Origin of the sequence: Pseudomonas sp. SIMBA_041, from assembly GCF_046535095.1 — a bacterium.
GTDB lineage: Bacteria > Pseudomonadota > Gammaproteobacteria > Pseudomonadales > Pseudomonadaceae > Aquipseudomonas > Aquipseudomonas mucoides.
This window is the reverse complement of the sequence record NZ_JAWRXJ010000008.1, coordinates 1-56,009: the sequence shown is the minus strand read 5'-3', so window position 1 is coordinate 56,009 and position 56,009 is coordinate 1. Positions and strand designations below refer to the sequence as shown.

The window sequence follows — 56,009 nt, the reverse complement described above, 5'->3', positions numbered from 1 at the left end:
AACGCCTACTTCTTTCCCGGTTATCGCTTGCTGCGCGAGATCCGCAACGCGGCGCGCCGTGGTGTCGATGTGCGGCTGATCCTGCAAGGGCAGCCGGACATGCTGGTGGCCAAGCTCGCGGCGCGCATGACCTATGACTATCTGCTCAAGTCAGGCGTGCAGATTCACGAGTATTGCGAGCGGCCGCTGCACGGCAAAGTCGCATTGGTGGATGAGGACTGGAGCACTGTCGGTTCGAGCAACCTCGACCCGTTGAGCCTGTCCATGAACCTGGAAGCCAATGTGTTGATCCGCGACCGTGCGTTCAATCGCACGCTGTTCGAACGCCTTGAACACCTGAGCGACAACCACTGCAAAGCCATGTCCGTCGACAACGCCCCGCGCGGACGCATCTGGCACATGACGGTCGGCTTCCTGGTGTTTCACTTCCTGCGGCATTTCCCCGCGTGGGCAGGTTGGCTGCCGGCCCACAAGCCGCACCTGAAGCCCTTCAGCCAGCCGACCGGGAGCGATCACCATGTCCCGCGCTGAAGCTCATTCGCCCCCACACATCGGGCACCCGGCGAAATCGCGCTGGAGCCGCTGGAAACGGCCATTGACCCTGCTGTTTTTCCTGGCGCTGATTGTCTTGCTGACGATGCTCGCCCAGCGTCTCGAATGGAACGAAGTCTTCGACACCCTGGCCGATTTCAAGGTACGTACGCTGGTCATCGCCTCGGGGCTGACGCTGTTGAGCTTTCTGGTGTACGCCTGTTTCGACCTGATCGGCCGCACCTACATTCGACAGGACCTGACGTGGAAACAGATCCTGCCGGTGGGGATCATCAGCTATGCGTTTAACCTTAATCTGAGTGCATGGGTGGGTGGCATCGCCATGCGCTATCGGCTGTATTCACGGTTGGGTGTGAGCAAGGGCAACATCGCGAAAATCCTCGGCTTGAGCCTCGCGACCAATTGGTTCGGCTACATGGTGATTGCTGGCGTCGTGTTCAGCAGCGGCCTGGTGCGCATGCCGCCCGGCTGGAAACTCAGCAGCGATGCATTGCAAGGCGTCGGTGTGGTGCTGCTGTTGGTGAGTGCGGGTTACCTGGTCGCCTGCCGGTTTTCCAAGCGTCGGGAATGGGCGATTCGCGGGGTGGAAATCAACCTGCCATCGCTGCGCATGGCGGTGCTGCAACTGGCACTGGGGGCGCTGAACTGGTCGTTGATGGCGGCGGTGATTTTTACTTTGTTGCCGAGCAAGCTGGACTATCCGCTGGTGCTGGGTGTGCTGCTGATCAGCGCCATCGCCGGGGTCATCACGCATATCCCGGCAGGGCTTGGGGTGCTGGAGGCGGTGTTTGTGGCGCTGCTGCAACATGAGGTTTCGCGGGGGAGCCTGGTGGCGGGGTTGCTGGCGTATCGGGCGATTTATTTCATCTTGCCGTTATTGATTACATTGGTGATGTATCTGGCGGTGGAGGCCAAGGCCAAGTCGCTGCGGATCTCGAAGAAACCTTCTTGAGTATGGGGGGAGTCGGATGCCGCCATCGCGAGCAGGCTCACTCTTACATTTTGGATCGCGGTCTACCTGTAGGGTGGGCATGCTCGCGATGACGGACTCGAAAACAGCGAAGATTTCTCAGCGGGATTGAATAATGCTCAACCGCTCACCCACCACCATCTCGGTAATCCAGTCCACCAGAATCGAGGTATACGCCTGCTGCGAAACCGGGTCGCTCAAGGCGTGATCGGCGCCGTCGATAATCCGGTGGGTCAGCGAGTGGGTCTGCTGACACGCCGCGCGGTAACTCATGATGGCTGCGTGGGGCACATAGTCGTCAGTCTCGGATTCAACCAGCAGCACATCACCGGTGAATTGCGAGCAGGCATGCAGTGCCCGGTTGCTGTCGGCGCGGATCAACGTGCTGCGGTAATCGCGCAGATCGGTCTTGTCCAGCTCACGCTTGGGTGTGTGCCACTGATCGTCGCGATACAGCGCCGGCACCCGCAGCGCCAGCCAACGCACCGGACGTAATGACGTCAGTATCGCGGCCAGGTAACCGCCATAACTGGTGCCGACCACGGCGATGGCCGAGGTGTCGAGCGCCGGGTGCGCGAGCAGCCGGTCATACGCCGCCAGCAGGTCGCGCAAATTGTCTTCACGGGTGACGCGCGTCAGCGGGATTCCGGTGCCGCCGGTGTGACCGCGCAAGTCGAACGTCAGGCACACGCACCCCAGACCGGCGATGCCTTTGGCCCGCTCCAGATCCCGCTCCTGGCTACCGCCCCAACCGTGCACGAACAGCACGCCGGGAACCTTGGATTTGGGGCTGAGAAAAGTCCCGCTCATCTGTTCATCGTCGATGTCGATCTGAATGGTTTCACTTCTAGCCGTCATAGGATTTGACCGTTACGTACTTGAGAAGAAAGTCACTGTTTTCTGCGGGGCCGCGGTACACCTCGATGGCGTCCGCCGGCAGCGGTTGATCGATGTAGGTTTCGACGGATGACACACGAATCGCGCGCATCCGCGGATCATTGACGAAGCTCTGCAACGCGGCCACTTCCGCGCTGCTGGCACCGCCCATGCGCCAGGACTGCTCCAGCACACCGCTACGTGGCTTGCCGTTACTGTCCAGCCCCTGAGCAATGTCGTAGTTGCGCCGTGACGCATAGAAACCGGGATAGGCCTCATCGGCGGCGCTGTCAAACACTTGCGCTTGGCGGATCGCCAATCGCACGTCATCCGGCAACGGCAGCTTGAGCAGGTCCTCGTAATAACCCGGCACCACCAGCAGGTTGGAGCCGCCGTACACCCGCTCGCCCTGCCCGTCTTCGATCAAGTATTGATCACCGCAGTAACTCAGCACGGTGTCGCCGATAAAACTCTGGCCGACACTGTGGGTAATCACGTCACTCAGGTCCTGCTCCAACACTACGCCTTCGGCGAACAGCTTGCTGGCATCAGGTCTGGCGAGAATGGCGTCGAACTGGTCGAGGCTTTCAATCACTTCCTGTCCGCGTCCGGCGCAGGCATGCACCGGCTTGAGCCGGATCGGGCCGTTGTAGAGCAAGTGTTCGGCGGCGGGCCGCGCATCGTCGAGGGAGAACACGCTGAGGCCATCCAGCACCACGTTGCGCACGCGTTCGGAAAACAGCGGTGACCAGCCTGGTGGGGCATAAGCATTCTTGTTGAGCAAACCATGGCTGATGGCTTTGGTGCAGATGAAATCGTGGTCGACGTAGCCGCCCCACAAATCTTCCGGCCCTTTGACGCCCATTTGCCGGGCGGCAGCGGCGCCTACCAGGGTCTGGGTCGGCAGCAGGTAGAGATCCCGGCCGTCATGCAATTTCTGATCAAAACTGCCGCCGTACTTAAGGCCCAGAATCTGCGCCAGCCAACGGGCCAGGGCGCGATTGGTTTCGACTTCATGCTGTGGCGCATCGGGGCCCACGGAATGGGCGACCACCAGTTTTTTGCGGCTTGTTGGGGTCATGCGTCCCCCTTCAAATGGCGATTGATGAGTGTTGAGGGAACGGTGCAGAGATCAGGCCAAGCGGTGGGCGCCGCAAACAACTGTTAAATCAGATAGTTGTGAAAAGGGTAATGGCATCAGGCCTGTTTTATTCTGCACGACAGTCGATTCACCTCCTGCATTTTGCACGATAGCCCTGTGGTAGCCGAGCTTGCTCGCGATGGCGATGTATCAGACACATCAGTGTTGAATGTTATGGTGCAATCGCGAGCAAGCTCGGCTCCCACAGGCTATGCAGTGATCTGGCTACCGTGGAGTTGCGGCCATCGGCGACACACCAAACCGCGTTCGATAATCACTCGGCGCCAGCCCGGTAATTTTCTTGAACGTCGCCCGAAACGCACTCGGGTCCTGATACCCCACGGTCCAGGCAATGTGATCAATGGTGCCGTTGGTAAACTCGAGCATTTCCCGGGCCTTGCCGACCCGCAGGTGCTGGCAGTATTCGGTCGGTTTGAGCCCGGTCGCCGCGCGGAAGCGACGCAGGAACGTGCGCTCCTCCAGCCCGGCCCGCTCGGCCATGGCGGTCAGCGACACATCGGTCGCCCCGGTACTTTGCAGCCAATGCTGGACCTTGAGAATCGAGGCGTCGCCATGACTGAGAATCGGTGCAAAGTTGCTGCCGCACTCGCTCGCGCTGTCACTGTGTTCCACCACCAGAAAGCGTGCGGTGCCGGTCGCAATGCTCGGCCCCAGCAAACGGTCCACCAGGCGCAGCCCCAACTCGGACCAGGCCATCAGTCCGGCCGTGGTGATCAAGTCGCCGTCATCGACAATCGGCGTATCAGCCTTGAGCTTGATCGCAGGGTAACGCTCGGCGAAGGCTTTGGCCGAGGTCCAGTGCGCGGTGGCGCTGCGGCCATCGAGCAGGCCGCTTTCAGCCAAAAGAATCGAGCCCACGCAGACGCCACCGAGGGTCGCGCCGTTCGCGTGCTGCTGACGAACCCACTGGAGCAATGCCTGCGGCACCTGACCGGCGTAAAAACTGGCGATCGACGGCGGGATCAACACCGCCACCAAGGCTGAGTCCGGCGCCGGATGGCTGTCGTAGACCCGAACCGGGGCCTGATCGCCCTCAACCTGCCAATGGCTGACCCGCAACAGCGGCAACCGCGCCGACTGATGCTCGGCGGCGATTCTGTTAGCCACGTCGAACAGGTCCGTCAGCCCATGCACCGCCGCCATCTGCGCGCCGGTATAAATCAGCACGCCCAGTTCGGCGATTGCCCTTTCTGCGTCCATTGTCAGTTTTCCCCCTTCTATTGTCGGTGCGGCCAATCCTCGGACGGCCCGCCAGGCCCAATACTTCGTTCCACACCCAACAAGCATTTCAAGGAAACACTTATGGCCAAGCAAGCGCTCATCGTAGTTGATATCCAAAACGACTACTTCCCACAAGGCAAGTGGCCGCTGGTCGGCGCTGACGCCGCGGCAGATAACGCCGTTCGTGTGCTCAAGGCCTTTCGTGAGGCTGGTGATTCAGTGGTGCACATTCGCCATGAATTCACCTCCGAAGAGGCTCCGTTCTTTACCCCCGGTTCCGATGGCGCAAAGCTGCACCCCAACGTGCTCAACCTCGCCAATGAGACCGTGGTCCTCAAGCACTTCGTCAACTCGTTCCGCGAAACCGAGCTGAAATCGATCCTCGATGAACAAGGGATCAAGGAGTTGGTGGTGGTCGGTAGCATGAGCCACATGTGCATCGATGGCATCACCCGCGCGGCGGCGGATTTTGGCTACAACGTCACGGTGATTCATGACGCCTGTGCCACCCGTGACCTGGAATTCAACGGCCTGACCGTGCCGGCCGCCCATGTTCACGCGGCGTTCATGTCGGCTTTGGGCTTTGCCTACGCCAACGTGGTGTCCACCGATGAGTTCCTGCGTGATTAAACGCGGTAAATGTGATCATCCCAACCTTCATTAACGGTCGGGAAACACTTTGAAATACCACAGGGCCCGCCATGCAGCGGGCCTTTTGGCGCATGGCAGAAAAAACTCACGCGTGAGTCATTGATGACGTTTAGGATTGGGCGTAGGGTTTCTCACGCGTGAGATTTTCACAACGGAGTCACTGCCATGCAAAGCCGCTCGAAACCGTCCGCGAAAAAACCATCGAGCTTCTACATGAAGCAGATGCGCGCAGGCCTGGCAGCCGCCGGTTATGTGAAACACGAATCTTGGGTGCTTCCCGAAAACCGAAGCTTGCTCAAGCAGATGGAGCAACAGCTACGCCAACCGATTCTGGCTGGCTCATTCATGTCGGAGAATTACATGAGCGCAGGCAACAACTGGAACATCGATAGCCTCTACAACGCCCTCAAGGCCCTTGATGAGGTGGCTTCGCAAGAGATCACGCTCTCCCTGATCCAGAGCGCCGAACCCAGCCTGAAGCTGGAGATGAACGAGTTTGGCGGACTGCCGATTCACATCGCCGTGGCAGGTGAGCAAATCATCGTCGACACCGTTCTGGTCGACGTCGAGTCCATCCGCGACGTGCCAGCCTTCAACGATGCCGTGCTGCGCAGCCGGGAAATGTTCCCGCTGTCCTCGATCGGTATCGAGTCCATGCCCAACGGCCAGGTCGTTTACAACATGTTTGGCGCGCTGAGTTCCGACTCCAGCCTGACCAACGTGGTGACCGAGGTGAAAACCCTCGTCGACAACGTTCAGCGTGCCATCGAAGCCTTCGAACGCTTCTTCAAGTAATTATCAGGAAAGGAAGATCCAATGACTCAGTCCATCTGGAGCAAGTTGTTCACCGCACTGCGCGGCGGCGCCACTGAAGTGGGCGAAGCCATCGTCGACCAGCAGGCCCTGCGCATCCTCGACCAGGAAATTCGCGATGCTGACAGCGCGCTGGCCAACGCCAAGCGTGAACTGGTCACCATCATGGCCAAGCACAAACTGTCGGCCGACCGCGTCAGCGAGTACAACGCCAAAATCAAGGACCTGGAATCCAAGGCTGTTGCCGCCCTGAACGCCGGCCGTGAAGACTTGGCGATGGAAGTCGCCGAAGCGATTTCGACCCTGACCAATGAGCTCGATGTCGAGCAAAAGCAGGCCACCGAATTCGGCGGTTACGCGGAAAACATGCGCAAAGACATCACCAAGGCCGAAAACCGCATCAAGAGCCTGCGCCAGCAAGTGGACATGGCCAAGGCCCGCGAAAGCGTGCAGAAAGCCCAGGTCAGCGCCTCTATCGCCAGCGGCGGCGCCAACGGCAAGCTGGAAACTGCCGTCGGCACCCTGAACCGTTTGCAGGCCAAGCAGCAACAACGTGCCGCTGAACTGCAAGCTCAGGACGAACTGGCCGACGCATCGACCGGTACCGACCTGGAACGCAAACTGCGCGAAGCCGGCATCACGCCGAACGAAGGCAGCGCCAACGCGATCCTGGAACGCCTGAAGCAAAAATCGGCCGAGTAAAGCGGTCGGGGCAACACCAAACACCTTGTGGGAGCGAGCTTGCTCGCGATGGCGGTATGTCATTCAACATCAATGTTGGCTGACCCACCGCCATCGCGAACAAGCTCGCTCCCACAGGTGGGTTACCTTAACTGACTGAACTCATCGCCCTTATTTTTTGTAGAACCGAGGTCAAGGATGGATGCCCTGAAGGGTTTCAAGCTAATCGCCAGCCTGGCCATCTTCATGGTCGCGCTGCAAGTGATCAACGCGGCGACCGGCTACAGCCTTATGGCATTCGGCCTGATCCCGCGAACCATGCATGGACTGCTCGGCATCGTCACTTCACCTTTTTTACATGCGTCCTTCTCGCACCTGAGCGCCAACCTTGTGGCCTTTTTGGTTCTGGGAACGCTGGTGATGGTCGAAGGGCTCAATCGGTTCATGGCGGTCAGCGCCATCATTATTCTGCTGGGCGGCTCGCTGGTCTGGCTGTTCGGTTTTGCAGGTGTACACATTGGTGCCAGCGGCTGGGTGTTCGGGCTGTGGGCGTACATTCTGTCGCGCGCCTGGTTCCAGAAGAGCTGGGGCAATGTGCTCACGGCGGGCGTCGTGGCGCTGTTGTATGGCGGCCTGGTCTTTGGCTTCCTGCCTCGCCGGGGCATTTCCTTCGAAGGGCATCTGTTCGGGGCCTTCGCCGGATTTATCGCAGCCAAAGTACTGTTATCTGCACCGCGCAGCAGGTTTAATGCCGCCCGGTAAGCGCACTTGAGCACTCGAATGCCAACGCGACTCTATCGCCAGGAACGAGTACCCCCCACGGAGCCAGGGACCCCATGTCGATTTTTTTGTTAGTGCGCATGTATGCTTCGTCCCTCTTCCACCGATTCGGCTGGGCGGGCCTATTGATTGCATTGGGCGTACACCTGAGCACAGCCTGGCTGGGACTGGTGTTTCTGGGCGAACACCACCTCACCGCCCCCGCCACGTTCACCTACTTCTATCTCACCACCACGCTGACCGTGGGCTATGGCGATCTCGCGCCACAGACATCGGCCGGGCGAATTTTCGTGGCGACCTGGGTCATGCTCGGCGGCATTGCGCTGCTGACGGCAGCCATCGGCAAAACCACCAGCAGTGTTATCGATGCATGGAGAAAAGGCATGAAGGGTAAAGGCGATTTCACCGGCAAGGTCGGCCATACCGTGCTCATCGGCTGGGAAGGCGCGTCCAGCGAACGGGTCATTGAACTGTTGCTGGCGGACGAAACCTCGAACGACAACCTGATCGTCATTTGCGATTGCACCCTCGAAGAAAACCCCCTGCCGGGCAAGGCGGACTTCATCAAAGGTGAAAGCCTGTCTTCCGCGGCATTGTTACTGCGTGCCGGTGTTCCCGGCGCCGAACGCGTGCTGGTGCGTACCTCGTCAGACGATTTGACCCTGGCCACCGTGCTGGCGATCAATCAACTGAACCCGGTCGGGCATGTGGTCGCACACTTCAATGAAAGTGAAATCGCCGCGCTCGCCAGCGCCTACGCCCCCAGCCTGGAATGCACTTCAAGTATGGCCATCGAGATGTTGGTGCGCGCCTCCCAGGACCCCGGCTCGTCAGTGGTCATCAACGAATTGCTGTGCGTGGGTGAAGGCGCCACTCAATACCTGATGAAACTGCCCGACACCTATGAGGCGACTTTTGGCGATCTGTACGCGCAAATGAAACAGCGCCACAACGCCACGCTCATTGGCTATCGCGCCCAAGGCGCGCAGCAACCTTCAATCAACCCGCCCTGTGCCACGCGCGTTCAGGGCGGCGAACTCTTTTACATTGCCTCCACTCGCCTGAAGGAGATCTCCAATGGGATGGTTTAAACAGTTGATGGGGCTTGAGGCTCCGAACACGAACACAAACACCCCGTCGAAATGGACTGCCAACGCAACGCCGTCACCCGTCACTGGCCCATTGGGCCTGGCCTTGGGCAAAGAGGTGATGTTCGACACGACGCTGAAGTTGTTGCTCGACGGCAACTCCACGGTGACGATCCCGGGCTCCCAGCAAATCTGGAGCAACGGCACCATTGATCTCGGGCAGTCGACCTGGCTGTCGCGTTATTACATGAACGAGGAAGAGTATTGGCTGCAAGTGCACACCACCGGCGATATCGCCGGCCAGGTCGAGTCGGTGATCCTGTTCAATTACCTCAGTTACATCACCATCAGCAGCGAAGCAGAGCTGCGACGGCTGGCCGGCCCGCAAAGCCTGATCGGGTTGCCGACCTACACCCATAACGGCGTCGAATACACCCGCGAATGGGGCACCGAGAACGGTCAGACGGAATTGGTCGAACTGAGCGAACAGCTGAAAAACCCGGAAGACAGCTACAGCATCGAGCACCGTTCGATGCTGTACGCCCGCGAAACCGGCTTGACCGATCGCCGGGAATTCCTGCTGTTTTCCGTCGAAGAAGACGCCGAAGGCACCATCAGCTTGAGCACGTCGCTGGGCGTCTCGCTGTACACCACCGACCTGAATACTTTTTAACAAGGAAGCCGTCCATGCTAGAAGCACTCTCCATCTCGCTGAACCCGGCAGCCGTGCTCGGGTTTGTGTCTTACATCCTCGGCGCCGCCGTGTTGTTCGCACTGTTCCAGTTCATCTACACCCGCATCACACCGCACAAAGAGTTCGAACTGATCCGTTCGGGCAACGTGGCGGCTGCGATTGCACTGGGTGGCGCGATCATTGGCTTCGCCATTCCAGCGAGCAATGTGATTGCCTACTCGATCAGCCTGCTCGACTTCGTCGTCTGGGCAGTCATTGCCGCATTCGTGCAACTGCTGGCGTTCCTGATGACCAGCCTGGTGCTCAAAGGCACCTCGGAACGCATCAAGAAAGGTGAAATCGCGGCGGGCATTTATGTCGCGGCAGTGGCCATCAGCGTGGGCATGTTGAACGCCGCGTGCATGACCCCTTCCCAGAACTGATTGCGCAGCGGAGATCCTGATGAAACGAAGCAAGTACGTTCAGCTCTCGCTGGCCGCATCGGTCGCCATGGCGATATCCGGTTGCGGGCCAACGGAAAAAACCTACGCGGTGCAGAAGAAGTACAACTTCCAGTCCGTCCAGCAATGCGCCGATGAAAAGCTCCCGGTAGACGTCTGCTCGGACGCCTACATGACCGCCATGGCCGAACATCGCCGCATTGCGCCGGTGTACGACAACCAGGCCGATTGCGATGCCGACTTCGTCGCCGACTGGTGCCAGCAGGAGTCGACCGGCAAGTTCATTCCCCGGCTCGGCGGCTTCGAGCTGACTGCCGATGGCCAGGTGACGCAGTCCCAGGTCGACGCCGCCAAGGCGCAATTGCCGGCTTCGGAAGCCAACACCGGCGGTTCGGGCTTCTCCACCAGCAGCCTGCTGACCGGGCTGTTGATCGGCAACATGCTGAGCAACAACCGCAACAGCTATTACTCGCAGCCGGTGTACCGCTACCGCGACGATCGCGGTAACTACGGCAATTCAACACTCAGTCAGCGCGTCGCCAACGGTTCAACGTTTGGCCGCTCCAACCAGGCGCGATCCGGCAGCAGTTACAGCTCCACCATCAGCAAATCGGCCAGCAAGCCGGTTTCTTCCGTTGCCTCGTCGACGTCGCGTGGCGGCTTTGGCAGCAAGGCCAGTGCGCGCAGCGGCTGGGGCGGCGGGTCGAGCAGTTAAGGAAACCGGGCCATGAAGAAAATCCATTGCGCAGAGCGTCATGACTGGAAACAGACCGCCGAAGGTCTCGGCTTTCTGTTTCACACCATCGACGACGAACCCTACTGGGACGAGCGCGCGTATTACCAGTTCACGCTCAAGCAGATCGAAAAGGATCTGGAAGACCCGACCACCGAGATCCATGAGATGTGCATGGACATGGTCGCCCGGGTGGTGCAGAACGAGGAATTGCTCGAGCGCCTGAGTATTCCTCCGGCGTTCTACGACATGATTCGCACGTCATGGCTCGAAGGCCACCCGCACCTGTATGGGCGCATGGATTTTTCCTACAACGGCACCGGGCCGGCCAAGTTGCTGGAACTCAACTACGACACGCCGACCAGCCTGTATGAGGCCGCTGCGTTTCAATGGGGCTGGCTGGAACAATGCATCGAGCGTGGTCTGCTGCCCAAGCAGGCCGACCAGTTCAACAGCATCGACACCAAACTGCATCAGGCTTTTGCCCAGTTGCAGTTGAAGCAGCCGTTCTATTTCGCCTCGATGAAACACTCGGTCGAAGACAAGGGCACCACCGATTACCTGCGGCTGGTCGCGGAAAAGGTCGGCATCGAATCACGGCACATCGACATCGAAGACATCGGCCTGACCAGTGACGGACGCTTCGTCGACCTTGAGGATCGCTGGATTCCTCATCTGTTCAAGTTGCACGCCTGGGAATTCATCTTCCACGAGCCCTTCGGTGCCGCAATTGCCCAGTGTGATACGCAGTTTTTTGAGCCCGCGTGGAAATCCATTATTTCCAACAAGGGCATCCTGCCGTTGCTGTGGGAATTCAATAAAGGTCACCCGAACCTGCTCGCGGCGCATCTGGACACGGATCCGAACAAAGCCGTGCCCAAGGGCTGGGTGCGCAAACCGTTCTTCTCCCGCGAAGGCGCCAACATCGAGCTGCAAACGGCCGACGGTCTGATCGTGAAAGAGGACGGCCCCTACACCGACGCGCCGTTTATCCTTCAGGAATTTGCGCCGCTGCCTAAATTTGGCGACAGCTACACGCTGATCGGTTCTTGGGTGATTGGCGATCAGGCGGCCGGGATTGGCGTGCGGGAAGACAACAGCTTGATCACCAAGGATTCGAGCCGCTTTTTGCCACACCTGATCCTCGACTGAGCATCAAATCGCTCATCAAACGCCCGATACCGTGTATCGGGCGCCAGGTTGAAACAGGCGTAAACCAGACTCCGGATCCGACAACGACAAGACATACGCCTGAAAAGCCGGATAATGGCGGCCAATTCGTCTAGCCCGTTATTCTGGTAATCCCCCATGGAAATCAAGGTCAACTTTCTCGACAACCTTCGGCTTGAAGCAAAGTTCGATGACTTCACCGTGGTCGCCGATCAACCGATTCGCTACAAGGGCGATGGTTCGGCACCGGGTCCGTTCGATTACTTTCTGGCTTCATCGGCGTTGTGTGCGGCCTATTTCGTGAAGTTGTACTGCGACACTCGCAGTATTCCCACCGAAAACATCCGCCTGTCGCAGAACAACATTGTTGACCCGGAAAACCGCTACAACCAGATTTTCAAGATTCAGGTCGAGTTGCCGGCGGACATCTCCGACAAGGACCGCCAGGGCATCCTGCGCTCCATCGACCGTTGCACCGTTAAAAAAGTGGTGCAAGCCGGGCCTGAGTTTGTGATCGAAGAAGTGGACAACCTCGACGCCGATGCCCAGGCATTGTTGATGCCTGCCTCCAATTCCGAGGCGCACACCTATATCGCGGGCAAGGATCTGCCGCTGGAACAAACCATCGCCAACATGTCGGCCATTCTGGCGGACCTGGGCATGAAGATTGAAATCGCTTCGTGGCGCAATATCGTGCCCAACGTGTGGTCGCTGCACATCCGCGATGCACACTCGCCGATGTGTTTCACCAACGGCAAAGGCGCCACCAAAGAAAGCGCGTTGGCGTCGGCGCTGGGCGAGTTTATCGAACGTCTGAACTGCAACTTCTTCTACAACGACCAGTTCTGGGGCGAAGACATCGCCAACGCGCCGTTTGTGCATTACCCGGACGAGCGCTGGTTCAAGCCTGGCCGCAAGGACGCGCTGCCCACGGAAATTCTCGACGAATACTGCCTGAAGATTTACAACCGCGACGGCGAACTGCGCGGCTCCCATCTGATCGACACCAACTCGGGCAATGAAGAGCGCGGCATCTGTTCGCTGCCGTATGTTCGTCAGTCGGACGGCGAGGTGGTGTATTTCCCGTCCAACCTGATTGAAAACCTGTTCCTGAGCAACGGCATGAGCGCCGGCAACACGCTGGCCGAAGCCCAGGTACAGTGCCTGTCGGAGATCTTCGAGCGCGCGGTCAAACGCGAAATCATCGAAGGCGAATTTGCCCTGCCGGATGTGCCGGCCGAGGTGTTGGCGAAGTACCCCGGCATACTGGCTGGTATTCAGGCGCTGGAAGAGCAAGGCTTCCCGGTGCTGGTGAAAGATGCGTCCCTGGGCGGTGAATTCCCGGTGATGTGCGTCACGCTGATGAACCCACGCACCGGCGGCGTGTTCGCCTCGTTCGGCGCGCACCCGAGCCTGGAAGTGGCACTGGAACGCAGCCTCACCGAATTGTTGCAGGGCCGCAGTTTCGAAGGCCTCAATGACCTGCCGCAGCCGACGTTTGAAGGGCATGCGGTGACCGAGCCGAACAACTTCGTCGAGCACTTTATCGACTCCAGCGGTGTGGTGTCGTGGCGCTTCTTCAGCTCCAAGTCGGATTACGAATTCGTCGAGTGGGACTTCTCCGGCCAGGGTGAAAACTCGAATGCCGAGGAAGCCGCGACCTTGTTCGGCATCCTCAAAGGCATGGGCAAAGAAGTGTACATGGCGGTCTACGAGCATATCGGCGCAACGGCATGCCGCATCCTGGTGCCGGACTATTCGGAAATCTATCCGGCGGATGATCTGATCTGGGATAACACCAACAAAGCCTTATTCTTCCGCGCCGATATCCTCAACCTGCATCAACTGGACGAAGAAGAATTGCAATCGCTGGTTGAGCGTCTGGTGGAAAGTGAACTGGACGACTACACCGACATTACCTCCTTGATCGGCATCGAGTTCGACGACAACACGGCGTGGGGTCAGCTGACGATCCTGGAGTTGAAACTGCTGATCTATCTCGCCTTGGAGCAATATGAAGAGGCGAAAGAGGCGGTAGAAATGTTCCTGCAGTACAACGACAACACGGTTGAACGTGGTTTGTTCTACCAGGCCGTCAATGTGGTGCTGGAAATGAAGCTGGACGAAGACCTGGAACTGGAAGACTACGAGGCCAATTTCCGCCGGATGTTTGGCAACGAGCGTACCGACGCAGCCATCGGTTCGGTGGACGGCAGCGTGCGCTTCCATGGCTTGACGCCGACCAACATGAAACTGGAGGGGCTCGACAGGCACCTGCGGTTGATCGAAAGCTACAAGAAACTGCACTCGGCACGGGCCAACGTCACCACGTTATCCCGTTAATAGCGCCCATAAAAAAAGCGAAGCCAGATGGCTTCGCTTTTTTTGTTACTGACTGGATCGCCGCTTTTTAGAACGGGATATCGTCGTCAAAGCTGTCGAAATCCGGAGCCGGCTGAGGCGCGGCCTGCTGCTGTGGAGCCGGACGCGATTGTTGCGGTGCCGACGACTGCTGCGGACGTGGAGCCTGCTGGCGTGGAGCCGGGGCGGACTGCTGGTAGTTGTTGCCCCCGCCTTGTTGGTCGCCCTGTTGTGGACGGCCGCCCAGCAGTTGCATGGTGCCTTGCATGTCGACCACGATTTCAGTGGTGTAACGCTTGATACCGTCTTTTTCCCACTCGCGGGTCTGCAGCTTGCCTTCGATGTACACCTGCGAACCTTTCCGCAGGTATTCGCCGGCGATTTCCGCAACCTTGCCGAACATCGACACACGGTGCCATTCGGTCTTCTCGACCTTCTGACCGGTTTGCTTGTCGGTCCATTGTTCGCTGGTCGCCAGACTCAGGTTGGTCACGGCGTTACCGTTAGGCAAGTAGCGAACTTCGGGATCCTGGCCGCAAGTGCCGACCAATATGACTTTGTTAACCCCACGGGCCATAACGTTCTCCTAGGCTACGCACGCTGCCTCGGGCGGGTTGTTCACCAGGCGCTCGAGGGTGGTGCGATCCAATAGTTCGGTGTCCAATTTGATGTAAATCGCCGCTTCGTCTGCGACGATCACTGCATCTGTTACCCCTACGACAGCCTTCAGGCGCTCGACCAGACCCGCTTCGCGGATCGCCTCGGGCGACAGCGGCAAGCGCAGACTCGTCACGTAGGGAGGTTCGCGCATGGTAACAGCAAAGGCCAGCCAGAGGGCAGCCAGACCGGCGCATCCCAGGAACACAACCGACAGACCGCCATGCTGGAACATCCAGCCGCCGAGAATACCGCCGAGCGCCGAACCGAGGAACTGACTGGTGGAATAAACCCCCATCGCCGTGCCTTTGCCGCCTGCCGGTGAAACCTTGCTGATCAGCGAAGGCAACGAAGCTTCCAGCAGATTGAACGCGGTGAAAAACACCACCGTCCCGATCACCAGAGCCCGCAAGCTATCGCCGAACTGCCAGAAGAATAGCTCAGTGAGCATCAGCGTCAGCACCGCGCCCAATAAAACTCGTTTCATTTTGCGTTTCTTCTCGCCGTAGATAATGAATGGGATCATGGCGAAGAAGGAGATCAGCAGCGCGGTGAGGTAGACCCACCAGTGCTGTTCTTTAGGCAGGCCGGCTTTTTCGACCAGCGCCAGGGGCAAGGCAACGAAGCTCGACATCAACATCGCGTGCAACACAAAAATGCCGAGGTCCAGGCGCAGCAGGTCCGGGTGCTTGAGCGTCGGGATCAGCGCCTGGCGCGCGACACCGGACTCGCGGTGCTGCAACGGCCCGGTGGATTTTGGCACCATGAACATCACGATCACGATGCCGAACAGCGCCATGCCGCCGGTGGCGAGGAACAATCCGGACAGGCCGAAGGCACGGGTCAGCAACGGTCCTACGACCATGGCGACCGCGAACGACAGACCAATCGTCATGCCGATCATGGCCATGGCTTTGGTCCGATGCTGCTCGCGGGTCAGGTCTGACAGCAAGGCCATGACGGCGGCGGAAATCGCCCCGGCGCCCTGCAGGATTCGTCCAGCGATAACGCCCCAGATCGAATCGGCATTGGCCGCCAGCACGCTGCCGAGGGCGAAGACGATCAGCCCCAGGTAAATCACCGGACGACGACCGATGCGGTCGGAAATGAAACCGAAAGGAATCTGGAAGATCGCCTGGGTCAGGCCGTAAGCGCCAATCGCCAGCCCGATGAGGGCCGGTGTCGCGCCTGCCAGATCCATCCCATAGGTCGCCAGAACCGGCAACACCATGAACATGCCAAGCATACGGAAGGCGAACACCAGGGCCAGCCCGCTTGCTGCGCGGGTCTCGCTGCCACTCATGCGTTCGCTGTGGGGATCGTGCATGGAAAAACCTCATGTGAACCGGCCGCGATTCTACCAGTCCCATCGATTGACAGGGTATATCGCGACGCTTTGACGCGCTCCGCTGACAGACTCTTCATGTAAGACATCAACCCGCTCGTTTGATAGTGTGCATCCATCCAGTATTTGGCCGTATACTCCTACGTTTTCGACGCCCGCCAAGCGAGGCCACTTTGGACAAGATCCTGATTCGTGGGGCCCGGACCCACAACCTGAAGAACATCGACCTGACCCTGCCACGGGACAAGCTGATCGTCATCACCGGCCTGTCCGGGTCGGGCAAATCGTCCCTGGCATTCGACACGCTGTACGCCGAAGGCCAGCGTCGCTATGTCGAATCGCTGTCGGCCTATGCCCGGCAGTTTCTGTCGATGATGGAAAAGCCTGACGTCGACACCATCGAAGGTTTGTCGCCCGCCATTTCGATCGAACAGAAGTCGACCTCGCACAACCCGCGTTCGACGGTCGGCACCATCACCGAAATCTACGATTACCTGCGCCTGCTGTATGCACGCGTGGGTATTCCGCGCTGCCCGGATCACGACATTCCGCTGGAAGCGCAGACCGTCAGCCAGATGGTCGACTTGGTCCTCGCCCAACCGGAAGGCAGCAAACTGATGCTGCTGGCGCCGGTGATCCGCGAGCGCAAGGGCGAACATCTGTCGGTGTTCGAAGAATTGCGCGCGCAAGGCTTTGTGCGGGCCCGGGTCAATGGCCGGCTCTGCGAACTGGACGAGCTGCCGAAGCTGGATAAACAGAAGAAGCACTCGATCGATGTCGTGGTCGACCGCTTCAAGGTCCGCGCCGATCTGCAACAGCGTCTGGCCGAATCGTTCGAGACCGCGCTGAAGCTGGCGGACGGCATCGCACTGGTAGCGCCAATGGACGACGAGCCGGGTGAAGAAATAATCTTCTCCGCCCGCTTCGCCTGCCCGATTTGCGGCCATGCCATCAGCGAGCTGGAACCCAAGCTGTTCTCCTTCAACAACCCGGCCGGCGCTTGCCCGACCTGCGATGGCCTGGGCGTGAAGCAGTTTTTCGACATCAAGCGCCTGGTCAACGGCGAGCTGACACTGGCCGAGGGCGCGATTCGCGGCTGGGACAGGCGCAACGTCTATTACTTCCAGATGCTCGGGTCGTTGGCGTCTCACTACAAATTCAGCCTGGAAGTGCCGTTCAACGAACTGCCGGCCGATCAGCAGAAGTTCATCCTGCACGGCAGCGGCTCGCAGAACGTCGATTTCAAATACCTGAACGACCGTGGCGACATCGTCAAGCGCTCGCACCCGTTCGAAGGCATCGTGCCGAACCTTGAACGCCGCTACCGCGAAACCGAATCCGCTTCGGTGCGTGAAGAGCTGGCCAAGTTCCTCAGCACCCAGCCTTGCCCGGATTGCCGTGGCACGCGCCTGCGTCGTGAGGCGCGGCATGTCTGGGTGGGCGAGAAAACCCTGCCAGCGGTGACGAACCTGCCGATTGGCGACGCGTGTGAGTACTTCGGCGTGCTGAAGCTGACAGGCCGTCGTGGCGAAATTGCCGACAAGATTCTCAAGGAAATCCGCGAGCGCCTGCAGTTCCTGGTCAACGTGGGTCTCGACTACCTGTCGCTGGATCGCAGTGCCGACACCTTGTCGGGCGGTGAAGCTCAGCGGATTCGTCTGGCCAGCCAGATTGGCGCCGGTCTTGTGGGCGTCCTGTACATCCTCGACGAACCATCGATTGGTCTGCACCAACGGGACAATGATCGACTGCTGGGCACGCTCAAGCACCTGCGCGACATCGGCAACACGGTAATTGTGGTCGAGCACGACGAAGACGCGATTCGCCTGGCGGATTACGTGGTGGATATCGGGCCGGGCGCTGGCGTACACGGCGGGCATATCGTCGCCGAAGGCACACCGGCCGAGGTCATGGCTCACCCTGACTCACTGACCGGCAAATACTTGTCGGGCCGGGTGAAGATCGCTGTTCCGGCCAAGCGCACACCGCGTAACAAGAAGCTGTCGCTGTCCCTCAAGGGCGCTCGTGGCAACAACTTGCGCAACGTCGACCTGGAGATCCCGATCGGCCTGCTGACCTGCGTGACCGGCGTGTCCGGCTCCGGCAAGTCGACGCTGATCAACAACACGCTGTTCCCCTTGAGCGCTACGGCTCTCAACGGCGCCACGACGCTTGAGGCCGCCGCGCACGACAGCATCAAGGGCCTGGAGCATCTGGACAAGGTCGTCGACATCGACCAAAGCCCGATCGGCCGGACGCCGCGTTCCAACCCTGCCACCTACACCGGGCTGTTCACACCAATTCGCGAACTGTTCGCCGGCGTGCCGGAATCTCGCTCACGGGGTTATGGCCCGGGACGTTTCTCCTTCAACGTGAAGGGAGGACGCTGCGAAGCCTGCCAGGGCGACGGGTTGATCAAGGTGGAAATGCACTTCCTGCCAGACATCTACGTCCCGTGCGACGTCTGCAAGAGCAAGCGCTACAACCGTGAAACCCTTGAGATCAAGTACAAGGGCAAGAGCATCCATGAAACCCTCGAGATGACTATCGAGGAAGCCCGGGTGTTCTTCGACGCGGTTCCAGCGCTGGCACGCAAACTTCAGACGCTGATGGATGTTGGCTTGTCGTACATCAAGCTCGGGCAATCGGCGACCACGCTGTCCGGTGGTGAGGCACAACGGGTGAAACTGTCCCGCGAACTGTCCAAACGCGATACCGGCAAGACCCTGTATATCCTCGATGAGCCAACGACCGGCCTGCACTTCGCGGATATCCAGCAACTGCTTGATGTACTGCATCGACTGCGCGACCACGGCAACACGGTGGTGGTGATCGAGCACAACCTGGACGTGATCAAGACCGCCGATTGGCTGGTGGACCTTGGGCCAGAGGGCGGCTCCAAGGGCGGGCAGATTATTGCCGTCGGCACACCGGAAGAAGTGTCGGAGATGAAGCAGTCTCATACCGGCTTCTACCTCAAGCCGCTGCTGGCTCGCGACAAGGCCTGAATCACGGCCATGAAAAAGCCCCTGTCACTTTCTCGGTGACAGGGGCTTTTTTGTCTTCGTTGAATCAGGTGTGCGATTGCAGGTAATTTTCCAGACCGATCAGTTTGATCAGGCCTAGCTGCTTTTCGAGCCAGTAGGTGTGATCTTCTTCGGTGTCGTTCAATTGGATTCGCAGCATCTCACGGCTGACGTAATCTCCGTGCTGCTCGCAGAGTTCGATGCCTTTGCAGAGCGCGGCCCGGACTTTATATTCCAGCCGCAGGTCGGCAGCGAGCATGTCCGGCACGGTGTTGCCGACATCAAGGTCGTCCGGACGCATACGCGGCGTGCCTTCGAGCATCAGAATTCGGCGCATCAAGGCATCAGCGTGCCCGGCTTCTTCTTCCATCTCGTGGTTGATACGTTCGTAGAGCTTGGTGAAACCCCAGTCCTCATACATCCGCGAATGGACGAAATATTGATCACGCGCCGCCAGTTCGCCGGTCAGCAACGTGTTGAGGTAATCGATTACGTCTGGGTGGCCTTGCATCGCCCTACATCTCCCTGCTTGAAAGTCTGTAGTTTGAACCACGAAGACTGATTGGTCACTCCGCTAGCGCGATAAAAGCGAAGATATTCCGAGAAAAGTGGTTTAAATCACGCAAAAACCGCCCAATCGAGGGCGGTTCTGTTTCTCATTTAGACTTCGTTAAGCTGTACGTTGAGCAGCGTTGCGATTGCTTCTCCGTACGCCGGATCCGCTTTGTAGAAATGCTGCAATTGACGGTCAACCACATCGCTGGATACCCCCGCCATCGCACCGGCAATGTTGCTGACCAGCAGCGCTTTCTGCTCGTCGTTCATCAAACGGAATAACGCACCGGCGTGGCTGTAGTAGTCGGTATCTTCGCGGTGATCGTAACGATCAGCTGCACCGCTCAGCGCCAATGGCGGTTCTGCATAACGAGGCGCTTGCTTCGGTGCGTCAACGTAGCTGTTCGGCTCGTAGTTGGGAGCCGCACCGCCGTTACTGCCAAACGCCATCGAACCGTCGCGCTGGTAGCTGTTCACCGGGCTGCGAGGCGCGTTCACCGGCAATTGCTGGTGATTGGTGCCGATACGGTAGCGGTGAGCATCCGCGTAAGCGAAAACGCGACCTTGCAGCATGCGGTCAGGCGACAAGCCGACACCTGGGACCATGTTGCTCGGACCGAACGCCGCCTGCTCGACTTCAGCAAAGTAATTCAGCGGATTGCGATTGAGCTCCAGCTCACCGACTTCGATCAGTGGAAACTCTTTCTGCGACCAGGTTTTGGTCACATCGAACGGGTTCTCGTGGTGCGCCGCAGCTTGAGCTTCCGTCATGATTTGTACGCACACGCGCCATTTCGGGAAGTCACCGCGCTCGATCGCGCCGAACAGATCGCGCTGGGCATAATCAGGATCAGTACCCGCCAGGCGTGCCGCTTCTGCCGGAGCGAGGTTTTTGATTCCCTGTTTGGTTTTGTAGTGCCACTTCACCCAGTGACGCTCGCCATTGGCGTTGATCAGGCTGTAGGTGTGGCTGCCGAAGCCGTGCATGTGACGGTAGCCGTCAGGGATGCCGCGATCGGAGAACAGGATCGTGACCTGGTGCAACGCCTCAGGCGAATGCGACCAGAAGTCCCACATCATCTGCGCACTTTTCAGGTTGCTTTGAGGCAGGCGCTTTTGCGTGTGGATGAAGTCCGGAAATTTCAACGGATCACGGATGAAGAACACGGGCGTGTTGTTGCCAACAATGTCCCAGTTACCTTCTTCGGTGTAGAACTTCAGGGCAAAACCACGTGGATCGCGCTCGGTATCGGCCGAACCACGCTCACCGCCAACGGTGGAGAACCGCAGGAAAGTGGAGGTTTGCTTGCCGACGGACTCAAACAGTTTGGCGCTAGTGTACTCGGTGATATCCCGCGTGACGGTGAACGTACCGTAAGCACCCGAGCCCTTGGCGTGTACACGGCGTTCCGGGATGTTTTCGCGGTTGAAGTGGGCAAGCTTCTCGATCAGGTGAAAGTCGTCGAGCAGCAGCGGGCCACGGGGGCCGGCGGAACGGGAATTCTGGTTATCGGCGACAGGAGCGCCACTGGCGGTGGTAAGCGTTTTACTCTGGCTCATGCGATCTCTTCCTTTGTCAGTCTATAGCTGCCGGCTAATCGGCTTGGGACGGAGTATTGACCATTGATCAAGAAGGCTACAAATTCATTAATTTGCAGAGATCAATAGAAAAATACTACCAACGAATGCCGTTAACAGAATGAAGGCATGAAACGCAGGAAAGCTTGTATAAACCGCGCGTTTCTTACAGGCACAAAAAACCGGGCACTAGGCCCGGTTTTTCGTTTCAGACTGACGTCTTACTCGGCGGATACAGCTTCGCCGGCAGTAGCACGATCAACCAACTCGACGTACGCCATAGGCGCGTTGTCGCCAGTGCGGAAGCCGCACTTGAGGATGCGCAGGTAGCCACCCTCACGGGTAGCGTAACGCTTGCCCAGGTCGTTGAAGAGCTTGCCAACGATAGCTTTCGAACGAGTACGGTCGAAAGCCAGACGGCGGTTAGCCAGGCTGTCTGTCTTGGCCAAAGTGATCAGCGGCTCAGCAACGCGACGCAGTTCTTTAGCTTTCGGCAGTGTAGTTTTGATCAGCTCGTGCTCGAACAGCGACACTGCCATGTTTTGAAACATGGCCTTGCGGTGCGAGCTAGTGCGGCTCAGGTGACGACCACTTTTACGATGACGCATGGTTCATTCCTTACCAAACACGACGTTCGGTGATTACGACGATCAGGCAGTCGCCTTGTCGTCCTTCTTAAGACTTGCAGGCGGCCAGTTGTCGAGGCGCATGCCGAGGGACAGACCGCGGGAGGCCAGAACGTCCTTGATTTCAGTCAAGGATTTCTTGCCAAGGTTCGGAGTCTTCAACAGCTCTACTTCGGTACGCTGAATCAGGTCACCGATGTAGTAGATGTTTTCCGCCTTAAGGCAGTTAGCCGAACGTACAGTCAGTTCCAGATCGTCAACCGGGCGAAGCAGGATCGGATCGATCTCGTCTTCCTGCTCGACAACCACTGGCTCACTGTCACCTTTGAGATCGACGAACGCAGCCAACTGCTGTTGCAGAATGGTTGCAGCGCGGCGGATAGCCTCTTCAGGATCCAGGGTACCGTTGGTTTCCAGATCAATAACCAGCTTGTCCAGGTTAGTACGCTGCTCGACACGGGCGTTTTCCACCACGTATGCGATACGGCGAACCGGGCTGAACGAAGAGTCAAGCTGCAAGCGACCGATGCTGCGGCTTTCGTCTTCATCGCTCTGACGCGAGTCTGCCGGTTCATAACCACGACCACGAGCTACGGTGAGCTTCATGTTCAGGGCGCCGTTAGACGCCAGGTTAGCGATTACGTGATCGGGGTTAACGATCTCGACATCATGATCCAGCTGAATATCGGCAGCGGTAACCACCCCCGAACCCTTCTTCGACAAGGTCAGCGTAACTTCGTCACGACCGTGCAGCTTGATAGCCAGACCTTTAAGGTTCAACAGGATTTCAATTACGTCTTCCTGTACGCCTTCGATGGCGCTGTACTCATGGAGTACACCGTCAATCTCGGCCTCGACTACTGCACAGCCGGGCATTGAGGACAACAGGATGCGGCGCAGCGCGTTGCCCAGGGTGTGGCCGAAACCACGCTCGAGAGGCTCGAGAGTGATCTTGGCGCGGGTTGGACTGACAACCTGCACATCAATGTGGCGGGGTGTCAGGAACTCATTTACCGAAATCTGCATGGATGCACCTATTTTCTAGCCCTTACTTGGAGTAGAGCTCGACAATCAGGCTTTCGTTGATGTCGGCGGACAGATCACTGCGAGCTGGAACGTTCTTGAAAACGCCCGACTTCTTCTCAGTGTCTACTTCTACCCATTCTACGCGGCCACGTTGGGCACACAGATCGAGAGCTTGGACAATGCGAAGTTGGTTCTTTGCTTTCTCGCGAATCGCGACCACGTCACCAGCACGAACCTGGTACGACGGTACGTTTACGGTCTGACCGTTAACGCTGACGGATTTGTGCGATACCAGCTGACGGGATTCGGCACGAGTAGAGCCAAAACCCATACGGTATACAACGTTGTCCAGACGGCATTCGAGCAGTTGCAGCAGGTTTTCACCGGTTGCACCTTTCTTGCCAGCAGCTTCTTTGTAGTAGCCGCTGAATTGACGCTCGAGAACGCCGTAGATACGACGGACCTTCTGCTTTTCACGCAGTTGGGTGCCGTAATCGGACTGGCGACCGCGGCGTTGGCCGTGGATACCAGGTGCTGCTTCAATGTTGCACTTCGATTCGATCGCGCGCACGCCGCTCTTCAGAAAGAGATCGGTGCCTTCGCGACGAGCGAGTTTGCATTTTGGACCAATGTAACGAGCCATTCTTTACAATCTCCTGGATTACACGCGGCGCTTCTTCGGCGGACGGCACCCGTTGTGCGGGATTGGCGTCACGTCGGTGATGCTGGCGATCTTGTAGCCACAGCCGTTCAAAGCGCGGACTGCAGATTCACGACCTGGGCCTGGACCTTTGACGTTAACGTCGAGGTTTTTCAGACCGTATTCCAGCGCAGCTTGACCAGCACGTTCAGCAGCTACTTGAGCAGCAAACGGGGTGGACTTGCGGGAACCGCGGAAACCCGAACCACCGGAGGTAGCCCAGGAAAGAGCGTTGCCTTGACGGTCGGTGATGGTCACGATTGTGTTGTTAAAAGATGCATGGATGTGGGCGATGCCATCAACCACTGTCTTTTTAACTTTTTTACGAGGACGAGCAGCAGGTTTTGCCATGATAATTTTCCTGTCGATTCGCGGGGGCGATTACTTGCGGATCGGCTTACGCGGACCTTTACGGGTACGCGCGTTAGTCTTGGTACGCTGACCGCGCACTGGAAGACCACGACGATGACGCAGACCGCGATAGCAACCGAGGTCCATCAAACGCTTGATTTTCATGTTGATTTCGCGACGCAGGTCACCTTCAGTGGTGAACTTCGCCACTTCGCCACGCAGCTGTTCAATCTGCTCGTCGCTCAGATCTTTGATCTTTGCGGCTGGGTTTACCCCAGTCACTGCACAGATCTTCTGTGCAGTAGTGCGACCAACACCATAGATGTAGGTCAGCGAGATAACAGTATGCTTGTTATCTGGAATGTTAACGCCTGCAATACGGGCCATTCAGTGGGACTCCAATTGACAGCTACCTACGCCCCGGAAGCCAAGAAATAGGGCGCGAGATAATATCGCTGTAATAACAAATAATCAACCCGGTAGCGCACTAGCTACCGGGCTTGAAGCACAATCACACTCAGCCTTGGCGCTGTTTGTGACGCGGTTCCGCGCTGCAAATTACTCGAACAACACCTTCGCGGCGAATAATTTTGCAGTTACGGCACAGCTTTTTCACCGATGCACGAACTTTCATCACCAACTCCTCGAACCTTATGGGTACTCAGCGCAACATGCCGCTGCCGTAACCCTTCAGGTTGGCTTTCTTCATCAGGGATTCGTACTGGTGCGAAACGAGGTGCGATTGTACTTGGGACATGAAGTCCATCACAACCACGACGACGATCAGCAACGAGGTCCCGCCAAGGTAGAACGGTACGTTTGCTGCAACCACCAGGAACTGGGGCAACAGGCACACGGCCGTCATGTAAAGAGCACCGAACATGGTCAAGCGGGTCAGAACGCCATCAATGTAGCGCGCAGACTGCTCACCTGGACGGATGCCCGGAATAAAGGCACCGGACTTCTTCAGGTTTTCCGCTACGTCTTTCGGATTGAACATCAACGCCGTATAGAAGAAGCAGAAGAAAATAATCCCTGCACTAAACAGCAGAATATTCAACGGCTGACCAGGAGCGATCGACTGCGAGATGTCCTGCAACCAGCCCATACCTTCAGACTGACCAAACCAGGCACCCAACGAAGCCGGGAACAGCAAAATGCTGCTCGCGAAAATGGCCGGAATAACACCGGCCATGTTCACCTTCAGCGGCAAGTGGCTAGTCTGCGCAGCAAAGACCTTACGGCCCTGCTGACGCTTGGCGTAGTGAACAGCAATACGACGCTGACCACGCTCAATGAACACCACGAAACCGATAATCGCTACTGCCAGCAAACCGATGGCAACCAGGGCGAAGATGTTGATATCACCCTGACGTGCAGACTCGAAAGACTGCCCGATCGCTCTCGGAAGACCGGCGACGATACCCGAAAAAATCAACATCGAGATACCGTTGCCAACACCACGCTCAGTAATCTGCTCACCCAGCCACATCATGAACATCGCACCAGCCACAAAAGTGGATACCGCGACGAAATGGAAGCCAAAGTCACCAGTGAACGCAACGCCCTGCCCTGCCAGACCAATGGACATGCCAATTGCCTGAACGAGAGCGAGGACGACAGTGCCGTAGCGGGTGTACTGGCTGATCTTGCGACGGCCAGCTTCACCTTCCTTCTTCAACTGTTCCAGCTGCGGGCTGACGGCGGTCATCAGTTGCATGATGATCGATGCCGAAATGTACGGCATGATCCCCAGTGCAAAGATGCTCATCCGTTCCAGCGCGCCGCCGGAAAACATGTTGAACAAGCTAAGAATGGTCCCCTCATTCTGTCGAAACAGGTCCGCGAGTCGGTCCGGGTTGATACCTGGAACCGGGATGTGTGCGCCTATTCGGTAGACGATAATCGCCAGGAACAGAAAACGCAGACGAGCCCAGAGTTCAGACATACCGCCTTTGCCGAGCGCAGAGAGAGCACCTTGCTTAGCCATTTATTCCTCGAACTTGCCGCCAGCTGCTTCGATAGCCGCACGCGCACCTTTGGTGGCGCCGATTCCCTTTCCGATGGTGACAGCGCGAGTAACTTCGCCGGACAGCATGATTTTCACACGCTGAACGTTGACGTTGATCACGTTGGCATCTTTCAGGGACTGCACGGTGACGATGTCGCCTTCCACTTTAGCCAGCTCGGACAGACGCACTTCTGCGCGGTCCATGGCCTTCAGGGAAACGAAACCGAACTTCGGCAGGCGACGATGCAGCGGCTGTTGACCGCCTTCAAAGCCTGGAGCAATGGTGCCACCGGAGCGGGAGGACTGACCTTTGTGGCCACGGCCACCGGTCTTGCCCAAACCACTACCGATACCACGGCCCGGACGATGCTTTTCGCGACGGGAACCCGGCGCTGGACTCAGATCATTGAGTTTCATCGATTAACCCTCGACACGCAGCATGTAGTAAGCCTTGTTGATCATCCCGCGATTCTCGGGAGTATCAAGTACTTCTACAGTGTGACCGATGCGACGCAGACCCAGACCCTTAACGCACAGTTTGTGGTTAGGGATACGGCCGGTCATGCTTTTGATCAGCGTAACTTTAACGGTAGCCATGATCAGAAGATCTCCTTGACGCTTTTGCCACGCTTGGCGGCAATGGATTCAGGAGACTGCATAGCTTTCAAACCTTTGAAAGTGGCGTGAACCACGTTTACCGGGTTAGTCGAGCCGTAGCACTTGGCCAGAACGTTCTGAACGCCAGCAACTTCGAGGACAGCACGCATAGCGCCGCCAGCGATGATACCGGTACCTTCAGAAGCAGGCTGCATGTACACCTTCGAAGCGCCGTGACCGGACTTCATTGCGTACTGCAGAGTGGTGCCGTTCAGATCAACTTGGATCATGTTGCGGCGAGCAGCTTCCATTGCCTTCTGGATCGCAGCAGGCACTTCACGCGACTTGCCACGGCCGAAGCCAACACGCCCTTTACCATCACCAACCACGGTCAACGCGGTGAAAGTGAAGATACGGCCGCCTTTAACGGTTTTGGCTACGCGGTTAACTTGAACCAGCTTCTCGATGTAGCCTTCGTCGCGCTTTTGGTCGTTATTTGACATAACTTAGAACTCCAGCCCAGCTTCACGAGCAGCATCAGCCAGCGCCTTGACGCGGCCGTGGTACTTGAAGCCAGAGCGGTCGAAAGCCACCTGCGAGACGCCAGCGGCTTTAGCACGCGTAGCGACCAGCTGGCCAACCTTAGTGGCCGCGTCGATGTTGCCAGTGGCGCCATCACGCAGTTCTTTATCCAAAGTCGAGGCAGATGCCAGGACTTTGTTGCCGTCGGCCGAAATGACCTGGGCGTAGATGTGCTGCGACGAGCGGAACACGCAGAGACGCACGACTTCGAGTTCGTGCATTTTCAGGCGTGCTTTGCGAGCGCGACGCAGTCGAGTAACTTTTTTGTCGGTCATTTGCTATGCCCTACTTCTTCTTGGCTTCTTTACGACGGACGACTTCGTCCGCGTAGCGCACACCTTTGCCTTTGTACGGCTCTGGTGGACGGAAGTCGCGGATCTCGGCGGCCACTTGACCTACCAGCTGCTTATCGATGCCCTTGATCAGGATATCGGTCTGGCTAGGAGTCTCAGCGGTGATGCCTTCCGGCAGTTCATAATCCACTGGGTGCGAGAAGCCAAGAGCCAGGTTCAGCACTGTGCCTTTTGCTTGCGCTTTGTAACCAACACCGACCAGCTGGAGCTTGCGCTCGAAGCCTTGGCTTACGCCTTGGACCATGTTGTTTACCAACGCACGAGTGGTACCAGCCATTGCGCGAGTTTGTTGATCGCCATTGCGAGCAGCGAAACGCAGCTCACCAGCTTCTTCAACGATCTCAACGGACGAATGGATGTTCAGTTCGAGAGTGCCCTTGGCACCCTTCACCGAAAGCTGTTGGCCTGCGAATTTGACTTCGACACCGGCTGGCAGCTTAACGGGGTTCTTAGCGACGCGTGACATGCTTATCCCCCCTTAGAACACAGTGCAAAGAACTTCGCCGCCGACACCGGCAGCGCGCGCAGCACGATCCGTCATCACACCTTTGTTGGTGGAGACGATAGACACACCGAGACCGCCACGAACTTTTGGCAGATCATCGACGGACTTGTACTGACGCAGGCCTGGACGGCTAACGCGCTTCACTTCCTCGATGACCGGACGGCCTTCGAAGTACTTCAGCTCGATGGACAGCAGTGGTTTGATTTCGCTGCTGATCTGATAACCCGCAATGTAACCTTCGTCCTTCAGGACTTTGGCAACAGCTACCTTCAAAGTAGAAGATGGCATGCTTACGACGGACTTTTCAGCCATCTGGGCATTACGGATTCGAGTTAGCATGTCCGCTAACGGGTCCTGCATACTCATGGGCTAGACGCTCCTAATACAAAAAAATTAGCCTTGCGGCTACTACTTGTCGCCGAGCTCATCCATGCGGAAAAAGCACGGGCTCAGGCGAGCCGGGTATTCTAGACACACCCCACAAATGAATCAAGCCCCAAAAGGGGCTTGATTCAAGTTCAAGGTCACCGATGGTCAGGATCTTGCGATCCCGAACACCGAGACTTTGATAGTGCTTACCAGCTGGCTTTAACCAGACCAGGTACGTCACCACGCATTGCAGCTTCACGCAGTTTGTTACGGCCGAGGCCGAACTTGCGGTAAACGCCGTGTGGACGACCGGTCAGGCGGCAGCGGTTACGCATGCGCGAGGCGCTTGCGTCACGTGGCTGCTTCTGCAGAGCTACTGTAGCTTCCCAACGTGCTTCTGGACTTGCGTTCAGATCAACGATGATAGCTTTCAGTGCTGCACGCTTTTTGGCGTACTTGGCAACCGTGAGCTGACGCTTCAGCTCGCGGTTTTTCATGCTCATCTTGGCCATTTTCCTACTCCAATCAGTTGCGGAACGGGAATTTGAAAGCACGCAACAGGGCGCGACCTTCATCATCGTTCTTGGCAGTGGTGGTCAGGGTAATGTCCAGACCGCGGAGAGCATCGATCTTGTCGTAGTCGATTTCCGGGAAGATGATCTGCTCTTTAACGCCCATGCTGTAGTTACCACGACCATCGAAGGACTTGGCATTCAGGCCGCGGAAGTCGCGAACCCGAGGCAGGGAGATCGACAGCAGACGATCCAGGAACTCGTACATACGCTCACGGCGCAGGGTCACTTTGACGCCGATCGGCCAACCTTCACGGACTTTAAAGCCAGCGATGGATTTCCGAGCGTAGGTCACAACGACTTTCTGGCCGGTGATCTTTTCCAGGTCGGCAACAGCGTGCTCGATGACTTTTTTGTCACCGACTGCTTCGCCCAGACCCATGTTCAGGGTGATTTTTGTAACGCGTGGAACTTCCATCACGTTCGAAAGCTTAAGTTCTTCCTTAAGTTTCGGTGCGATTTCCTTCCAGTAAATCTCTTTTAGTCGTGCCATGGTCTTCTACCTAGCAGTGTTCAAGCATCAACCGCTTTTTGGGTCGACTTGAAGACACGAATTTTCTTGCCGTCTTCTACTTTGAAACCAACGCGGTCAGCCTTGTTGGTTTCGCCGTTGAAAATGGCGACGTTAGAAGCGTCCAGTGGAGCTTCTTTTTCGACGATACCGCCTTGTACGCCCGACATCGGGTTAGGCTTGGTATGACGCTTAACCAGGTTCAGACCGCCGATAACCAGACGGTTATTTGCGAGAACCTTAAGCACCTTACCGCGCTTACCTTTGTCTTTGCCGGCGATCACGATGATCTCGTCGTCACGACGAATCTTTTGCATGTCGGATCTCCTTACAGCACTTCTGGGGCGAGCGAGACGATCTTCATGAACTTCTCAGTACGAAGTTCACGGGTCACTGGCCCAAAGATACGGGTGCCGATCGGCTCTTGCTTGTTGTTCAGAAGAACAGCAGCGTTGCCATCAAAGCGGATAATGGAGCCATCAGCACGACGTACGCCGTGACGAGTGCGGACTACAACAGCAGTCATCACTTGGCCTTTTTTCACTTTACCGCGAGGAATTGCTTCCTTCACGGTAACTTTGATGATGTCACCGATACCAGCGTAACGACGATGGGAGCCACCCAGCACCTTGATGCACATAACACGGCGAGCGCCGCTGTTATCGGCCACATCGAGCATGGATTGAGTCTGAATCATATAATTTCTCCGACCCCTAGTCCTTAGACTTCCACAGCGCGTTCGAGAACATCAACCAGCGCCCAAGACTTGGTCTTGGCCAAAGGACGAGTTTCACGAATAGTGACTTTGTCGCCGATGTGGCACTGATTGGTTTCGTCGTGCGCGTGCAGCTTAGTCGAACGCTTAACGTATTTACCGTAGATCGGGTGCTTAACGCGACGCTCGATCAGTACGGTGATGGTTTTGTCCATCTTGTCGCTGACAACACGGCCAGTCAGCGTACGGACAGTTTTTTCGGCTTCAGCCATGATTACTTACCTGCCTGCTGGTTGAGCACAGTCTTCACGCGAGCGATGTCACGCTTAACTTGCGAGAGCAGATGAGACTGCCCCAACTGGCCAGTTGCTTTCTGCATACGCAGATTGAACTGGTCGCGCAGCAAGCCGAGCAGTTGCTCGTTCAGCTGCTGTGCGGATTTTTCACGAAGTTCATTCGCTTTCATCACATCACCGTCCGTTTAACAAAGGCGGTGGCGAGCGGCAGCTTTGCAGCAGCCAGGGCAAAAGCCTCACGCGCCAGCTCTTCAGAAACACCCTCGATTTCATACAGGACTTTGCCTGGCTGAATCTGGGCAACCCAGTACTCCACACTACCCTTACCTTTACCCATCCGAACTTCGAGGGGCTTTTTGGAAATAGGCTTGTCCGGGAATACACGGATCCAGATCTTGCCGCCACGTTTAACGTGACGGGTCAGAGCACGACGCGCTGACTCGATCTGACGAGCGGTGAGACGACCACGAGCTACAGACTTCAGCGCATATTCGCCGAAGCTGACTTTGCTACCGCGCTGTGCCAGACCACGGTTGTGGCCTGTCATCTGCTTGCGGAACTTCGTACGCTTTGGTTGCAACATTTGGCGTACCCCTTACTTAGCAGCTTTTTTACGAGGCGCTGGTGCTTGTGGTTTCAGTTCTTCTTGGCGACCACCAATTACTTCGCCTTTGAAGATCCAAACCTTTACACCGATCACACCGTAAGTGGTGTGAGCTTCGTAGTTGGCATAGTCGATGTCGGCACGCAGGGTGTGCAGTGGCACACGACCTTCGCGATACCATTCAGTACGTGCGATTTCAGCACCGCCGAGACGACCGCTCACTTGGATTTTGATGCCTTTGGCACCAATGCGCATGGCGTTCTGAACAGCGCGCTTCATAGCGCGACGGAACATTACGCGACGCTCCAGCTGCTGAGCTACGCTCTGCGCAACCAGCATACCGTCGAGCTCCGGCTTGCGGATCTCTTCGATATTGATGTGCACAGGCACACCCATTTGCTTGGTCAGGTCCTGACGCAGTTTCTCAACATCTTCACCTTTCTTCCCGATAACGATACCTGGACGAGCGGTGTGGATGGTGATACGTGCAGTCTGAGCCGGACGATGGATATCGATACGGCTTACGGACGCGCTTTTTAGTTTGTCTTGGAGATACTCACGCACCTTCAGATCAGCGAACAAATAGTCCGCATAAGTCCGACCGTCTGCGTACCAGACGGAGGTGTGCTCCTTGACGATTCCCAGGCGAATGCCAATGGGATGTACTTTCTGACCCATCTCTTCGACTCCGTTACTTGTCAGCAACCTTGACAGTGATATGGCAAGACCGCTTGACGATGCGATCAGCACGGCCTTTGGCACGTGGCATGATGCGCTTCAGCGAACGCCCTTCGTTGACGAAAACGGTGCTGACTTTAAGGTCATCAACGTCTGCGCCTTCGTTATGCTCGGCGTTGGCTACGGCCGACTCCAGCACTTTCTTCATGATCTCGGCGGCTTTCTTACTGCTGAAAGCCAACAAGTTGAGCGCTTCGCCCACCTTCTTCCCGCGGATCTGGTCGGCGACCAAGCGGGCTTTCTGGGCGGAGATTCGAGCGCCCGACAACTTAGCGGCTACTTCCATTTCCTAACCCCTTAACGCTTGGCTTTCTTGTCTGCCACGTGCCCACGATAAGTGCGGGTACCGGCGAACTCGCCCAGTTTGTGGCCGACCATGTCTTCGTTAACGAGAACTGGGACGTGTTGACGACCGTTGTGTACTGCGATGGTCAAACCGACCATTTGTGGCAGGATCATCGAACGACGCGACCAGGTTTTCACCGGTTTGCGATCATTCTTTTCCGCCGCCACTTCGATCTTCTTCAGTAGGTGAAGATCGATAAAAGGACCTTTTTTCAGAGAACGTGGCACTGTCGTATCCCTCTATTTACTTGCGACGACGGACGATCATTTTGTCGGTACGCTTATTACCACGAGTCTTCGCGCCCTTAGTCGGGAAGCCCCATGGCGATACCGGATGACGACCACCAGAGGTACGACCTTCACCACCACCATGTGGGTGGTCAACCGGGTTCATGGCAACACCACGAACGGTTGGGCGAACGCCACGCCAGCGTTTGGCACCAGCTTTACCCAGCGAACGCAGGCTGTGCTCGGAGTTCGAGACTTCACCCAGGGTCGCGCGGCATTCAGCCAGCACTTTACGCATCTCACCAGAACGCAGACGCAGGGTCACGTAGACACCTTCACGAGCGATCAGCTGAGCCGAAGCACCAGCGGAACGAGCGATCTGTGCGCCTTTACCTGGCTTCAATTCGATGCCGTGTACGGTGCTACCAACTGGAATGTTACGCAGTTGCAGAGCGTTGCCCGGCTTGATCGGTGCCAGAGCACCTGCGATCAGCTGGTCACCAGCACTCACGCCTTTAGGGGCGATGATGTAGCGACGCTCGCCATCTGCGTACAGCAGCAGAGCGATGTGAGCAGTACGGTTTGGATCGTATTCAATGCGCTCGACAGTGGCAGAGATGCCATCTTTGTCGTTGCGACGGAAATCGACCAGACGATAATGCTGCTTATGGCCACCACCGATGTGACGAGTGGTAATGCGACCATTGTTGTTACGACCACCAGTCTTCGATTTTTTCTCGAGCAGCGGTGCGTGAGGAGCGCCTTTATGCAGCTCCTGGTTGACCACCTTGACCACAAAACGGCGGCCAGGGGAAGTCGGTTTGCATTTAACGATTGCCATGATGCACCCCTTCCTTACTCAGCACTGCTGCTGAAATCGAGATCTTGGCCTGGCTGAAGGGAGATAACTGCCTTCTTCCAGTCATTACGCTTGCCCAGACCGCGAGCAGTGCGCTTGCTCTTACCCAGAACATTCAGGGTAGTAACACGCTCTACTTTCACGCTGAACAGGCTTTCGACGGCCTTCTTGATTTCCAGCTTGGTTGCGTCAGTTGCAACCTTGAAAACGAACTGGCCTTTCTTGTCAGCCAGAACCGTAGCCTTCTCGGAAACGTGCGGGCCAAGCAGAACTTTAAATACGCGTTCCTGGTTCATCCCAGCAGCTCCTCGAATTTCTTCACGGCCGACACGGTGATCAACACCTTGTCGTATGCGATCAGACTAACTGGATCGGAACCTTGCACGTCACGTACATCAACGTGTGGCAGGTTACGAGCAGCCAGGTACAGGTTCTGATCAACGACTTCAGACACGATCAAGACGTCAGTCAAGCCCATGCCAGTCAGTTTGTTCAGCAGATCTTTGGTCTTCGGTGCATCAACAGCGAAGTCCTGAACCACTACCAGACGATCAGTACGCACCAGCTCAGCAAGGATGGAACGCATTGCTGCGCGATACATCTTCTTGTTCAGCTTCTGGGTGTGATCCTGAGGACGAGCTGCGAAAGTGGTACCGCCGCCACGCCAGATTGGGCTACGGATAGTACCGGCACGAGCACGGCCAGTACCTTTCTGACGCCATGGGCGCTTACCGCCACCACGAACGTCGGAACGGGTCTTTTGCTGCTTGGAACCCTGACGGCCGCCGGCCATGTAGGCCACGACTGCTTGGTGAACCAGCGTCTCGTTGAATTCGCCGCCAAATGTCAGTTCGGAAACTTCGATCGCTTGAGCGTCATTTACATTTAATTGCATGTCAGCTTCCCCTTAACCGCGAGCCTTGGCTGCTGGACGTACAACCAAGTTGCCGCCAGTAGCGCCAGGAACAGCGCCCTTGACCAACAACAGATTGCGTTCAGCGTCCACGCGCACTACTTCGAGGGACTGCACGGTCACGCGCTCAGCGCCCATATGACCGGACATTTTTTTGCCCTTGAATACACGACCAGGAGTCTGGCACTGGCCGATAGAGCCTGGAACGCGGTGGGACACGGAGTTACCGTGGGTATTATCTTGCCCGCGGAAGTTCCAACGCTTGATCGTACCCTGGAAGCCTTTACCCTTGGACTGACCGGTTACATCAACCAGTTGACCAGCGGCGAAGATTTCAGCGTTGATCAGATCGCCGGCCTGGTACTCGCCTTCTTCAAGACGGAATTCCATTACGGTACGACCAGCAGCAACGTTCGCTTTAGCGAAGTGGCCAGCTTGAGCAGCTGTAACACGCGAAGCACGACGCTCGCCTACAGTGACTTGCACTGCACGATAGCCATCGGTCTCTTCAGTTTTGAACTGGGTGACGCGATTCGGTTCGATCTCAATGACCGTGACCGGAATGGAGACACCTTCTTCGGTGAAAATACGGGTCATACCGCATTTACGACCGACTACACCAATAGTCATGTTGTAAACCTCATGAGTGTACGGGGCTTTCACCCGCTATGGCCGCCCATTTCAGAGCGTTACACGACTAAGACCGAGTCTTAGCCGAGGCTGATCTGCACTTCCACACCGGCCGCAAGATCAAGCTTCATAAGAGCATCAACGGTTTTATCCGTTGGCTGGACGATGTCCAGAACGCGCTTATGAGTACGGATCTCGTACTGGTCACGCGCGTCTTTGTTGACGTGCGGGGAGACCAGAACGGTGAACCGCTCTTTACGGGTAGGCAGTGGAATTGGACCACGCACTTGAGCACCAGTACGTTTCGCGGTTTCCACGATTTCCTGGGTGGATTGGTCGATCAGGCGATGGTCAAAAGCCTTCAACCTGATACGGATTTGCTGATTTTGCATTGGATTTCAGACTCCGGCTGCTATTCCCACCGAGCGCAATACGCCCGTTAAAAGGAGGCGCAATTCTATAGACGCCCCAGATAGGTGTCAACCCAATAAAAAAGGCCCCCGCTAAGCGGAGGCCTTCTCAAAAAAACCGAGCTATCTCAGAAGAGATAATTACTCGATGATTTTAGCTACAACGCCAGCACCAACGGTACGGCCGCCTTCACGGATAGCGAAGCGCAGACCGTCTTCCATCGCGATGGTTTTGATCAGGGTAACAGTCATCTGAATGTTGTCACCTGGCATTACCATTTCAACGCCTTCTGGCAGCTCGCAGTTACCAGTCACGTCAGTAGTACGGAAGTAGAACTGTGGACGGTAGCCTTTGAAGAACGGAGTATGACGGCCGCCTTCTTCCTTGCTCAGAACGTAAACTTCTGCGGTGAACTTGGTGTGCGGCTTAACCGAACCCGGCTTAACCAGAACCTGGCCACGCTCAACGTCGTCACGCTTGGTGCCGCGCAGCAGCACGCCGCAGTTCTCGCCAGCACGACCTTCGTCGAGCAGCTTACGGAACATTTCAACACCGGTGCAGGTGGTGACGGTAGTGTCACGCAGACCAACGATTTCCAGTGGATCCTGAACGCGAACGATACCGCGCTCGATACGACCAGTCACAACAGTACCGCGACCGGAGATCGAGAATACGTCTTCGATTGGCATCAGGAACGGCTTGTCGGTCAGACGAACTGGTTCTGGGATGTAGCTGTCCAGAGTCTCAACCAGTTTACGAACGGCAGTGGTGCCCATTTCGTTGTCGTCTTTGCCTTCCAGAGCCATACGCGCCGAACCGATGATGATCGGAGTGTCGTCGCCCGGGAAGTCGTAAGTGCTCAGCAGATCGCGCACTTCCATCTCAACCAGTTCCAGCAGCTCAGCGTCGTCTACCAGGTCAGCCTTGTTCAGGAAAACCACGATGTACGGAACGCCTACCTGACGGGACAGCAGGATGTGCTCACGGGTTTGTGGCATCGGACCATCAGCGGCCGAGCAAACCAGGATAGCGCCGTCCATCTGGGCAGCACCAGTGATCATGTTCTTCACATAGTCAGCGTGACCTGGGCAGTCAACGTGAGCGTAGTGACGGATCTTCGAGTTGTACTCGACGTGCGCGGTGTTGATGGTGATACCACGAGCTTTTTCTTCTGGCGCGCTGTCGATTTTATCGAAATCAACGATGGCCGAACCGAATACTTCGGAGCAGACGCGAGTCAGAGCTGCAGTCAGAGTGGTTTTACCGTGGTCAACGTGACCGATGGTGCCAACGTTGACGTGCGGTAGGGAACGATCAAATTTTTCTTTAGCCACGACAATTAACTCCTTGCCTAAAGGGCTGAATCAGCCTTGTTTTTTGGTAACAGTTTCGACGATGTGCGACGGAGCTGTATTGTATTTTTTGAATTCCATAGAGTAGCTTGCGCGACCCTGGGACATGGAACGAACGTCGGTCGCATAACCGAACATCTCGCCCAGCGGAACTTCGGCGCGAATTACTTTGCCGGAGACCGTGTCTTCCATACCCAAAATCATGCCGCGACGACGGTTAAGGTCGCCCATCACGTCACCCATATAGTCTTCAGGCGTAACAACCTCTACCGCCATGATCGGCTCGAGCAACTCACCACCGCCCTTCTGGGCCAGTTGCTTGGTCGCCATGGAAGCAGCCACCTTAAACGCCATCTCGTTGGAGTCGACGTCGTGGTAAGAACCATCAAACACGGTAGCCTTCAGGCCGATCAGCGGATAGCCGGCAACAACGCCGTTCTTCATCTGCTCTTCGATACCCTTCTGGATCGCCGGGATGTATTCCTTAGGAACCACACCACCCACGACTTCGTTCACGAATTGCAGACCTTCCTGACCTTCGTCAGCAGGAGCAAAACGAATCCAGCAATGGCCGAACTGGCCACGACCGCCGGATTGACGAACGAATTTGCCTTCGATTTCACAGTTCTTCGTGATGCGCTCACGATAGGAAACCTGAGGCTTACCAATGTTGGCTTCGACGTTGAACTCACGGCGCATCCGGTCAACCAGGATGTCCAGGTGCAGCTCGCCCATGCCGGAGATGATCGTTTGACCAGTCTCTTCATCGGTTTTGACGCGGAAAGATGGATCTTCCTGAGCAAGCTTGCCCAGAGCGATACCCATTTTTTCCTGGTCATCCTTGGTCTTAGGCTCTACGGCAACCGAAATAACCGGCTCCGGGAAGTCCATACGAACCAGGATGATTGGCTTGTCAGCGTTGCACAAAGTCTCACCAGTGGTGACGTCCTTCATGCCGATCAAGGCCGCGATGTCACCAGCGCGCACTTCCTTGATTTCTTCACGGGCGTTTGCGTGCATTTGCACCATACGACCCACGCGCTCTTTCTTGCCTTTAACCGAGTTGATCACGCCGTCGCCGGAGGCCAACACGCCCGAGTAAACTCGAACAAAGGTCAAGGTACCCACGAATGGGTCGGTAGCGATCTTGAACGCCAGAGCCGAAAACGGCTCGCTGTCGTCTGCGTGACGCTCCATTTCCTTGGTCTCGTCATCCGGGTCAGTACCCTTGATGGCAGGAATGTCGGTTGGAGCAGGCAGGTAGTCGATAACGGCGTCGAGAACCAGGGGAACACCCTTGTTCTTGAAGGAAGAACCGCAAACAGCCAAAACGATCTCACCAGCGATAGTACGCTGACGCAGAGCCGCTTTGATTTCCGCGTTGGTGAGCTCTTCACCCTCGAGGTACTTGTTCATCAGCTCTTCGCTGGCTTCTGCCGCGGCTTCAATCATGTTGCCGCGCCATTCGTTAGCCAGCTCCTGCAGTTCAGCAGGGATAGGCTTACGAACTGGAACCATGCCTTTGTCAGAGTCATTCCAGTAAACAGCTTCCATAGCCATCAGATCGATCTGACCCTGGAAGTTGTCTTCGGAACCGATGGCCAATTGAATTGGCACCGGAGTGTGACCCAGACGCTGCTTGATCTGGCCGATCACGCGCAGGAAGTTGGCACCAGCACGGTCCATCTTGTTTACGTAAACAAGACGTGGAACGCCGTACTTGTTGGCTTGACGCCATACGGTTTCCGACTGAGGCTCAACACCCGAGGTGCCGCAGAACACAACGACCGCGCCGTCGAGAACACGCAGGGAACGCTCAACTTCAATAGTGAAGTCAACGTGGCCCGGGGTGTCGATGACGTTGAAACGGTATTGGTCCTTGTGCTGCTTCTCGGAACCCTGCCAGAAGGCGGTAATAGCAGCAGAAGTAATGGTAATACCACGCTCCTGCTCCTGCACCATCCAGTCTGTGGTCGCGGCGCCGTCATGCACCTCGCCCATCTTGTGGCTTTTGCCAGTGTAAAAAAGGACGCGCTCGGTGGTGGTGGTTTTACCAGCATCCACGTGAGCAACGATACCAATGTTACGGTAGCGGTTAATCGGTGTAGTACGAGCCATAAAGCCCTCGCAAAATTAGTGACGCTGAAATTAGAAGCGGTAGTGCGAGAAAGCCTTGTTGGCTTCAGCCATACGGTGCACGTCTTCACGCTTCTTAACTGCAGCACCTTTACCTTCAGCGGCGTCCAACAGTTCGCCAGCCAAACGCAGAGCCATAGACTTCTCGCCGCGCTTGCGGGCGAAGTCTACCAACCAGCGCATTGCCAGAGCGTTACGACGGGACGGACGAACTTCGACCGGAACCTGGTAAGTAGCACCGCCTACACGGCGCGACTTTACTTCGACCAGCGGAGCGATGGCGTCGAGAGCTTTCTCGAAGATTTCCAGGGGATCGCTGTTCTTGCGTTCTTTAACTTTTTCCAGCGCGCCATAAACGATACGTTCGGCAACGGCTTTCTTGCCGCTTTCCATAACGTGGTTCATGAACTTGGCCAGGATCTGGCTGCCGTACTTTGGATCGTCAAGCACTTCGCGCTTGGCTGCTACGCGTCTTCTTGGCATGGATAAGCCCTCAAACGGTCTTCAGGTTCGCTCGGAATCGGTGCCCTTGCGGGACGCCTCCGACCTTACTCTTATCGACTCAGAAAAATAGAAAATCAGTTTTTACAAAAAGCCGCTACTACTTAGGCTTCTTGGTACCGTACTTCGAACGACCCTGGTTACGACCTTTAACGCCGGAAGTATCCAAAGAACCGCGTACGGTGTGGTAACGAACACCTGGCAAGTCTTTTACACGACCGCCGCGGATCAGTACCACGCTGTGCTCTTGCAGGTTGTGGCCTTCACCGCCGATGTACGAGGAAACCTCGAAACCGTTGGTCAGACGCACACGGCATACTTTACGCAGTGCCGAGTTAGGTTTTTTCGGCGTGGTGGTATACACACGGGTGCATACGCCACGACGTTGCGGGCAGTTCTGCAGCGCAGGCACGTCGGATTTCTCGACGATACGCTTACGCGGCTGACGTACCAGCTGGTTGATAGTTGCCATCTACTAGCTCCACTGTTGTCTTGCGACGCTATTGTCTTGCAAGAAAAGCAAAATGGCAGGAACGAATTCCCGCCAAATTTAGGGGTACAAGAGTCTAAAGAGGATCTTGTCCCCAGTCAAGGCAAGGCCCCGACCTCCCCACCCATCCAACCTCGACAAATTGTCTCGATTCGATGAACGGAGCAGCCAGGGCCTTACGCTCATTTATCGCAGAACTCAGTTACCGCTAGAGTTCAGCGCTTCGGTCAGTGCAGCTTCCACTTCACTGGCGCTTACGCGCAACGGTTTGTCAGCATCACGGCGACGCTTGCGCTCGCTGTGATAAGCCAGACCGGTACCAGCCGGGATCAGACGACCCACGACCACGTTTTCTTTCAGGCCGCGCAGGTAATCGCGCTTGCCGGTTACCGCCGCTTCGGTCAGTACGCGAGTGGTTTCCTGGAAGGAAGCCGCCGAGATGAACGATTCGGTGGACAACGACGCCTTGGTGATACCCAACAGCACGCGAGTGAACTTGGAAACGAATTTCTCGTCGCCAGCCAGACGCTCGTTCTCTACCAGAACGTGAGTCAATTCCATCTGGTCGCCCTTGATGAAACTGGAATCGCCGGATTCAGCGATTTCAACTTTACGCAGCATCTGACGCAGGATGGTCTCGATGTGCTTATCGTTGATCTTCACGCCTTGCAGACGGTAAACGTCCTGGATCTCGTTCACGATGTACTTGGCCAGCGCACTCACACCCAGCAGACGCAGGATGTCGTGTGGATCGCTCGGGCCGTCGGAGATAACTTCGCCGCGGTTTACCTGTTCGCCTTCGAAGACGTTCAGGTGACGCCACTTCGGAATCAGCTCTTCGTACGGATCGCTACCGTCGTTCGGGGTAATGACCAGACGACGCTTGCCTTTGGTCTCTTTACCGAACGCGATGGTGCCGCTGACTTCAGCCAGAATCGAGGCTTCTTTCGGACGACGTGCTTCGAACAAGTCGGCAACACGCGGCAGACCACCGGTGATGTCACGGGTCTTCGAAGTCTCTTGCGGAATACGAGCGATAACATCACCGATCGCGATTTTCGCACCGTCCGCAACACCGACCAGGGCGTTAGCAGGCAGGAAGTACTGAGCAATTACATCGGTACCCGGCAGCAAGAGATCCTTGCCATTGTCATCAACCATCTTCACAGCAGGACGGATATCTTTACCGGCAGCTGGACGATCTTTGGCGTCAAGTACTTCAATGTTGGTCATACCGGTCAATTCGTCAGTCTGACGCTTGATCGTGATGCCTTCTTCCATGCCCACGTAGGTCACGGTACCTTTCATTTCGGTAACGATTGGGTGAGTGTGCGGATCCCACTTGGCCACGATTGCGCCAGCGTCGACCTTGTCACCTTCTTTAACCGAAATCACAGCACCGTACGGCAGCTTGTAACGCTCGCGCTCACGACCGAAGTCATCAGCGATCGCCAGCTCACCGGAACGGGACACAGCAACCAGGCAACCATCCACTCGCTCAACGTGCTTCAGGTTGTGCAGACGGACGGTACCGCCATTCTTCACCTGAACGCTATCAGCTGCGGAGGTCCGGCTTGCCGCACCACCGATGTGGAACGTACGCATGGTCAGCTGGGTACCCGGCTCACCGATGGACTGGGCAGCGATAACGCCGACCGCTTCACCGATGTTCACCTGGTGACCACGAGCCAGATCACGGCCGTAGCACTTGGCGCAAATGCCGTAGCGGGTTTCGCAGCTGATCGGCGAACGCACGATCACTTCGTCGATGCTGTTCAGCTCGATGAACTCGACCCACTTCTCGTCTACCAGCGTGCCGGCAGGAACGATGATTTCTTCAGTACCTGGCTTGAAAACGTCACGGGCAATAACACGACCCAATACGCGCTCACCCAACGGCTCAACAACGTCACCGCCTTCAATGTGCGGAGTCATTACCAGGCCATGCTCGGTGCCGCAATCGATCTCGGTTACTACCAGATCCTGCGCCACGTCTACCAGACGACGAGTCAGGTAACCGGAGTTCGCAGTTTTCAACGCGGTATCCGCCAAACCTTTACGAGCACCGTGAGTGGAGATGAAGTACTGAAGTACGCTCAAACCTTCACGGAAGTTCGCAGTAATCGGCGTTTCAATGATGGAACCGTCCGGCTTGGCCATCAGGCCACGCATACCGGCGAGCTGACGGATCTGCGCAGCAGAACCCCGTGCGCCCGAGTCGGCCATCATGTACATCGAGTTGAAAGATTCCTGGTCGACTTCGACGCCATGACGGTCGATGACCTTCTCTTTCGAGAGGTTGGCCATCATCGCCTTGGAAACTTCGTCGTTCGCCTTGGACCAAAGGTCGATCACTTTGTTGTACTTCTCGCCCTGGGTTACCAGGCCGGAGGCGTACTGACTTTCGATCTCTTTCACTTCGTCGGTGGCAGCACCGATGATGCGGGCTTTTTCATCCGGGATAACGAAGTCGTTAACACCGATGGAAACGCCGGAGATGGTCGAATAAGCAAAACCGGTGTACATCAACTGGTCAGCGAAAATCACGGTCTCTTTCAAACCAACCACGCGGTAGCACTGGTTGATCAGCTTGGAGATCGCCTTTTTCTTCATCGGCTGGTTGACGACGTCGTACGACAGACCAGGTGGAACAACCTGGAACAACAGCGCACGGCCGACGGTGGTGTCGACGATACGGGTGTTCTTGACGCTGCCACCATCACGATCGTTGACGGTTTCGTTGATCCGCACTTTGACTTTAGCGTGCAGTGCGGCTTCGCCGGCACGGAACACACGGTCAACTTCCTGCAGATCCGCGAACACACGACCTTCGCCCTTGGCGTTGATCGCTTCACGAGTCATGTAGTACAGACCCAATACAACGTCCTGCGAAGGAACGATGATTGGCTCACCGTTGGCTGGCGACAGAATGTTGTTGGTCGACATCATCAACGCACGCGCTTCCAACTGGGCTTCCAGTGTCAGCGGTACGTGCACGGCCATTTGGTCGCCGTCGAAGTCGGCGTTGTACGCAGCACAGACCAGAGGGTGCAGCTGGATAGCCTTACCTTCGATCAGTACCGGTTCAAACGCCTGGATACCCAGACGGTGAAGGGTCGGTGCACGGTTGAGGAGAACCGGGTGTTCGCGAATCACTTCAGCGAGAACGTCCCAAACTTCCGGCAGCTCGCGCTCGACCATCTTCTTGGCAGCTTTGATGGTGGTCGCAAGACCACGCATTTCCAGCTTGCCGAAAATGAACGGCTTGAACAGCTCGAGAGCCATCTTCTTCGGCAGACCGCACTGGTGCAGACGCAGGGTCGGACCTACGGTAATTACCGAACGACCGGAGTAGTCAACACGCTTACCGAGCAAGTTCTGACGGAAACGACCTTGCTTACCCTTGATCATGTCAGCCAGGGATTTCAGAGGACGCTTGTTCGAACCGGTGATAGCGCGGCCACGACGACCGTTGTCGAGCAGTGCGTCGACGGCTTCCTGCAACATACGCTTTTCGTTGCGCACGATGATGTCCGGAGCGGACAGATCAAGCAGGCGCTTCAAGCGGTTGTTACGGTTGATCACTCGACGATACAGATCGTTGAGGTCGGAAGTCGCGAAGCGACCGCCATCCAGCGGGACCAGTGGACGCAGATCTGGCGGCAGAACCGGCAGAACGGTCAGCACCATCCACTCTGGGAGGTTGCCGGAACCCTGGAAGGCTTCCATCAACTTCAGACGCTTGGACAGCTTCTTGATTTTGGTTTCGGAGTTGGTTTGCGGAATTTCTTCACGCAGACGGCCAATCTCGTGTTCCAGGTCGATAGCGTGCAGCAGCTCACGGACAGCTTCGGCACCCATGCGGGCATCGAAATCGTCGCCGAACTCTTCCAGCGCTTCGAAGTACTGCTCGTCGTTGAGCAGCTGACCTTTTTCAAGGGTGGTCATGCCTGGATCGATAACGACATAGCTCTCGAAGTAGAGAACGCGTTCGATATCACGCAGGGTCATGTCCATCAGCAAGCCGATACGCGACGGCAGCGATTTCAGGAACCAGATGTGGGCAACTGGCGAGGCCAGTTCGATGTGCGCCATGCGCTCACGACGAACTTTAGCCAGCGCGACTTCAACGCCGCACTTCTCGCAGATCACACCACGGTGCTTCAAGCGCTTGTACTTACCGCACAGGCACTCGTAATCCTTTACCGGGCCAAAGATCTTGGCGCAGAACAGGCCGTCACGTTCAGGTTTGAACGTACGGTAGTTAATGGTTTCCGGCTTTTTAACTTCACCGAACGACCACGAACGGATCATCTCAGGCGATGCCAATCCAATACGGATGGCGTCGAACTCTTCGACTTGACCCTGGTTTTTCAGCAAATTCAGTAGGTCTTTCAAGGCCTTTCCTCCTGGCGGAGCAGAGAGCGGGCAATCCTGCCCCGCTCTCGATTCGCGTCACGTGTTATTCGGTTTCCAGATCGATATCGATGCCGAGGGAACGAATTTCCTTGATCAACACGTTGAAAGACTCGGGCATGCCCGGCTCCATACGGTGATCGCCATCCACGATGTTTTTGTACATCTTGGTACGGCCGTTCACATCGTCCGACTTCACTGTGAGCATTTCTTGCAGAGTGTAAGCGGCACCGTAAGCTTCCAGTGCCCAGACCTCCATCTCCCCGAAACGCTGACCACCGAACTGCGCCTTACCACCCAGCGGCTGCTGGGTAACCAGGCTGTACGAACCGGTAGAACGAGCGTGCATCTTGTCGTCTACCAAGTGGTTCAGCTTCAGCATGTACATGTAGCCAACAGTAACCGGGCGCTCGAACTTGTTGCCGGTACGGCCGTCGGTCAGCTGCATCTGGCCGCTTTCTGGCAGGTCTGCCAGTTTCAGCATGGCCTTGATTTCGCTTTCCTTGGCGCCGTCGAACACTGGAGTGGCCATTGGAACGCCGCCACGCAGGTTCTTCGCCAGATCCAGGATTTCCTGGTCGGAGAAGCTATCCAGATCTTCGTTACGACCGCCGATCTGGTTGTAGATCTCGTCCAGGAAGGTACGAAGCTCAGCCACTTTGCGCTGCTCTTCGATCATCCGGTTGATCTTCTCGCCCAGACCTTTGGCCGCGAGGCCGAGGTGGGTTTCAAGGATCTGACCAACGTTCATACGCGAAGGTACGCCCAACGGGTTGAGGACAACGTCGACCGGGGTGCCATTGGCATCGTGCGGCATGTCTTCAACCGGCATGATCACGGAGACCACACCTTTGTTACCGTGACGACCGGCCATCTTGTCGCCCGGCTGAATGCGGCGACGGATTGCCAGGTAAACCTTGACGATTTTCAGCACGCCTGGAGCCAGGTCATCGCCCTGCTGCAGTTTGCGCTTCTTGTCTTCGAACTTGTCGTCCAGCAGACGGCGACGATCAACGATGTAGGCCTGAGCCTTCTCGAGCTGCTCGTTCAGAGCATCTTCAGCCATGCGCAGTTTGAACCACTGACCATGCTCAAGACCGTCGAGAACTTCGTCGGTGATGTCCTGACCTTTCTTCAGACCGGCGCCGCCTTCGGCTTTGTGGCCGACCAGAGCGGAACGCAGACGTTCGAAAGTTGCGCCTTCAACGATACGGAACTCTTCGTTCAGATCCTTGCGGATCTCGTCGAGTTGAGTCTTCTCGATCGACAGTGCACGAGCATCACGCTCAACGCCGTCGCGGGTGAAGACCTGTACGTCGATGACGGTACCCTTGGTGCCAGTAGGCACGCGCAGGGAGGTGTCTTTAACGTCGCTGGCTTTTTCACCGAAGATGGCACGCAACAGCTTCTCTTCCGGAGTCAGTTGGGTCTCGCCTTTCGGAGTGACCTTACCGACCAGAATGTCGCCTGCGCCAACTTCAGCACCTACGTAAACGATACCGGCTTCGTCCAGTTTGTTCAGTGCAGCTTCACCCACGTTCGGGATGTCTGCAGTGATTTCCTCTGGCCCAAGCTTGGTGTCACGCGCCACACAGGTCAGTTCCTGAATGTGGATCGTGGTGAAGCGATCTTCCTGAACCACACGCTCGGACAGGCAGATGGAGTCTTCGAAGTTGAAGCCGTTCCATGCCATGAACGCAATGCGCATGTTCTGACCCAGAGCCAGTTCACCCATGTCGGTGGACGGACCGTCAGCCATGATGTCGCTACGCTGAACCCGATCACCTTTACGCACCAGCGGACGCTGGTTGATGCAGGTGTTCTGGTTGGAGCGGGTGTACTTGGTCAGGTTGTAGATGTCGACACCAGCTTCGCCGGTTTCAACTTCGTCATCAGCAACACGAACCACGATACGGCTGGCGTCGACAGAATCGATAACACCGCCACGACGAGCCACGACGCAAACGCCGGAGTCACGAGCTACGTTACGCTCCATGCCGGTACCGACCAGCGGCTTGTCAGCGCGCAGGGTTGGTACAGCTTGACGCTGCATGTTCGAACCCATCAACGCACGGTTGGCGTCATCGTGCTCGAGGAACGGGATCAGCGACGCAGCAACCGAAACTACCTGCTTCGGCGATACGTCCATCAAGGTGACGTCTTCAGGCGCCTTGACGGTGAACTCGTTCAAGTGACGAACAGCTACCAGCTCGTCGATCAGGACTTTTTTATCGTTCATCGTGGCCGAAGCCTGAGCGATCACGTGATCAGCTTCTTCGATGGCGGACAGGAACACGATCTCGTCGGTGACCAGAGCGTCTTTCACCACACGGTACGGGCTCTCGAGGAAGCCGTACTGGTTGGTGCGCGCATAGGCAGCCAGGGAGTTGATCAGACCGATGTTCGGACCTTCCGGCGTTTCAATCGGGCATACACGACCGTAGTGAGTCGGGTGTACGTCACGAACTTCAAAGCCGGCACGCTCACGAGTCAAACCGCCAGGGCCGAGTGCAGACACACGACGCTTGTGGGTGATCTCGGACAGCGGGTTGTTCTGGTCCATGAACTGGGACAGCTGGCTGGAACCGAAGAACTCTTTCACCGCCGCAGCCACTGGCTTGGCGTTGATCAGGTCTTGCGGCATCAGGCCTTCGCTTTCAGCCATCGACAGACGCTCTTTGACCGCACGCTCAACACGTACCAGGCCAACGCGGAACTGGTTCTCGGCCATTTCGCCTACGCAGCGAACACGACGGTTACCCAAGTGGTCGATGTCATCGACGATGCCTTTACCGTTACGGATGTCGACCAGAGTCTTCAGTACCGCGACAATGTCTTCTTTGCACAACACACCCGAACCTTCGATCTCGGTACGACCGATACGACGGTTGAACTTCATCCGGCCGACCGCAGACAGGTCATAGCGCTCAGGGCTGAAGAACAGGTTGTTGAACAGAGTCTCGGCAGCGTCTTTGGTTGGCGGCTCGCCTGGACGCATCATGCGATAGATCTCGACCAGCGCTTCCAATTGGTTGCTGGTGGAGTCGATCTTCAGAGTGTCGGAGACAAACGGACCGCAGTCGATATCGTTGGTGTACAGAGTTTCGATGCGAACAACCTGGGCCTTGGCGATTTTCGCCAGGATCTCGGTGTTCAGCTCGGTGTTGCACTCTGCCAGGATTTCGCCGGTTGCCGGATGCACGATGACCTTGGCGGTAGTGCGACCCAGGACGTAGTCCAGAGGCACTTGCAGCTCTTTGATCCCTGCTTTTTCCAGCTGGTTGATGTGGCGAGCGGTGATACGACGACCTTGCTCGACAATAACCTTGCCTTTGTCATCCAGGATATCCAGGACAGCAATTTCACCACGCAGACGCTGAGGCACCAGTTCCAGGCTGAGGTTTTCACCTTGCACGTGGAAGACGTTGGTGGTGTAGAACGCATCCAGCACTTCTTCAGTGGTATAGCCCAGCGCGCGCAGCAATACCGATGCAGGCAGCTTGCGACGACGGTCGATACGCACGAACACGCAGTCTTTCGGGTCGAACTCGAAGTCCAACCACGAACCGCGGTAAGGAATGATGCGCGCGGAGTACAGCAGTTTGCCGGAGCTGTGCGTCTTGCCACGGTCGTGGTCGAAGAACACGCCCGGGGAACGGTGCAGCTGGGAAACGATTACACGCTCGGTACCGTTGATTACGAAGGTACCGTTCTCAGTCATCAGGGGGATTTCACCCATGTAGACTTCTTGCTCTTTAATGTCCTTGATCGCTTTGTTCGACGATTCTTTGTCGAAAATGATCAGGCGCACTTTTACCCGCAAAGGTACGGCGTAAGTTACACCGCGCAATACGCATTCTTTGACATCAAATGCCGGTTCGCCCAGGCGATAACCGACGTACTCCAGCGCAGCATTGCCGGAGTAGCTGATGATCGGGAAAACGGATTTGAAGGCCGCATGCAGGCCCACGTCGCGGAACTGATCTTTAGTCGCTCCCGCTTGCAAGAATTCACGATACGAATCCAGCTGGATGGCCAGGAGGTACGGCACATCCATGACGTCCGGCAACTTGCTAAAGTCCTTGCGGATACGTTTTTTCTCAGTATATGAGTAAGCCATCAGCGTTCCCCAGCTTGGTCACCTGCTTGTTTGGCCCCTCCCGACGGGAGCAGCCAGAAAATCGTGCAAACCCCATGGTTTGCGCCACCACATCGGGTGGTTACAGCTCGTTATCAGCACCGACCCAGTCGGCTGCCAATAACGGAAAAAGGCCGGTGGCAAGAGCCACCAGCCATCAGCCTTTCGCTTTACGCTCGGGCTGGAGGAGCAAAGTCGATGCTTACTTCAGCTCGACTTTAGCGCCTGCTTCTTCCAGAGTAGCTTTGGCTTTGTCAGCTGCGTCTTTCGAAACAGCTTCCAGAACCATGGCAGGAGCGCCGTCAACTACAGCCTTGGCTTCTTTCAGGCCCAGACCGGTCAGTTCACGTACTGCCTTGATCACGTTTACTTTCTTCTCGCCAGCTTCGGTCAGCATGACGTTGAATTCGGTTTGCTCTTCAACAACAGCGGCAGCAGCAGCTGGACCAGCCGATGCAGCAGCAGCGGTAACGCCGAATTTTTCTTCGAAAGCTTTGATCAGCTCAACAACCTGCAGAACCGACATTTCAGCTACGGCGTTGAGGATATCGTCTTGGGAGATAGACATTGCTGTATTTCCTGAATTGGGGGACGGCCTACGCGGCCATCGAAATAAACAAAAATACGCGAAAGGAGATGTTCAGCCTTAGGCTGCAACAGCTTCTTTTTGGTCGCGAACTGCAGCCAGAGTACGAGCCAACTTGCTGGTAGCGCCTTGAATCACGCTCATCAGCTGAGAAATTGCTTCGTCACGGGTCGGCAGTGTTGCCAGTACGTCGATTTGGTTAGCTGCGAGGAACTTGCCCTCGAACGCAGCTGCCTTGATCTCGAACTTATCCTGACTCTTGGCGAATTCCTTGAACAAACGGGCAGCAGCGCCAGGATGATCCTTGGAGAACGCGATCAGAGTCGGGCCGGTGAACACGTCGTTGAGGACACTGTATTCAGTGTCAGCAACAGCGCGCTTGAGCAGGGTGTTACGTACAACACGTACGTAAACGCCAGCTTCACGAGCCTCTTTACGGAGTCCGGTCATCGCGCCTACTGTTACGCCACGGGCATCAGCCACGACAGCGGACAGAGCGACTTTGGCAGCCTCGTTGACTTCAGCGACGATGGCCTTCTTGTCTTCGAGATTAATTGCCACGGGTTTAACTCCTGCTTGTTACCGTTTCATCTGGCCGAAGCCGGATGTCGTTTTGGTGTCTGATTCGGTAAGGAACCGGGAGCACCATCTGCGTAGGCTTGAGGTTTAAGACTTGCGTCGCCTACGGTCTTGGATAGCCCCCGCCAGGCAGGGACCCCAATCTTTCAATTGGCGCGATCGCTCGCGCCAACCTATGTCTTACGCGTCGAGCGAGCTTTGGTCGATGACCAGACCTGGGCCCATAGTGGTGCTCAGGGTAACGCGCTTGACGTAAATGCCTTTCGAGGAAGCTGGCTTGATACGCTTCAGATCAGCGATCAGGGCTTCAACGTTTTCCTTCAGCTTGACGGCGTCGAAGCCGATCTTGCCAACGGAAGTGTGGATGATGCCGTTTTTGTCGGTGCGATAACGAACCTGACCAGCTTTGGCGTTTTTAACCGCGGTAGCTACGTCTGGAGTTACGGTGCCGACTTTAGGGTTAGGCATCAGGCCGCGTGGACCGAGGATCTGACCCAACTGACCAACAACGCGCATTGCATCCGGGGATGCGATAACTACGTCATAGTTCAGGTCGCCGCCTTTCATTTCGGCAGCCAGGTCGTCCATACCTACACGGTCAGCGCCGGCAGCCAGAGCGGCCTCAGCAGCTGGACCCTGGGTGAACACAGCAACGCGAACGGTCTTGCCAGTGCCGTGTGGCAGCACAGTAGCGCTACGAACAACCTGGTCAGATTTACGCGGGTCAACACCCAGGTTAACAGCAACGTCGAACGACTCGCTGAACTTGACAGTCGACAGCTCAGCCAGCAGAGCAGCAGCGTCTACAAAGTTGTAGGCCTTGCCTGCTTCGATTTTGCCGGCGATAGCCTTTTGACGCTTGGTCAACTTAGCCATTACACACCCTCCACGTTAAGGCCCATGCTACGAGCAGAACCGGCGATAGTACGCACGGCTGCTTCCATATCAGCTGCAGTCAGATCCGCGTTTTTGGTTTTCGCGATTTCTTCCAGCTGAGCACGGGTCACGGTGCCAACCTTAACGGTGTTCGGACGAGCGGAACCGCTAGTCAGACCAGCAGCCTTCTTCAGCAGAACCGAAGCAGGGGTGGACTTGGTTTCAAAAGTGAAGCTACGGTCGCTGTAGACAGTGATGATCACTGGAGTCGGCAGACCTGGCTCAAGACCCTGAGTACGGGCGTTGAAGGCCTTGCAGAATTCCATGATGTTCACGCCGTGCTGACCCAGAGCAGGACCAACAGGTGGGCTTGGGTTAGCCTGAGCGGCCTTCACTTGCAGCTTGATGTAAGCGGTAATTTTCTTGGCCATGAGGCACTCCAATTACGGGTTCAAACGCCTCGAAAGGCTCCCCGGTTACTTGCGCGTTTATCCCAGTGACGACAAAACCCCACAGCCTAGGGCTGCGGGGTTGGGATGCTTGCTCAGCTAGACCTTTTCGACCTGGCTGAACTCTAGCTCTACCGGGGTAGAGCGACCGAAAATGAGCACTGCCACTTGGATCCGGCTCTTCTCGTAGTTAACTTCTTCAACCGTGCCAGTAAAATCAGCAAACGGCCCGTCATTGACCCGTACCGACTCGCCCGGCTCGAACAATGTCTTCGGCTTCGGCTTATCACTACCATCAGCAACGCGACGCAGAATTGCTTCTGCCTCTTTATCTGTAATTGGCGCAGGCTTATCGGCAGTACCGCCAATGAAGCCCATCACCCGAGGCGTATCCTTGACCAAGTGCCAAGTACCCTCGTTCATATCCATCTGTACCAGCACGTAACCTGGGAAGAACTTGCGCTCGCTTTTGCGCTTCTGGCCATTACGCATTTCAACCACTTCTTCAGTGGGAACCAGAATTTCGCCGAAGCCATCTTCCATGCCAGCCAGCTTTACGCGCTCTACCAACGAGCGCATGACATGCTTCTCGTAACCGGAGTAAGCATGCACAACGTACCAACGCTTAGCCACGGGACACCCTTAGCCGACAATCAAGGAAACAAGCCAGCCGAGGAGGGAATCAAGCCCCCACAACAGCAACGCCATAACCAGAACAACAGCCACAACAATCAACGTGGTCTGCGTGGTTTCTTGGCGAGTTGGCCATACGACTTTACGAATCTCAGTGCGAGCTTCCTTAACCAGTACAAAGAAAGACTTGCCCTTGACTGTCTGCAGGCCTACAAAGGCAGCTACAGCAGCAATGACGAGCAGTGCAAGTACACGGTACAGGATCGGCGAAGCAGAGTAATACTGATTGCCAACAACGCCAACAACCACCAAAGCGACTACTACTAGCCACTTGAGCAGATCGAAGCGAGAGCCTTGAGCTTCAGCTTTAGGAGTCATCTATGAAGATCCTGTGAAAAGAAAGCCAGACACACCAAGTGAATCTGGCAGGTCAGGAGGGAATCGAACCCCCAACCTACGGTTTTGGAGACCGTCGCTCTGCCAATTGAGCTACTGACCTAAAACAAAATCAGGCCGACCATTATGCCGGCCCGAAAAAGACATTACAACAATTTACTCGATGATTTTGGCTACGACGCCAGCGCCGACGGTACGACCGCCTTCACGGATAGCGAAACGCAGACCATCTTCCATCGCGATGGTTTTGATCAGGGTAACAGTCATCTGAATGTTGTCACCTGGCATTACCATTTCAACGCCTTCTGGCAGCTCGCAGTTACCAGTCACGTCAGTAGTACGGAAGTAGAACTGTGGACGGTAGCCTTTGAAGAACGGAGTATGACGGCCGCCTTCTTCCTTGCTCAGAACGTAAACTTCTGCGGTGAACTTGGTGTGCGGCTTAACCGAACCCGGCTTAACCAGAACCTGGCCACGCTCAACGTCGTCACGCTTGGTGCCGCGCAGCAGCACGCCGCAGTTCTCGCCAGCACGACCTTCGTCGAGCAGCTTGCGGAACATTTCAACACCGGTGCAGGTGGTGACGGTAGTGTCACGCAGACCAACGATTTCCAGTGGATCCTGAACGCGAACGATACCGCGCTCGATACGACCAGTCACAACAGTACCGCGACCGGAGATCGAGAATACGTCTTCGATTGGCATCAGGAACGGCTTGTCGGTCAGACGAACTGGTTCTGGGATGTAGCTGTCCAGAGTCTCAACCAGTTTACGAACGGCAGTGGTGCCCATTTCGTTGTCGTCTTTGCCTTCCAGAGCCATACGCGCCGAACCGATGATGATCGGAGTGTCGTCGCCCGGGAAGTCGTAAGTGCTCAGCAGATCGCGCACTTCCATCTCAACCAGTTCCAGCAGCTCAGCGTCGTCTACCAGGTCAGCCTTGTTCAGGAAAACCACGATATACGGAACGCCTACCTGACGGGACAGCAGGATGTGCTCACGGGTTTGTGGCATCGGACCATCAGCGGCCGAGCAAACCAGGATAGCGCCGTCCATCTGGGCAGCACCAGTGATCATGTTCTTCACATAGTCAGCGTGACCTGGGCAGTCAACGTGAGCATAGTGACGAATCTTCGAGTTGTACTCGACGTGTGCGGTGTTAATGGTGATACCGCGAGCTTTTTCTTCTGGCGCGCTGTCGATTTTATCGAAATCAACGATGGCCGAACCGAAAACCTCGGAGCAAACGCGAGTCAGAGCAGCAGTCAGCGTAGTCTTACCATGGTCAACGTGACCGATAGTACCAACGTTAACGTGCGGCAGCGAACGATCGAACTTTTCCTTAGCCATCGAAACAACCCCCAACAAAAGAATTGAGCAAGTAATATCAACCATTAAAACAAAGGCAGATATTTTCATATCTGCCTTGTTATATGGAGCTCTTGAGCGGATTTGAACCGCTGACCTCACCCTTACCAAGGGTGTGCTCTACCAACTGAGCTACAAGAGCGTAACACTTTGCAGGATCTGCAAACTTGGAGCGGGTAGCGGGAATCGAACCCGCATCATCAGCTTGGAAGGCTGAGGTTCTACCACTAAACTATACCCGCGGAGCTTGCAGCTCTCGCTAAAATTGGTGGAGGGGGAAGGATTCGAACCTTCGAAGTCGTAGACGTCAGATTTACAGTCTGATCCCTTTGGCCGCTCGGGAACCCCTCCTAAGCGAGCCGGCATTCTACATCATGCCAGCCTTCTGTCAAGCATTTTTCTCATTAAAAACCTGAGGTTAGCTGCATTGACACCGCTTCCGCACTGCTGACCGCTAAAGGTCTTCACTGCGAAGCGGGCGCCATTCTATGCAAACTATTCAGCCGGTGCAACCCCCTCACACGGCATTATTTTATGTTTTAACTCATTGAATTCTTTAGAAAGGTTTAGCAGCTGCAAATCATCCAGCAAACGCTGGCTTTCGGGGGCTACACGCACCCAATAACCAGACGACTCGACGGCGTCTTTCGGCAAAGACTGATACTTGACGCCTATCTCTCCCAGTCGGCGCCCTACCAGCAGGACGGTCTCCTGGCGAGCAAAGCCCCCCAAATAGAGACAACCATTAACCGCCTCTGCGGATTTTCCTTTATCTCGAGTCGTTTCCGCCGCCTCGCTTAACAAGCGAATATCCTGTTGCGCCCCTCGGTACAAGCTCAAAGGCGTTACATCTTTCGCCCGCAGCGGGGCCTCTTGTTGATGCCAAATGTAATAGAAGACGTTGAGTACGAGCAGCAAGAGGAACAACCAGCGCATAAAAACCTCAGGACAATGGACATGCCATCGCTAAACCTACAAAAATCAGGTCTGGAACCAGCCTGGCTTCGGGCACGATTCCGGAAACCAGCGTCGCATCGCCCCCGGTAAGGAATACAGTAAACTCATCCCCCCAGTAACTACGCGCCAACTCCAACTGAGTCAGGACAAACCCCCTCAGCATAAGAGAGCACCCTCGCTCTACCGCTTCGACGGTTGTACGGCCAGGAGCGAGACTTTCGAGCGCTCGCTCGGCAGCCAGGTCACCGTATCGAATTTTTCGAGTATGGGTTCGCAACTGGTTGCGCATTAAGGGCATCCCAGGACAGATAAAGCCACCGAGGTGCTCCCCGTCCGCTGCAATGAAGTCGGCCGTCACAGCGGTACCGAAATCAAGCACCAGACACGCGCCGGAAGCCAGATGAAACCCTCCGAGCATCGCAAGCCAGCGATCGAGACCCAGCCGCTCAAACTCGTCATACCCGTTGCGTACTCCGGCCATTTCGCGGGCTGGAGTCGCGCACACCACGGATACACCGAAAGCTTGCGTCAATATAGAAGCTAAAGCAGCGGTTTCTTCAGCCGTTCTAACGCTGACCAACCGACAATGCTTAAGTGCGAGCCCATCTAGATTGCTCAAGCCCTCCAACAAAGCATCATCCGAATCAACCACACCTTCACTAAACACTCGCCGGACATCTGCACAGAGCACACGCCATTTGATAAAACTGTTTCCACAGTCGAGCTCAAGAATCATCGCGCAACCTCAAACTGAGCTCACCACCACTAAAGACTTTTTCAACGCCATTTACTTTCAAGCGCAAAGCCCCCTGACTGTCGATACCCAATACCTCACCATCTATCTGGCTTACGCCGGCAATCAAAGACACTGCCCGCCCCTGCCAAAGATGGTTTTGCTCCCACTCCGACTGGATAGAGGAAAATCCGTCTAACTGGTGTCGAGCCAGGTATTTCTGGAGCATCGAGCCCAATTCCGAAACCAGGTGATTGCGGTCAAAGGCCTTACCTGACTCCAGACGCATTGACGTCCATAGCTGATCAACCTCTTCAGTCATCTGCATATTGACGTTTATTCCAACACCCAGCACTACGTGACAGACATCCGCAGGATCACCCACCAATTCGAGCAATATCCCGGCGATCTTTTTCTGCCCCACCAAAACATCGTTGGGCCATTTTAATCCCGCTCCTGGAACACCGAGCGCTCGCAATGTCTGCATGACAGCAAGACCGACAACGAGGCTCAAACCCTCCAGCTGCCGCATTCCACCATCAATGCGCAATACCAGGCTGTAATAGACGTTCTCTGCAAAAGGGCTGACCCACTTGCGCCCTCGCCGCCCGCGACCAGCTGTCTGGCGCTCGGCAAGCACCAAAAATGGCGCAGCCTGACCACGCTCGATAGCGCGCAAGGCCTCAGCGTTGGTGGAGTCTATTGAGTCGAAGAGCAAAATTGGCCAGCCACAAGCAGGCGCCTCGTCCGATATGGCGACAGGATCCAATAGCGTCAACGGTGCAGCCAGCTGATATCCGCGACCGCGCACCTTATGAACTGACAAGCCAAGCTCAGCCTCTAGATGCTGAAGCTGCTTCCACACCGCACTACGACTGATCCCCAGTGCAGCACCCAGGGTCTGGCCCGAATGGAACCGGCCATCTTTAAGAAGCTTTAACAACGTCAGCATGCAAGTCTCGCCTCACAATGAGGCCCGCATGATAGCCATGCCCCGAGCCGTTGCATAGAAAACCGACAAGACGGATTTCCAGCGGGCAAAACAAAACCCCTACCTGCATACGCAGATAGGGGTTTCGGAATTTAATCTTGACGATGACCTAC

Annotated in this window: 64 protein-coding genes and 4 tRNA genes (1 of these 68 running past the window's edge); 13 read left to right on the top strand and 55 right to left on the bottom strand. The window is 56.3% G+C overall.

Going from position 1 to position 56,009, the window contains the following annotated elements; translation table 11 throughout:
• Positions 1-531, top strand: the 3' portion of a protein-coding gene (gene clsB, locus SB725_RS20030; protein ID WP_410922509.1) for a cardiolipin synthase ClsB. It extends 765 nt beyond the left edge of the window; 531 of the gene's 1,296 nt are visible here — the last part of the coding sequence; the start codon falls outside the window, past its left edge; it ends in the stop codon at positions 529-531.
• Positions 518-1,504, top strand: coding sequence for a lysylphosphatidylglycerol synthase domain-containing protein (locus SB725_RS20025; RefSeq protein ID WP_410922508.1), 987 nt, complete (start codon positions 518-520; stop codon positions 1,502-1,504). Before clsB ends, SB725_RS20025 begins: the two co-directional genes overlap by 14 nt.
• A gap of 117 nt (positions 1,505-1,621) precedes the next feature.
• Here the strand turns inward: SB725_RS20025 and SB725_RS20020 are convergent, their stop codons facing one another.
• The 3 genes from SB725_RS20020 to SB725_RS20010 form a co-directional block, all read right to left on the bottom strand.
• A complete protein-coding gene (locus tag SB725_RS20020; protein WP_027924361.1) occupies positions 1,622-2,380 on the bottom strand; it encodes an alpha/beta hydrolase family protein in 759 nt (252 codons plus the stop codon).
• Positions 2,370-3,479 carry a DUF3182 family protein gene (locus SB725_RS20015; protein WP_059182087.1) on the bottom strand — a complete coding sequence of 370 codons (1,110 nt, stop codon included), beginning with the start codon at positions 3,477-3,479 and terminating at the stop codon, positions 2,370-2,372. Before SB725_RS20015 ends, SB725_RS20020 begins: the two co-directional genes overlap by 11 nt.
• 285 nt (positions 3,480-3,764) lie before the next feature.
• On the bottom strand, positions 3,765-4,760 hold the full coding sequence (locus tag SB725_RS20010; RefSeq protein ID WP_410922507.1) for a GlxA family transcriptional regulator: 996 nt from the start codon (positions 4,758-4,760) through the stop codon (positions 3,765-3,767).
• 102 nt (positions 4,761-4,862) lie between these two features.
• On the opposite strand from SB725_RS20010, the gene SB725_RS20005 reads away from it, so the two are divergent.
• The 10 genes from SB725_RS20005 (at position 4,863) to SB725_RS19960 (ending at position 14,174) form a co-directional block, all read left to right on the top strand.
• On the top strand, positions 4,863-5,411 hold the full coding sequence (locus tag SB725_RS20005) for a cysteine hydrolase family protein (protein ID WP_059182086.1): 549 nt from the start codon (positions 4,863-4,865) through the stop codon (positions 5,409-5,411).
• Between the two features lie 234 nt (positions 5,412-5,645).
• The gene (locus SB725_RS20000; RefSeq protein WP_027924365.1) at positions 5,646-6,227 is read left to right on the top strand and encodes a YjfI family protein; all 582 of its coding nucleotides are present in this window, start codon (positions 5,646-5,648) and stop codon (positions 6,225-6,227) included.
• A gap of 21 nt (positions 6,228-6,248) precedes the next feature.
• A complete protein-coding gene (locus tag SB725_RS19995) occupies positions 6,249-6,947 on the top strand; it encodes a PspA/IM30 family protein (RefSeq protein WP_027924366.1) in 699 nt (232 codons plus the stop codon).
• Between the two features lie 177 nt (positions 6,948-7,124).
• On the top strand, positions 7,125-7,688 hold the full coding sequence (locus SB725_RS19990) for a rhomboid family intramembrane serine protease (protein WP_410922506.1): 564 nt from the start codon (positions 7,125-7,127) through the stop codon (positions 7,686-7,688).
• A gap of 74 nt (positions 7,689-7,762) precedes the next feature.
• A complete protein-coding gene (locus SB725_RS19985) occupies positions 7,763-8,797 on the top strand; it encodes an ion channel (RefSeq protein WP_027924368.1) in 1,035 nt (344 codons plus the stop codon).
• The gene (locus SB725_RS19980; protein ID WP_027924369.1) at positions 8,784-9,467 is read left to right on the top strand and encodes a DUF2491 family protein; all 684 of its coding nucleotides are present in this window, start codon (positions 8,784-8,786) and stop codon (positions 9,465-9,467) included. Before SB725_RS19985 ends, SB725_RS19980 begins: the two co-directional genes overlap by 14 nt.
• A 14-nt stretch (positions 9,468-9,481) precedes the next feature.
• On the top strand, positions 9,482-9,910 hold the full coding sequence (locus SB725_RS19975) for a DUF350 domain-containing protein (RefSeq protein WP_027924370.1): 429 nt from the start codon (positions 9,482-9,484) through the stop codon (positions 9,908-9,910).
• A gap of 19 nt (positions 9,911-9,929) precedes the next feature.
• Entirely contained in the window at positions 9,930-10,643 is a 714-nt protein-coding gene (locus SB725_RS19970) for a DUF1190 domain-containing protein (RefSeq protein ID WP_027924371.1), read from the top strand.
• 12 nt (positions 10,644-10,655) lie between these two features.
• A complete protein-coding gene (locus tag SB725_RS19965) occupies positions 10,656-11,813 on the top strand; it encodes a glutathionylspermidine synthase family protein (RefSeq protein WP_410922505.1) in 1,158 nt (385 codons plus the stop codon).
• A gap of 156 nt (positions 11,814-11,969) precedes the next feature.
• Positions 11,970-14,174 carry an OsmC domain/YcaO domain-containing protein gene (locus SB725_RS19960; RefSeq protein ID WP_059182083.1) on the top strand — a complete coding sequence of 735 codons (2,205 nt, stop codon included), beginning with the start codon at positions 11,970-11,972 and terminating at the stop codon, positions 14,172-14,174.
• Positions 14,175-14,241: 67 nt separating this feature from the next.
• On the opposite strand, the gene SB725_RS19955 is transcribed toward SB725_RS19960, so the two are convergent.
• Both SB725_RS19955 and SB725_RS19950 read right to left on the bottom strand, forming a co-directional pair.
• Complete coding sequence (locus SB725_RS19955; RefSeq protein WP_017341065.1) at positions 14,242-14,769, bottom strand: single-stranded DNA-binding protein; 528 nt, start codon at positions 14,767-14,769, stop codon at positions 14,242-14,244.
• A 9-nt stretch (positions 14,770-14,778) separates the two neighbouring features.
• Positions 14,779-16,176 (bottom strand): MFS transporter, encoded by a 1,398-nt coding sequence (locus tag SB725_RS19950; protein WP_059182082.1) that lies wholly within the window; start codon positions 16,174-16,176, stop codon positions 14,779-14,781.
• A 191-nt stretch (positions 16,177-16,367) separates the two neighbouring features.
• Here SB725_RS19950 and uvrA point away from each other — a divergent pair, with 191 nt between their 5' ends.
• Positions 16,368-19,202, top strand: coding sequence for an excinuclease ABC subunit UvrA (gene uvrA / locus SB725_RS19945; protein WP_027924375.1), 2,835 nt, complete (start codon positions 16,368-16,370; stop codon positions 19,200-19,202).
• A 64-nt stretch (positions 19,203-19,266) separates the two neighbouring features.
• On the opposite strand, the gene bfr is transcribed toward uvrA, so the two are convergent.
• From bfr to birA, 50 genes are all read right to left on the bottom strand, one after another.
• A complete protein-coding gene (gene bfr / locus SB725_RS19940) occupies positions 19,267-19,731 on the bottom strand; it encodes a bacterioferritin (protein ID WP_059182081.1) in 465 nt (154 codons plus the stop codon).
• A 149-nt stretch (positions 19,732-19,880) separates the two neighbouring features.
• The gene (locus SB725_RS19935; protein ID WP_027924377.1) at positions 19,881-21,335 is read right to left on the bottom strand and encodes a catalase; all 1,455 of its coding nucleotides are present in this window, start codon (positions 21,333-21,335) and stop codon (positions 19,881-19,883) included.
• A 239-nt stretch (positions 21,336-21,574) separates the two neighbouring features.
• Positions 21,575-21,961, bottom strand: a complete 387-nt coding sequence (gene rplQ / locus SB725_RS19930) for a 50S ribosomal protein L17 (protein WP_007918448.1) — start codon at positions 21,959-21,961, stop codon at positions 21,575-21,577.
• Between the two features lie 42 nt (positions 21,962-22,003).
• The gene (locus SB725_RS19925; protein WP_003186012.1) at positions 22,004-23,005 is read right to left on the bottom strand and encodes a DNA-directed RNA polymerase subunit alpha; all 1,002 of its coding nucleotides are present in this window, start codon (positions 23,003-23,005) and stop codon (positions 22,004-22,006) included.
• 22 nt (positions 23,006-23,027) lie between these two features.
• On the bottom strand, positions 23,028-23,648 hold the full coding sequence (rpsD, locus tag SB725_RS19920; protein ID WP_003210056.1) for a 30S ribosomal protein S4: 621 nt from the start codon (positions 23,646-23,648) through the stop codon (positions 23,028-23,030).
• Positions 23,649-23,666: 18 nt separating this feature from the next.
• On the bottom strand, positions 23,667-24,056 hold the full coding sequence (gene rpsK / locus SB725_RS19915) for a 30S ribosomal protein S11 (protein ID WP_002555466.1): 390 nt from the start codon (positions 24,054-24,056) through the stop codon (positions 23,667-23,669).
• Positions 24,057-24,086: 30 nt separating this feature from the next.
• Positions 24,087-24,443, bottom strand: coding sequence for a 30S ribosomal protein S13 (gene rpsM / locus SB725_RS19910; RefSeq protein ID WP_003186020.1), 357 nt, complete (start codon positions 24,441-24,443; stop codon positions 24,087-24,089).
• Between the two features lie 130 nt (positions 24,444-24,573).
• Positions 24,574-24,690, bottom strand: a complete 117-nt coding sequence (gene rpmJ / locus SB725_RS19905) for a 50S ribosomal protein L36 (RefSeq protein ID WP_002555468.1) — start codon at positions 24,688-24,690, stop codon at positions 24,574-24,576.
• Between the two features lie 27 nt (positions 24,691-24,717).
• The gene (gene secY, locus SB725_RS19900; protein WP_003228718.1) at positions 24,718-26,046 is read right to left on the bottom strand and encodes a preprotein translocase subunit SecY; all 1,329 of its coding nucleotides are present in this window, start codon (positions 26,044-26,046) and stop codon (positions 24,718-24,720) included.
• The gene (gene rplO, locus SB725_RS19895) at positions 26,047-26,484 is read right to left on the bottom strand and encodes a 50S ribosomal protein L15 (protein ID WP_007896782.1); all 438 of its coding nucleotides are present in this window, start codon (positions 26,482-26,484) and stop codon (positions 26,047-26,049) included. It lies immediately after the preceding gene.
• Between the two features lie 3 nt (positions 26,485-26,487).
• A complete protein-coding gene (gene rpmD, locus SB725_RS19890; RefSeq protein WP_003186033.1) occupies positions 26,488-26,664 on the bottom strand; it encodes a 50S ribosomal protein L30 in 177 nt (58 codons plus the stop codon).
• A gap of 2 nt (positions 26,665-26,666) precedes the next feature.
• On the bottom strand, positions 26,667-27,167 hold the full coding sequence (gene rpsE / locus SB725_RS19885; protein ID WP_007943782.1) for a 30S ribosomal protein S5: 501 nt from the start codon (positions 27,165-27,167) through the stop codon (positions 26,667-26,669).
• Positions 27,168-27,170: 3 nt separating this feature from the next.
• Positions 27,171-27,521, bottom strand: coding sequence for a 50S ribosomal protein L18 (gene rplR, locus SB725_RS19880; RefSeq protein WP_003186037.1), 351 nt, complete (start codon positions 27,519-27,521; stop codon positions 27,171-27,173).
• Positions 27,522-27,531: 10 nt separating this feature from the next.
• Complete coding sequence (rplF, locus tag SB725_RS19875; RefSeq protein ID WP_003176412.1) at positions 27,532-28,065, bottom strand: 50S ribosomal protein L6; 534 nt, start codon at positions 28,063-28,065, stop codon at positions 27,532-27,534.
• A 12-nt stretch (positions 28,066-28,077) separates the two neighbouring features.
• On the bottom strand, positions 28,078-28,470 hold the full coding sequence (rpsH, locus tag SB725_RS19870) for a 30S ribosomal protein S8 (protein ID WP_003186040.1): 393 nt from the start codon (positions 28,468-28,470) through the stop codon (positions 28,078-28,080).
• A gap of 209 nt (positions 28,471-28,679) precedes the next feature.
• Positions 28,680-28,985 (bottom strand): 30S ribosomal protein S14, encoded by a 306-nt coding sequence (gene rpsN, locus SB725_RS19865; RefSeq protein ID WP_003176414.1) that lies wholly within the window; start codon positions 28,983-28,985, stop codon positions 28,680-28,682.
• 13 nt (positions 28,986-28,998) lie between these two features.
• A complete protein-coding gene (rplE, locus tag SB725_RS19860) occupies positions 28,999-29,538 on the bottom strand; it encodes a 50S ribosomal protein L5 (RefSeq protein WP_003176415.1) in 540 nt (179 codons plus the stop codon).
• Positions 29,539-29,558: 20 nt separating this feature from the next.
• The gene (gene rplX, locus SB725_RS19855; protein ID WP_003176416.1) at positions 29,559-29,873 is read right to left on the bottom strand and encodes a 50S ribosomal protein L24; all 315 of its coding nucleotides are present in this window, start codon (positions 29,871-29,873) and stop codon (positions 29,559-29,561) included.
• 11 nt (positions 29,874-29,884) lie between these two features.
• Positions 29,885-30,253 (bottom strand): 50S ribosomal protein L14, encoded by a 369-nt coding sequence (rplN, locus tag SB725_RS19850; protein WP_002555479.1) that lies wholly within the window; start codon positions 30,251-30,253, stop codon positions 29,885-29,887.
• A 23-nt stretch (positions 30,254-30,276) separates the two neighbouring features.
• Entirely contained in the window at positions 30,277-30,543 is a 267-nt protein-coding gene (rpsQ, locus tag SB725_RS19845; protein WP_003176419.1) for a 30S ribosomal protein S17, read from the bottom strand.
• A 2-nt stretch (positions 30,544-30,545) separates the two neighbouring features.
• Positions 30,546-30,737 (bottom strand): 50S ribosomal protein L29, encoded by a 192-nt coding sequence (gene rpmC / locus SB725_RS19840; RefSeq protein ID WP_002555481.1) that lies wholly within the window; start codon positions 30,735-30,737, stop codon positions 30,546-30,548.
• Positions 30,737-31,150 (bottom strand): 50S ribosomal protein L16, encoded by a 414-nt coding sequence (rplP, locus tag SB725_RS19835; RefSeq protein WP_007943783.1) that lies wholly within the window; start codon positions 31,148-31,150, stop codon positions 30,737-30,739. The genes rpmC and rplP overlap by 1 nt, the downstream gene beginning before the upstream one ends.
• Positions 31,151-31,162: 12 nt before the next feature.
• A complete protein-coding gene (gene rpsC / locus SB725_RS19830) occupies positions 31,163-31,849 on the bottom strand; it encodes a 30S ribosomal protein S3 (RefSeq protein WP_003176422.1) in 687 nt (228 codons plus the stop codon).
• Between the two features lie 13 nt (positions 31,850-31,862).
• On the bottom strand, positions 31,863-32,195 hold the full coding sequence (gene rplV / locus SB725_RS19825) for a 50S ribosomal protein L22 (protein WP_003103908.1): 333 nt from the start codon (positions 32,193-32,195) through the stop codon (positions 31,863-31,865).
• 11 nt (positions 32,196-32,206) lie between these two features.
• On the bottom strand, positions 32,207-32,482 hold the full coding sequence (gene rpsS / locus SB725_RS19820; RefSeq protein WP_002555486.1) for a 30S ribosomal protein S19: 276 nt from the start codon (positions 32,480-32,482) through the stop codon (positions 32,207-32,209).
• A 16-nt stretch (positions 32,483-32,498) separates the two neighbouring features.
• Positions 32,499-33,323: a 50S ribosomal protein L2 gene (gene rplB / locus SB725_RS19815; protein ID WP_003176423.1), complete on the bottom strand. Its 825-nt coding sequence runs from the start codon at positions 33,321-33,323 to the stop codon at positions 32,499-32,501.
• Between the two features lie 14 nt (positions 33,324-33,337).
• Positions 33,338-33,637: a 50S ribosomal protein L23 gene (gene rplW / locus SB725_RS19810; RefSeq protein ID WP_002555488.1), complete on the bottom strand. Its 300-nt coding sequence runs from the start codon at positions 33,635-33,637 to the stop codon at positions 33,338-33,340.
• The gene (gene rplD / locus SB725_RS19805; protein ID WP_007896707.1) at positions 33,634-34,236 is read right to left on the bottom strand and encodes a 50S ribosomal protein L4; all 603 of its coding nucleotides are present in this window, start codon (positions 34,234-34,236) and stop codon (positions 33,634-33,636) included. The genes rplW and rplD overlap by 4 nt, the downstream gene beginning before the upstream one ends.
• Positions 34,237-34,248: 12 nt before the next feature.
• Positions 34,249-34,884 (bottom strand): 50S ribosomal protein L3, encoded by a 636-nt coding sequence (gene rplC / locus SB725_RS19800; protein ID WP_003186059.1) that lies wholly within the window; start codon positions 34,882-34,884, stop codon positions 34,249-34,251.
• 80 nt (positions 34,885-34,964) lie between these two features.
• Entirely contained in the window at positions 34,965-35,276 is a 312-nt protein-coding gene (gene rpsJ / locus SB725_RS19795; protein WP_003186070.1) for a 30S ribosomal protein S10, read from the bottom strand.
• A 159-nt stretch (positions 35,277-35,435) separates the two neighbouring features.
• Positions 35,436-36,629: an elongation factor Tu gene (tuf, locus tag SB725_RS19790; protein WP_027924378.1), complete on the bottom strand. Its 1,194-nt coding sequence runs from the start codon at positions 36,627-36,629 to the stop codon at positions 35,436-35,438.
• Between the two features lie 30 nt (positions 36,630-36,659).
• Positions 36,660-38,765, bottom strand: a complete 2,106-nt coding sequence (gene fusA, locus SB725_RS19785; RefSeq protein WP_027926089.1) for an elongation factor G — start codon at positions 38,763-38,765, stop codon at positions 36,660-36,662.
• 30 nt (positions 38,766-38,795) lie between these two features.
• The gene (gene rpsG, locus SB725_RS19780; RefSeq protein ID WP_002555493.1) at positions 38,796-39,266 is read right to left on the bottom strand and encodes a 30S ribosomal protein S7; all 471 of its coding nucleotides are present in this window, start codon (positions 39,264-39,266) and stop codon (positions 38,796-38,798) included.
• 118 nt (positions 39,267-39,384) lie between these two features.
• Positions 39,385-39,756 (bottom strand): 30S ribosomal protein S12, encoded by a 372-nt coding sequence (gene rpsL, locus SB725_RS19775; protein ID WP_002555494.1) that lies wholly within the window; start codon positions 39,754-39,756, stop codon positions 39,385-39,387.
• Between the two features lie 216 nt (positions 39,757-39,972).
• Positions 39,973-44,172 (bottom strand): DNA-directed RNA polymerase subunit beta', encoded by a 4,200-nt coding sequence (gene rpoC / locus SB725_RS19770; RefSeq protein WP_007896632.1) that lies wholly within the window; start codon positions 44,170-44,172, stop codon positions 39,973-39,975.
• 64 nt (positions 44,173-44,236) lie between these two features.
• On the bottom strand, positions 44,237-48,310 hold the full coding sequence (gene rpoB / locus SB725_RS19765) for a DNA-directed RNA polymerase subunit beta (protein WP_027926088.1): 4,074 nt from the start codon (positions 48,308-48,310) through the stop codon (positions 44,237-44,239).
• 220 nt (positions 48,311-48,530) lie between these two features.
• Entirely contained in the window at positions 48,531-48,896 is a 366-nt protein-coding gene (gene rplL, locus SB725_RS19760) for a 50S ribosomal protein L7/L12 (protein WP_027926087.1), read from the bottom strand.
• Positions 48,897-48,974: 78 nt separating this feature from the next.
• Complete coding sequence (gene rplJ, locus SB725_RS19755; RefSeq protein ID WP_027926086.1) at positions 48,975-49,475, bottom strand: 50S ribosomal protein L10; 501 nt, start codon at positions 49,473-49,475, stop codon at positions 48,975-48,977.
• A 198-nt stretch (positions 49,476-49,673) separates the two neighbouring features.
• On the bottom strand, positions 49,674-50,369 hold the full coding sequence (gene rplA, locus SB725_RS19750) for a 50S ribosomal protein L1 (protein WP_003186095.1): 696 nt from the start codon (positions 50,367-50,369) through the stop codon (positions 49,674-49,676).
• On the bottom strand, positions 50,369-50,800 hold the full coding sequence (rplK, locus tag SB725_RS19745; RefSeq protein WP_007933726.1) for a 50S ribosomal protein L11: 432 nt from the start codon (positions 50,798-50,800) through the stop codon (positions 50,369-50,371). Before rplK ends, rplA begins: the two co-directional genes overlap by 1 nt.
• 117 nt (positions 50,801-50,917) lie before the next feature.
• Positions 50,918-51,451: a transcription termination/antitermination protein NusG gene (nusG, locus tag SB725_RS19740; protein ID WP_007896622.1), complete on the bottom strand. Its 534-nt coding sequence runs from the start codon at positions 51,449-51,451 to the stop codon at positions 50,918-50,920.
• A 9-nt stretch (positions 51,452-51,460) separates the two neighbouring features.
• Positions 51,461-51,829, bottom strand: a complete 369-nt coding sequence (gene secE, locus SB725_RS19735) for a preprotein translocase subunit SecE (protein ID WP_007896620.1) — start codon at positions 51,827-51,829, stop codon at positions 51,461-51,463.
• Positions 51,830-51,874: 45 nt separating this feature from the next.
• A tRNA-Trp gene (locus SB725_RS19730) sits at positions 51,875-51,950 on the bottom strand.
• Positions 51,951-52,003: 53 nt separating this feature from the next.
• The gene (gene tuf / locus SB725_RS19725; protein ID WP_027924378.1) at positions 52,004-53,197 is read right to left on the bottom strand and encodes an elongation factor Tu; all 1,194 of its coding nucleotides are present in this window, start codon (positions 53,195-53,197) and stop codon (positions 52,004-52,006) included.
• An 84-nt stretch (positions 53,198-53,281) separates the two neighbouring features.
• Positions 53,282-53,357: transfer RNA gene (locus SB725_RS19720), tRNA-Thr, on the bottom strand.
• 26 nt (positions 53,358-53,383) lie between these two features.
• A tRNA-Gly gene (locus SB725_RS19715) sits at positions 53,384-53,457 on the bottom strand.
• Between the two features lie 24 nt (positions 53,458-53,481).
• Positions 53,482-53,566, bottom strand: a tRNA-Tyr gene (locus tag SB725_RS19710).
• A gap of 144 nt (positions 53,567-53,710) precedes the next feature.
• Positions 53,711-54,151 (bottom strand): hypothetical protein, encoded by a 441-nt coding sequence (locus SB725_RS19705; protein ID WP_027924379.1) that lies wholly within the window; start codon positions 54,149-54,151, stop codon positions 53,711-53,713.
• A gap of 7 nt (positions 54,152-54,158) precedes the next feature.
• The gene (locus tag SB725_RS19700) at positions 54,159-54,908 is read right to left on the bottom strand and encodes a pantothenate kinase (RefSeq protein ID WP_027924380.1); all 750 of its coding nucleotides are present in this window, start codon (positions 54,906-54,908) and stop codon (positions 54,159-54,161) included.
• Positions 54,898-55,857 (bottom strand): bifunctional biotin--[acetyl-CoA-carboxylase] ligase/biotin operon repressor BirA, encoded by a 960-nt coding sequence (birA, locus tag SB725_RS19695; protein WP_027924381.1) that lies wholly within the window; start codon positions 55,855-55,857, stop codon positions 54,898-54,900. The genes SB725_RS19700 and birA overlap by 11 nt, the downstream gene beginning before the upstream one ends.
• Positions 55,858-56,009 lie beyond the last annotated feature (152 nt).

Coding starts and splice junctions, on each gene's coding strand:
- rplQ (WP_007918448.1), bottom strand. CDS start 21,961: ATGCGTCATCGTAAAAGTGGTCGTCACCTGAGCCGCACTAGCTCGCAC.
- SB725_RS20000 (WP_027924365.1), top strand. CDS start 5,646: ATGAAGCAGATGCGCGCAGGCCTGGCAGCCGCCGGTTATGTGAAACAC.
- rpmD (WP_003186033.1), bottom strand. CDS start 26,664: ATGGCTACCGTTAAAGTTACGCTGATCAAAAGCATGACCGGCCGTATC.
- rplR (WP_003186037.1), bottom strand. CDS start 27,521: ATGACCGACAAAAAAGTTACTCGACTGCGTCGCGCTCGCAAAGCACGC.
- rpmJ (WP_002555468.1), bottom strand. CDS start 24,690: ATGAAAGTTCGTGCATCGGTGAAAAAGCTGTGCCGTAACTGCAAAATT.
- rpsK (WP_002555466.1), bottom strand. CDS start 24,056: ATGGCAAAACCTGCTGCTCGTCCTCGTAAAAAAGTTAAAAAGACAGTG.
- SB725_RS19950 (WP_059182082.1), bottom strand. CDS start 16,176: ATGCACGATCCCCACAGCGAACGCATGAGTGGCAGCGAGACCCGCGCA.
- SB725_RS19955 (WP_017341065.1), bottom strand. CDS start 14,769: ATGGCCCGTGGGGTTAACAAAGTCATATTGGTCGGCACTTGCGGCCAG.
- SB725_RS20005 (WP_059182086.1), top strand. CDS start 4,863: ATGGCCAAGCAAGCGCTCATCGTAGTTGATATCCAAAACGACTACTTC.
- birA (WP_027924381.1), bottom strand. CDS start 55,857: ATGCTGACGTTGTTAAAGCTTCTTAAAGATGGCCGGTTCCATTCGGGC.
- SB725_RS19960 (WP_059182083.1), top strand. CDS start 11,970: ATGGAAATCAAGGTCAACTTTCTCGACAACCTTCGGCTTGAAGCAAAG.
- rpsH (WP_003186040.1), bottom strand. CDS start 28,470: ATGAGTATGCAGGACCCGTTAGCGGACATGCTAACTCGAATCCGTAAT.
- rplW (WP_002555488.1), bottom strand. CDS start 33,637: ATGAACCAGGAACGCGTATTTAAAGTTCTGCTTGGCCCGCACGTTTCC.
- SB725_RS19705 (WP_027924379.1), bottom strand. CDS start 54,151: ATGCGCTGGTTGTTCCTCTTGCTGCTCGTACTCAACGTCTTCTATTAC.
- rpmC (WP_002555481.1), bottom strand. CDS start 30,737: ATGAAAGCGAATGAACTTCGTGAAAAATCCGCACAGCAGCTGAACGAG.
- rpsM (WP_003186020.1), bottom strand. CDS start 24,443: ATGGCCCGTATTGCAGGCGTTAACATTCCAGATAACAAGCATACTGTT.
- rplE (WP_003176415.1), bottom strand. CDS start 29,538: ATGGCACGACTAAAAGAGATTTACTGGAAGGAAATCGCACCGAAACTT.
- SB725_RS20020 (WP_027924361.1), bottom strand. CDS start 2,380: ATGACGGCTAGAAGTGAAACCATTCAGATCGACATCGACGATGAACAG.
- rpsE (WP_007943782.1), bottom strand. CDS start 27,167: ATGTCAAATAACGACCAAAAGCGCGACGAAGGCTACATCGAGAAGCTG.
- rplO (WP_007896782.1), bottom strand. CDS start 26,484: ATGAAACTCAATGATCTGAGTCCAGCGCCGGGTTCCCGTCGCGAAAAG.
- rplL (WP_027926087.1), bottom strand. CDS start 48,896: ATGTCTATCTCCCAAGACGATATCCTCAACGCCGTAGCTGAAATGTCG.
- SB725_RS19995 (WP_027924366.1), top strand. CDS start 6,249: ATGACTCAGTCCATCTGGAGCAAGTTGTTCACCGCACTGCGCGGCGGC.
- rplA (WP_003186095.1), bottom strand. CDS start 50,369: ATGGCTAAGTTGACCAAGCGTCAAAAGGCTATCGCCGGCAAAATCGAA.
- SB725_RS20025 (WP_410922508.1), top strand. CDS start 518: ATGTCCCGCGCTGAAGCTCATTCGCCCCCACACATCGGGCACCCGGCG.
- secE (WP_007896620.1), bottom strand. CDS start 51,829: ATGACTCCTAAAGCTGAAGCTCAAGGCTCTCGCTTCGATCTGCTCAAG.
- rpsC (WP_003176422.1), bottom strand. CDS start 31,849: ATGGGTCAGAAAGTACATCCCATTGGCATTCGCCTGGGAATCGTCAAG.
- SB725_RS19985 (WP_027924368.1), top strand. CDS start 7,763: ATGTCGATTTTTTTGTTAGTGCGCATGTATGCTTCGTCCCTCTTCCAC.
- SB725_RS19980 (WP_027924369.1), top strand. CDS start 8,784: ATGGGATGGTTTAAACAGTTGATGGGGCTTGAGGCTCCGAACACGAAC.
- SB725_RS19990 (WP_410922506.1), top strand. CDS start 7,125: ATGGATGCCCTGAAGGGTTTCAAGCTAATCGCCAGCCTGGCCATCTTC.
- rpsJ (WP_003186070.1), bottom strand. CDS start 35,276: ATGCAAAATCAGCAAATCCGTATCAGGTTGAAGGCTTTTGACCATCGC.
- tuf (WP_027924378.1), bottom strand. CDS start 53,197: ATGGCTAAGGAAAAGTTCGATCGTTCGCTGCCGCACGTTAACGTTGGT.
- SB725_RS19700 (WP_027924380.1), bottom strand. CDS start 54,908: ATGATTCTTGAGCTCGACTGTGGAAACAGTTTTATCAAATGGCGTGTG.
- rpsG (WP_002555493.1), bottom strand. CDS start 39,266: ATGCCAAGAAGACGCGTAGCAGCCAAGCGCGAAGTGCTTGACGATCCA.
- rplB (WP_003176423.1), bottom strand. CDS start 33,323: ATGGCAATCGTTAAATGCAAACCGACTTCCCCTGGCCGCCGTTTTGTG.
- rplC (WP_003186059.1), bottom strand. CDS start 34,884: ATGACTATTGGTGTAGTCGGTCGTAAATGCGGTATGACCCGTATTTTC.
- SB725_RS20015 (WP_059182087.1), bottom strand. CDS start 3,479: ATGACCCCAACAAGCCGCAAAAAACTGGTGGTCGCCCATTCCGTGGGC.
- secY (WP_003228718.1), bottom strand. CDS start 26,046: ATGGCTAAGCAAGGTGCTCTCTCTGCGCTCGGCAAAGGCGGTATGTCT.
- rpsD (WP_003210056.1), bottom strand. CDS start 23,648: ATGGCTCGTTACATTGGTCCAAAATGCAAACTCGCTCGTCGCGAAGGC.
- rplV (WP_003103908.1), bottom strand. CDS start 32,195: ATGGAAGTAGCCGCTAAGTTGTCGGGCGCTCGAATCTCCGCCCAGAAA.
- rplK (WP_007933726.1), bottom strand. CDS start 50,800: ATGGCCAAGAAAATTACCGCTTACATCAAGCTGCAAGTGAAGGCCGCT.
- SB725_RS19925 (WP_003186012.1), bottom strand. CDS start 23,005: ATGCAGATTTCGGTAAATGAGTTCCTGACACCCCGCCACATTGATGTG.
- SB725_RS19935 (WP_027924377.1), bottom strand. CDS start 21,335: ATGAGCCAGAGTAAAACGCTTACCACCGCCAGTGGCGCTCCTGTCGCC.
- rpsQ (WP_003176419.1), bottom strand. CDS start 30,543: ATGGCTGAAGCCGAAAAAACTGTCCGTACGCTGACTGGCCGTGTTGTC.
- rpoB (WP_027926088.1), bottom strand. CDS start 48,310: ATGGCTTACTCATATACTGAGAAAAAACGTATCCGCAAGGACTTTAGC.
- bfr (WP_059182081.1), bottom strand. CDS start 19,731: ATGCAAGGCCACCCAGACGTAATCGATTACCTCAACACGTTGCTGACC.
- rplN (WP_002555479.1), bottom strand. CDS start 30,253: ATGATTCAGACTCAATCCATGCTCGATGTGGCCGATAACAGCGGCGCT.
- SB725_RS19975 (WP_027924370.1), top strand. CDS start 9,482: ATGCTAGAAGCACTCTCCATCTCGCTGAACCCGGCAGCCGTGCTCGGG.
- rpsN (WP_003176414.1), bottom strand. CDS start 28,985: ATGGCCAAGATGAGCATGAAAAACCGCGAGCTGAAGCGTCAGCTCACG.
- rplF (WP_003176412.1), bottom strand. CDS start 28,065: ATGTCACGCGTCGCTAAGAACCCCGTTAAGCTGCCAGCCGGTGTCGAA.
- fusA (WP_027926089.1), bottom strand. CDS start 38,765: ATGGCTCGTACTACACCGATTAACCGCTACCGTAACATTGGTATCGTT.
- rpsL (WP_002555494.1), bottom strand. CDS start 39,756: ATGGCAACTATCAACCAGCTGGTACGTCAGCCGCGTAAGCGTATCGTC.
- SB725_RS19965 (WP_410922505.1), top strand. CDS start 10,656: ATGAAGAAAATCCATTGCGCAGAGCGTCATGACTGGAAACAGACCGCC.
- rplD (WP_007896707.1), bottom strand. CDS start 34,236: ATGCAATTAAATGTAAATGACGCTCAAGCGATCGAAGTTTCCGAACTG.
- SB725_RS19970 (WP_027924371.1), top strand. CDS start 9,930: ATGAAACGAAGCAAGTACGTTCAGCTCTCGCTGGCCGCATCGGTCGCC.
- rplP (WP_007943783.1), bottom strand. CDS start 31,150: ATGTTGCAACCAAAGCGTACGAAGTTCCGCAAGCAGATGACAGGCCAC.
- rplX (WP_003176416.1), bottom strand. CDS start 29,873: ATGCAAAAGATTCGTCGTGACGACGAGATCATCGTGATCGCCGGCAAA.
- SB725_RS20010 (WP_410922507.1), bottom strand. CDS start 4,760: ATGGACGCAGAAAGGGCAATCGCCGAACTGGGCGTGCTGATTTATACC.